63 protein-coding genes and 1 tRNA gene (2 of these 64 only partly in view) are annotated in these 54,344 nt (G+C 65.2%); 50 read left to right on the top strand and 14 right to left on the bottom strand.

The window, feature by feature from the left end:
• Positions 1-68: the final stretch of a hypothetical protein gene (locus AC4GYS_RS00895; RefSeq protein WP_491107238.1), read on the top strand. The gene continues 166 nt to the left of window position 1, outside the view; only the last 68 of its 234 coding nucleotides appear in the window; the start codon falls outside the window, past its left edge; the stop codon is at positions 66-68.
• 61 nt (positions 69-129) lie between these two features.
• Here AC4GYS_RS00895 and rplQ read toward each other — a convergent pair whose 3' ends face one another.
• Positions 130-549 (bottom strand): 50S ribosomal protein L17, encoded by a 420-nt coding sequence (gene rplQ, locus AC4GYS_RS00890; protein ID WP_491107237.1) that lies wholly within the window; start codon positions 547-549, stop codon positions 130-132.
• A 191-nt stretch (positions 550-740) separates the two neighbouring features.
• Here rplQ and AC4GYS_RS00885 point away from each other — a divergent pair, with 191 nt between their 5' ends.
• Both AC4GYS_RS00885 and AC4GYS_RS00880 read left to right on the top strand, forming a co-directional pair.
• Positions 741-2,177 (top strand): NAD-dependent succinate-semialdehyde dehydrogenase, encoded by a 1,437-nt coding sequence (locus AC4GYS_RS00885; RefSeq protein ID WP_491107236.1) that lies wholly within the window; start codon positions 741-743, stop codon positions 2,175-2,177.
• On the top strand, positions 2,174-2,536 hold the full coding sequence (locus AC4GYS_RS00880; protein WP_491107235.1) for a DUF423 domain-containing protein: 363 nt from the start codon (positions 2,174-2,176) through the stop codon (positions 2,534-2,536). Before AC4GYS_RS00885 ends, AC4GYS_RS00880 begins: the two co-directional genes overlap by 4 nt.
• Here the strand turns inward: AC4GYS_RS00880 and AC4GYS_RS00875 are convergent.
• Positions 2,533-3,090 carry a hypothetical protein gene (locus AC4GYS_RS00875; protein ID WP_491107234.1) on the bottom strand — a complete coding sequence of 186 codons (558 nt, stop codon included), beginning with the start codon at positions 3,088-3,090 and terminating at the stop codon, positions 2,533-2,535. The genes AC4GYS_RS00880 and AC4GYS_RS00875 overlap by 4 nt on opposite strands.
• A 103-nt stretch (positions 3,091-3,193) precedes the next feature.
• On the opposite strand from AC4GYS_RS00875, the gene AC4GYS_RS00870 reads away from it, so the two are divergent.
• From AC4GYS_RS00870 to nadA, 15 genes are all read left to right on the top strand, one after another.
• Entirely contained in the window at positions 3,194-3,490 is a 297-nt protein-coding gene (locus AC4GYS_RS00870) for an SCP2 sterol-binding domain-containing protein (RefSeq protein ID WP_491107233.1), read from the top strand.
• Positions 3,491-3,619: 129 nt separating this feature from the next.
• The gene (locus AC4GYS_RS00865) at positions 3,620-4,258 is read left to right on the top strand and encodes a glutathione S-transferase family protein (protein WP_491107232.1); all 639 of its coding nucleotides are present in this window, start codon (positions 3,620-3,622) and stop codon (positions 4,256-4,258) included.
• Positions 4,259-4,276: 18 nt separating this feature from the next.
• Positions 4,277-4,987, top strand: a complete 711-nt coding sequence (locus tag AC4GYS_RS00860) for a CoA transferase subunit A (protein WP_491107231.1) — start codon at positions 4,277-4,279, stop codon at positions 4,985-4,987.
• 586 nt (positions 4,988-5,573) lie between these two features.
• Complete coding sequence (locus AC4GYS_RS00855) at positions 5,574-6,209, top strand: 3-oxoacid CoA-transferase subunit B (RefSeq protein ID WP_491107230.1); 636 nt, start codon at positions 5,574-5,576, stop codon at positions 6,207-6,209.
• Between the two features lie 59 nt (positions 6,210-6,268).
• Positions 6,269-6,484 carry a hypothetical protein gene (locus AC4GYS_RS00850; protein WP_491107229.1) on the top strand — a complete coding sequence of 72 codons (216 nt, stop codon included), beginning with the start codon at positions 6,269-6,271 and terminating at the stop codon, positions 6,482-6,484.
• 40 nt (positions 6,485-6,524) lie between these two features.
• Complete coding sequence (locus tag AC4GYS_RS00845) at positions 6,525-7,523, top strand: NADPH:quinone oxidoreductase family protein (RefSeq protein ID WP_491107228.1); 999 nt, start codon at positions 6,525-6,527, stop codon at positions 7,521-7,523.
• Positions 7,524-7,706: 183 nt separating this feature from the next.
• The gene (locus AC4GYS_RS00840) at positions 7,707-8,255 is read left to right on the top strand and encodes a fasciclin domain-containing protein (protein WP_491107227.1); all 549 of its coding nucleotides are present in this window, start codon (positions 7,707-7,709) and stop codon (positions 8,253-8,255) included.
• A gap of 98 nt (positions 8,256-8,353) precedes the next feature.
• Positions 8,354-8,677, top strand: coding sequence for a DUF1476 domain-containing protein (locus AC4GYS_RS00835; protein ID WP_491107226.1), 324 nt, complete (start codon positions 8,354-8,356; stop codon positions 8,675-8,677).
• A 4-nt stretch (positions 8,678-8,681) separates the two neighbouring features.
• The gene (locus AC4GYS_RS00830) at positions 8,682-8,921 is read left to right on the top strand and encodes a BolA family protein (protein WP_491107225.1); all 240 of its coding nucleotides are present in this window, start codon (positions 8,682-8,684) and stop codon (positions 8,919-8,921) included.
• A 1-nt stretch (position 8,922) separates the two neighbouring features.
• Positions 8,923-9,237 carry a Grx4 family monothiol glutaredoxin gene (gene grxD / locus AC4GYS_RS00825; protein WP_491107224.1) on the top strand — a complete coding sequence of 105 codons (315 nt, stop codon included), beginning with the start codon at positions 8,923-8,925 and terminating at the stop codon, positions 9,235-9,237.
• 250 nt (positions 9,238-9,487) lie between these two features.
• Positions 9,488-10,693, top strand: a complete 1,206-nt coding sequence (locus tag AC4GYS_RS00820; RefSeq protein ID WP_491107223.1) for a glycosyltransferase — start codon at positions 9,488-9,490, stop codon at positions 10,691-10,693.
• A 68-nt stretch (positions 10,694-10,761) separates the two neighbouring features.
• On the top strand, positions 10,762-11,202 hold the full coding sequence (locus tag AC4GYS_RS00815; RefSeq protein WP_491107222.1) for a hypothetical protein: 441 nt from the start codon (positions 10,762-10,764) through the stop codon (positions 11,200-11,202).
• A gap of 38 nt (positions 11,203-11,240) precedes the next feature.
• Positions 11,241-12,107 carry an MBL fold metallo-hydrolase gene (locus tag AC4GYS_RS00810; protein ID WP_491107221.1) on the top strand — a complete coding sequence of 289 codons (867 nt, stop codon included), beginning with the start codon at positions 11,241-11,243 and terminating at the stop codon, positions 12,105-12,107.
• Positions 12,088-12,801: a DUF4230 domain-containing protein gene (locus AC4GYS_RS00805; protein ID WP_491107220.1), complete on the top strand. Its 714-nt coding sequence runs from the start codon at positions 12,088-12,090 to the stop codon at positions 12,799-12,801. Before AC4GYS_RS00810 ends, AC4GYS_RS00805 begins: the two co-directional genes overlap by 20 nt.
• Positions 12,802-12,834: 33 nt before the next feature.
• A complete protein-coding gene (nadA, locus tag AC4GYS_RS00800; RefSeq protein WP_491107219.1) occupies positions 12,835-13,860 on the top strand; it encodes a quinolinate synthase NadA in 1,026 nt (341 codons plus the stop codon).
• A 12-nt stretch (positions 13,861-13,872) separates the two neighbouring features.
• Here nadA and AC4GYS_RS00795 read toward each other — a convergent pair whose 3' ends face one another.
• Complete coding sequence (locus tag AC4GYS_RS00795) at positions 13,873-15,171, bottom strand: TonB family protein (protein ID WP_491107218.1); 1,299 nt, start codon at positions 15,169-15,171, stop codon at positions 13,873-13,875.
• 243 nt (positions 15,172-15,414) lie between these two features.
• On the opposite strand from AC4GYS_RS00795, the gene AC4GYS_RS00790 reads away from it, so the two are divergent.
• Positions 15,415-15,849: a YcxB family protein gene (locus tag AC4GYS_RS00790; RefSeq protein WP_491107217.1), complete on the top strand. Its 435-nt coding sequence runs from the start codon at positions 15,415-15,417 to the stop codon at positions 15,847-15,849.
• Here AC4GYS_RS00790 and AC4GYS_RS00785 read toward each other — a convergent pair.
• Positions 15,816-16,271, bottom strand: a complete 456-nt coding sequence (locus AC4GYS_RS00785; protein WP_491107216.1) for a DUF4112 domain-containing protein — start codon at positions 16,269-16,271, stop codon at positions 15,816-15,818. The two genes, AC4GYS_RS00790 and AC4GYS_RS00785, sit on opposite strands and share 34 nt — an antisense overlap.
• Before the next feature lie 4 nt (positions 16,272-16,275).
• Positions 16,276-17,754, bottom strand: coding sequence for an ABC transporter substrate-binding protein (locus tag AC4GYS_RS00780; RefSeq protein WP_491107215.1), 1,479 nt, complete (start codon positions 17,752-17,754; stop codon positions 16,276-16,278).
• Positions 17,755-17,860: 106 nt separating this feature from the next.
• On the opposite strand from AC4GYS_RS00780, the gene AC4GYS_RS00775 reads away from it, so the two are divergent.
• Positions 17,861-19,858 carry a transglycosylase domain-containing protein gene (locus tag AC4GYS_RS00775; protein WP_491107214.1) on the top strand — a complete coding sequence of 666 codons (1,998 nt, stop codon included), beginning with the start codon at positions 17,861-17,863 and terminating at the stop codon, positions 19,856-19,858.
• Between the two features lie 147 nt (positions 19,859-20,005).
• A complete protein-coding gene (locus AC4GYS_RS00770) occupies positions 20,006-20,176 on the top strand; it encodes a Flp family type IVb pilin (protein WP_491107213.1) in 171 nt (56 codons plus the stop codon).
• 144 nt (positions 20,177-20,320) lie between these two features.
• Here the strand turns inward: AC4GYS_RS00770 and AC4GYS_RS00765 are convergent.
• Both AC4GYS_RS00765 and AC4GYS_RS00760 read right to left on the bottom strand, forming a co-directional pair.
• Positions 20,321-20,396 (bottom strand) — tRNA-Ala (locus AC4GYS_RS00765).
• Between the two features lie 52 nt (positions 20,397-20,448).
• Positions 20,449-20,790, bottom strand: coding sequence for an FYDLN acid domain-containing protein (locus tag AC4GYS_RS00760; protein WP_491107212.1), 342 nt, complete (start codon positions 20,788-20,790; stop codon positions 20,449-20,451).
• Positions 20,791-20,893: 103 nt separating this feature from the next.
• Here AC4GYS_RS00760 and cmk point away from each other — a divergent pair, with 103 nt between their 5' ends.
• From cmk to AC4GYS_RS00735, 5 genes are all read left to right on the top strand, one after another.
• Positions 20,894-21,535 (top strand): (d)CMP kinase, encoded by a 642-nt coding sequence (cmk, locus tag AC4GYS_RS00755; protein WP_491107211.1) that lies wholly within the window; start codon positions 20,894-20,896, stop codon positions 21,533-21,535.
• Positions 21,536-21,544: 9 nt separating this feature from the next.
• Positions 21,545-23,218, top strand: coding sequence for a thiamine pyrophosphate-binding protein (locus AC4GYS_RS00750; protein ID WP_491107210.1), 1,674 nt, complete (start codon positions 21,545-21,547; stop codon positions 23,216-23,218).
• A gap of 42 nt (positions 23,219-23,260) precedes the next feature.
• Positions 23,261-23,851 (top strand): protein-methionine-sulfoxide reductase heme-binding subunit MsrQ, encoded by a 591-nt coding sequence (locus tag AC4GYS_RS00745; protein ID WP_491107209.1) that lies wholly within the window; start codon positions 23,261-23,263, stop codon positions 23,849-23,851.
• Complete coding sequence (locus AC4GYS_RS00740; RefSeq protein WP_491107208.1) at positions 23,848-24,153, top strand: PepSY domain-containing protein; 306 nt, start codon at positions 23,848-23,850, stop codon at positions 24,151-24,153. Before AC4GYS_RS00745 ends, AC4GYS_RS00740 begins: the two co-directional genes overlap by 4 nt.
• Before the next feature lie 89 nt (positions 24,154-24,242).
• Entirely contained in the window at positions 24,243-24,818 is a 576-nt protein-coding gene (locus tag AC4GYS_RS00735; protein ID WP_491107207.1) for a L,D-transpeptidase family protein, read from the top strand.
• Positions 24,819-24,834: 16 nt separating this feature from the next.
• Here AC4GYS_RS00735 and AC4GYS_RS00730 read toward each other — a convergent pair whose 3' ends face one another.
• On the bottom strand, positions 24,835-25,023 hold the full coding sequence (locus AC4GYS_RS00730) for a hypothetical protein (RefSeq protein WP_491107206.1): 189 nt from the start codon (positions 25,021-25,023) through the stop codon (positions 24,835-24,837).
• A 100-nt stretch (positions 25,024-25,123) separates the two neighbouring features.
• Positions 25,124-25,405 (bottom strand): usg protein, encoded by a 282-nt coding sequence (locus AC4GYS_RS00725; RefSeq protein WP_491107205.1) that lies wholly within the window; start codon positions 25,403-25,405, stop codon positions 25,124-25,126.
• Between the two features lie 111 nt (positions 25,406-25,516).
• Between AC4GYS_RS00725 and AC4GYS_RS00720 the strand changes: the two genes are divergently transcribed.
• The 6 genes from AC4GYS_RS00720 to AC4GYS_RS00695 all read left to right on the top strand — a co-directional run bounded on the left by AC4GYS_RS00720 (position 25,517) and on the right by AC4GYS_RS00695 (position 30,876).
• Positions 25,517-25,954, top strand: coding sequence for a hypothetical protein (locus AC4GYS_RS00720; RefSeq protein WP_491107204.1), 438 nt, complete (start codon positions 25,517-25,519; stop codon positions 25,952-25,954).
• On the top strand, positions 25,951-26,820 hold the full coding sequence (gene panB / locus AC4GYS_RS00715) for a 3-methyl-2-oxobutanoate hydroxymethyltransferase (protein ID WP_491107203.1): 870 nt from the start codon (positions 25,951-25,953) through the stop codon (positions 26,818-26,820). The genes AC4GYS_RS00720 and panB overlap by 4 nt, the downstream gene beginning before the upstream one ends.
• 120 nt (positions 26,821-26,940) lie before the next feature.
• The gene (locus AC4GYS_RS00710) at positions 26,941-27,633 is read left to right on the top strand and encodes a tetratricopeptide repeat protein (RefSeq protein WP_491107202.1); all 693 of its coding nucleotides are present in this window, start codon (positions 26,941-26,943) and stop codon (positions 27,631-27,633) included.
• 28 nt (positions 27,634-27,661) lie between these two features.
• The gene (locus AC4GYS_RS00705; protein WP_491107201.1) at positions 27,662-28,981 is read left to right on the top strand and encodes an outer membrane protein assembly factor BamB family protein; all 1,320 of its coding nucleotides are present in this window, start codon (positions 27,662-27,664) and stop codon (positions 28,979-28,981) included.
• A 39-nt stretch (positions 28,982-29,020) separates the two neighbouring features.
• The gene (gene der, locus AC4GYS_RS00700) at positions 29,021-30,388 is read left to right on the top strand and encodes a ribosome biogenesis GTPase Der (RefSeq protein WP_491107200.1); all 1,368 of its coding nucleotides are present in this window, start codon (positions 29,021-29,023) and stop codon (positions 30,386-30,388) included.
• 74 nt (positions 30,389-30,462) lie between these two features.
• The gene (locus tag AC4GYS_RS00695) at positions 30,463-30,876 is read left to right on the top strand and encodes an Hpt domain-containing protein (protein ID WP_491109331.1); all 414 of its coding nucleotides are present in this window, start codon (positions 30,463-30,465) and stop codon (positions 30,874-30,876) included.
• Here the strand turns inward: AC4GYS_RS00695 and AC4GYS_RS00690 are convergent.
• The 5 genes from AC4GYS_RS00690 to AC4GYS_RS00670 form a co-directional block, all read right to left on the bottom strand.
• Positions 30,873-32,117 (bottom strand): DUF418 domain-containing protein, encoded by a 1,245-nt coding sequence (locus tag AC4GYS_RS00690; RefSeq protein ID WP_491107199.1) that lies wholly within the window; start codon positions 32,115-32,117, stop codon positions 30,873-30,875. The two genes, AC4GYS_RS00695 and AC4GYS_RS00690, sit on opposite strands and share 4 nt — an antisense overlap.
• A 14-nt stretch (positions 32,118-32,131) precedes the next feature.
• Entirely contained in the window at positions 32,132-32,614 is a 483-nt protein-coding gene (bfr, locus tag AC4GYS_RS00685; RefSeq protein ID WP_491107198.1) for a bacterioferritin, read from the bottom strand.
• A gap of 68 nt (positions 32,615-32,682) precedes the next feature.
• Positions 32,683-32,880, bottom strand: a complete 198-nt coding sequence (locus tag AC4GYS_RS00680) for a (2Fe-2S)-binding protein (protein WP_491107197.1) — start codon at positions 32,878-32,880, stop codon at positions 32,683-32,685.
• A gap of 148 nt (positions 32,881-33,028) precedes the next feature.
• Positions 33,029-35,269 carry a phosphoribosylformylglycinamidine synthase subunit PurL gene (gene purL, locus AC4GYS_RS00675; RefSeq protein WP_491107196.1) on the bottom strand — a complete coding sequence of 747 codons (2,241 nt, stop codon included), beginning with the start codon at positions 35,267-35,269 and terminating at the stop codon, positions 33,029-33,031.
• Positions 35,270-35,356: 87 nt separating this feature from the next.
• Positions 35,357-35,749, bottom strand: coding sequence for a hypothetical protein (locus AC4GYS_RS00670; protein WP_491107195.1), 393 nt, complete (start codon positions 35,747-35,749; stop codon positions 35,357-35,359).
• A 123-nt stretch (positions 35,750-35,872) separates the two neighbouring features.
• Here AC4GYS_RS00670 and AC4GYS_RS00665 point away from each other — a divergent pair, with 123 nt between their 5' ends.
• The 18 genes from AC4GYS_RS00665 to ftsZ all read left to right on the top strand — a co-directional run.
• On the top strand, positions 35,873-36,091 hold the full coding sequence (locus AC4GYS_RS00665; RefSeq protein ID WP_491107194.1) for a hypothetical protein: 219 nt from the start codon (positions 35,873-35,875) through the stop codon (positions 36,089-36,091).
• Positions 36,092-36,210: 119 nt separating this feature from the next.
• On the top strand, positions 36,211-36,777 hold the full coding sequence (locus AC4GYS_RS00660) for a DUF4350 domain-containing protein (protein WP_491107193.1): 567 nt from the start codon (positions 36,211-36,213) through the stop codon (positions 36,775-36,777).
• 288 nt (positions 36,778-37,065) lie between these two features.
• Positions 37,066-37,557 carry a division/cell wall cluster transcriptional repressor MraZ gene (locus tag AC4GYS_RS00655; protein WP_491107192.1) on the top strand — a complete coding sequence of 164 codons (492 nt, stop codon included), beginning with the start codon at positions 37,066-37,068 and terminating at the stop codon, positions 37,555-37,557.
• Positions 37,554-38,513 (top strand): 16S rRNA (cytosine(1402)-N(4))-methyltransferase RsmH, encoded by a 960-nt coding sequence (gene rsmH, locus AC4GYS_RS00650; protein WP_491107191.1) that lies wholly within the window; start codon positions 37,554-37,556, stop codon positions 38,511-38,513. The genes AC4GYS_RS00655 and rsmH overlap by 4 nt, the downstream gene beginning before the upstream one ends.
• A gap of 65 nt (positions 38,514-38,578) precedes the next feature.
• Positions 38,579-39,196 carry a hypothetical protein gene (locus AC4GYS_RS00645; protein WP_491107190.1) on the top strand — a complete coding sequence of 206 codons (618 nt, stop codon included), beginning with the start codon at positions 38,579-38,581 and terminating at the stop codon, positions 39,194-39,196.
• A complete protein-coding gene (locus AC4GYS_RS00640) occupies positions 39,193-40,902 on the top strand; it encodes a peptidoglycan D,D-transpeptidase FtsI family protein (protein WP_491107189.1) in 1,710 nt (569 codons plus the stop codon). The genes AC4GYS_RS00645 and AC4GYS_RS00640 overlap by 4 nt, the downstream gene beginning before the upstream one ends.
• Before the next feature lie 5 nt (positions 40,903-40,907).
• The gene (locus tag AC4GYS_RS00635) at positions 40,908-42,323 is read left to right on the top strand and encodes a UDP-N-acetylmuramoyl-L-alanyl-D-glutamate--2,6-diaminopimelate ligase (RefSeq protein ID WP_491107188.1); all 1,416 of its coding nucleotides are present in this window, start codon (positions 40,908-40,910) and stop codon (positions 42,321-42,323) included.
• Positions 42,320-43,708 carry a UDP-N-acetylmuramoyl-tripeptide--D-alanyl-D-alanine ligase gene (locus tag AC4GYS_RS00630; RefSeq protein ID WP_491107187.1) on the top strand — a complete coding sequence of 463 codons (1,389 nt, stop codon included), beginning with the start codon at positions 42,320-42,322 and terminating at the stop codon, positions 43,706-43,708. Before AC4GYS_RS00635 ends, AC4GYS_RS00630 begins: the two co-directional genes overlap by 4 nt.
• Positions 43,696-44,766: a phospho-N-acetylmuramoyl-pentapeptide-transferase gene (mraY, locus tag AC4GYS_RS00625; protein WP_491107186.1), complete on the top strand. Its 1,071-nt coding sequence runs from the start codon at positions 43,696-43,698 to the stop codon at positions 44,764-44,766. Before AC4GYS_RS00630 ends, mraY begins: the two co-directional genes overlap by 13 nt.
• Positions 44,763-46,154, top strand: coding sequence for a Mur ligase family protein (locus tag AC4GYS_RS00620; RefSeq protein WP_491107185.1), 1,392 nt, complete (start codon positions 44,763-44,765; stop codon positions 46,152-46,154). The genes mraY and AC4GYS_RS00620 overlap by 4 nt, the downstream gene beginning before the upstream one ends.
• Before the next feature lie 2 nt (positions 46,155-46,156).
• A complete protein-coding gene (locus AC4GYS_RS00615) occupies positions 46,157-47,374 on the top strand; it encodes an FtsW/RodA/SpoVE family cell cycle protein (RefSeq protein ID WP_491107184.1) in 1,218 nt (405 codons plus the stop codon).
• Positions 47,371-48,522: an undecaprenyldiphospho-muramoylpentapeptide beta-N-acetylglucosaminyltransferase gene (gene murG / locus AC4GYS_RS00610; RefSeq protein ID WP_491107183.1), complete on the top strand. Its 1,152-nt coding sequence runs from the start codon at positions 47,371-47,373 to the stop codon at positions 48,520-48,522. The genes AC4GYS_RS00615 and murG overlap by 4 nt, the downstream gene beginning before the upstream one ends.
• Positions 48,519-49,934: a UDP-N-acetylmuramate--L-alanine ligase gene (gene murC, locus AC4GYS_RS00605; protein ID WP_491107182.1), complete on the top strand. Its 1,416-nt coding sequence runs from the start codon at positions 48,519-48,521 to the stop codon at positions 49,932-49,934. The genes murG and murC overlap by 4 nt, the downstream gene beginning before the upstream one ends.
• Positions 49,931-50,827: a UDP-N-acetylmuramate dehydrogenase gene (gene murB, locus AC4GYS_RS00600; RefSeq protein ID WP_491107181.1), complete on the top strand. Its 897-nt coding sequence runs from the start codon at positions 49,931-49,933 to the stop codon at positions 50,825-50,827. The genes murC and murB overlap by 4 nt, the downstream gene beginning before the upstream one ends.
• Positions 50,824-51,783 (top strand): D-alanine--D-alanine ligase, encoded by a 960-nt coding sequence (locus tag AC4GYS_RS00595; RefSeq protein WP_491107180.1) that lies wholly within the window; start codon positions 50,824-50,826, stop codon positions 51,781-51,783. Before murB ends, AC4GYS_RS00595 begins: the two co-directional genes overlap by 4 nt.
• Positions 51,780-52,673, top strand: coding sequence for a cell division protein FtsQ/DivIB (locus AC4GYS_RS00590; protein ID WP_491107179.1), 894 nt, complete (start codon positions 51,780-51,782; stop codon positions 52,671-52,673). Before AC4GYS_RS00595 ends, AC4GYS_RS00590 begins: the two co-directional genes overlap by 4 nt.
• The gene (gene ftsA, locus AC4GYS_RS00585) at positions 52,673-53,932 is read left to right on the top strand and encodes a cell division protein FtsA (protein WP_491107178.1); all 1,260 of its coding nucleotides are present in this window, start codon (positions 52,673-52,675) and stop codon (positions 53,930-53,932) included. Before AC4GYS_RS00590 ends, ftsA begins: the two co-directional genes overlap by 1 nt.
• Before the next feature lie 162 nt (positions 53,933-54,094).
• On the top strand, positions 54,095-54,344 hold the 5' portion of the coding sequence (gene ftsZ / locus AC4GYS_RS00580) for a cell division protein FtsZ (RefSeq protein WP_491107177.1). The gene runs 1,154 nt beyond the window's last position; 250 of the gene's 1,404 nt are visible here — the first part of the coding sequence; its start codon is at positions 54,095-54,097; its stop codon lies beyond the right edge, outside the window.

Below are 54,344 nucleotides of genomic sequence, written 5' to 3'. Positions count from 1 at the left end.
TCCCGTTCGCGCGAAGCGAAATCGGCAGCTATCCGGTGGTGTCCGGCGCCGAATCGGCGGCAGCCTGACGCAAAAAGGGCCGCCACGACGGACGGCCCTTTCGCATTTGCTGTCTAAGAACGCGAAGGCTCAGGCGGCCTCCAGCTCTTCCTCGTTCATGACCGGACCCGAGTCCTGTCCCTTGGCGGACACGTCGCGGTCGACGAACTCGATGATCGCCATCGGCGCTGCGTCCGACTGACGGATGCCGGCCTTGACGATGCGAATGTAACCGCCGCTGCGCGCTTCGTAGCGCGGCGCGATCACGTCGAACAGCTTGGCCAGCTGCGCATCGTCCAGCAGGCGGGCATGGGCCAGACGACGGTTCGACAGTCCGCCCTTCTTGGCCAGCGTCACCAGCTTTTCGGTGTAGGGGCGCAGTTCCTTCGCCTTGGCGAGGGTGGTGGTGATCTGCTCATGCTTGATAAGAGCGGCAGCCATGTTGCGAAACAGGGCCGCGCGGTGGCTGGATGTGCGCTGCAGCTTACGGCCGCCAACACGATGGCGCATGTGTCTTCCTTTCGTTCGTCAGGGCCCCGTGCAAGGTAAGCCCAGCCAGGCCGCGAAACGGGGAGCGGCCCAATCCCCAAAAGCAAAGGCGAGGCAGTAACGCCCCGCCGGATGTGCCGTGCCCCTCTACCCACGCCTGCCGGAGAGTCAAGGTTGTGGGCGATTTGCGCCAGGCCTAAGTAGTTTGGCCTATGACCCAGACCAGCTATGCCCCCGACCTTCAGCTTTTCATCAACGGTGCCTGGCGCTCCGGTGAGGATCGCGACGCCTTTCCCGTGGTGAATCCGGCGACTGGCGATACCATCGCCAAGGTACCGCTGGCGAGCACCGGCGACCTCGACGAGGCGCTGGACGCAGCGGAGAAGGCGTGGCCGGCCTGGCGCGCGCTGGACGTCGAGAAGCGCGGCGCGATTCTTCACCGGACCGCCGATCTGCTTCGGGAACGGGCGAACGACATCGGCGCCTTGCTGACGCAGGAGCAGGGCAAGCCGATCGCCGAGGCCATCGGCGAAGTGCATGGCTCCGCGCAGATGTTCGACTTCTTCGCGGAAGAGGCCAAGCGCGCCTATGGCCGGGTGCTGGTGCGCCCGGCAGGCCAACGGTCGATCGTCATTCCGCAGCCGGTTGGGCCGACGGCAACCTTCACGCCATGGAATTTTCCAATCTACCTGCTCGCCAAGAAGGTCGCTGCGGCATTGGCGGCAGGCTGCACGGTCATCAGCAAACCGCCGGAAGAAACCCCGGGCTGCACCGGCGCGATGGCGCGGGCGCTGGCTGACGCGGGCATTCCAGCCGGAGTGTTCCAACTGGTGCACGGCGTGCCGGACGCCGTCTCGCGCCACCTGATCGGCTCGCGGATCATCCGCAAGGTCAGCTTCACCGGGTCGATCCCGGTCGGCAAGCATCTGATGAAGCTGGCGGCGGACGGGATGAAGCGGATCACCATGGAACTGGGTGGCCACGCACCGGTGCTGGTGTTCGACGATTGCGACCTCGACAAGACGCTGGACGCGCTGGTCCCGCAGAAATTCAGGAATGCGGGCCAGGTGTGCGTGTCGCCCACCCGTTTCTACGTTCAGCAGGGCGTCTATGACCGCTTCACGGCGGGCTTCGCGGAGCGGACCAAGGCGCTGAAGGTCGGCAATGGGCTCGAGGCCGATACGAAGATGGGTCCCCTGGCCAATCAGCGCCGGGTTCCAGCCATTGCCGGGCTGGTCGAAGACGCAAGGGCCAAGGGGGCCAGGGTGCTGACCGGCGGCGAGGCGGGGGACGGCGGCTTCTTCTTCCAGCCGACGGTGCTGGCCGACGTGCCGCTGGAGGCCGACGTCATGAATAACGAACCGTTCGGGCCAGTGGCGTTGATCCGGCCGTTCGACAGCGACGATGAGGCAATCGAGCAGGCCAACCGACTGCCCTATGGACTTGCGGCCTTTGCCTTCACCGAGAATGGCCGCCGCGCGAACATCCTGGGGGATGCGATCGAAGCGGGCATGGTCGGAATCAACACATTCGCCATCTCGGTCGCCGACGCTCCATTCGGCGGAATCAAGGATTCGGGCTTCGGCTCCGAAGGCGGGGTCGAGGGGCTGCAGAGCTATCAGGTGGTGAAGGCGATCCACCAGGCTTGACCCCCGGCGCGCCCCTGACGGCCGCCGGTGCGCTGCTGGCTGGAATAGCGGTCGCGCTCGGCGCGTTTGGCAGCCATGCGCTACAGGGGCGGCTCGATGCGCAGGCGATTGGCTGGTGGCAGACAGCAGTGCAATATCTGCTCCCGCACGCGATCGCAGTGGTGGCGGTCGGCCTGGCTGGCCGGCCGGCGTTGTTCCTGCCCGGATGGGTGCTCGCTGCTGGGGCGGGGCTGTTCGCGGCGACGCTCTATGCAATGGCGCTCGGAGCGCCCCGCTGGTTCGGTGCAATCACGCCAATTGGCGGCGCGGCGATGATGGCGGGATGGGCGCTGCTCGCCTGGCGGGTGCGGCGAAGCTAGGGTGCGCCCTCGCGCTCGCAGTTGGCGACTTCCAGCAGCATGGTGCCGGTCGCGAGAAAGCTTAGAGCGAACACCCAGGCGAAGCTGGCAACGAGCGCTTCGGTCGGGCCGAAAAGGTTGTAAACCAGGCTGGCGATCGACACTCCCAAAACACCCAGCGCTCCCAAGACGAAATCCGTTGCAGCGGCGATGGCCGTCCATTTGCGCACGGACGATTTCTTCGCGGCGAAGGTGACGATCAACAGGATCAGGCTGCGGAGCAGGAGCCAGGCGGTGACGAGAGTTGCGGCCGCCAGCACCCCGCGTGATCCACCAGTAACGAAAAGCAGGCCCACGGCCGCCGTTGCGGCGCCGGCGCCGATCGCGGGTATCCTGGCCGCGCGCCGCTGCGTCCCGGCGATGACTTCCAGCGCGCCCGCCGCGATCAAAAGCGCGCCGATCAGCAGCGGGCCGCGCAGATGGTCGTCGATCGGAAACAGCGCGGCGGCCGCGGCAAGAGCAATGATCAGCCAGGCACAAACGGCGGTGACGCGCGCGCGGGACGTGTTCGTCATCCCCCGACACTAGCCGATCGCGCACCGCCGAACACCCCCTTGCCGCCCACTGCCACGCCAGCTAGGCGGCACGGGTATTGTCCGACCCATTTGGAGGCCTTTCATGACCAAGCAGGAACTGGTGCAGAAGATGCAGGACGCGGGCGCGGTGCTGCCTGGCAAGCGGGTCAAGCTGGACTTCGGCGACCAGGGCGCGGTGATGCTTGACGGTCAGGCCAACCAGGTCAGCGAAGACGACGGTGCGGCCGATACCACTATCAAGGTCAATTGGGACGATTGGCAGTCGATGGCCTCGGGCCAGCTGGACGGCATGACCGCCTTCATGACCGGCAAGCTGAAGGTCGAAGGCGACATGTCGAACGCCATGCAATTGCAGGGCGTGCTCGCAAAGCTGCGCTGATCGCGTCATCCCGGCAGGGCATCATCGAACCGACGCTTCGATGAGCCCTGGATGCCGGGATCTCGGGAGTCAGGCGAAAGGCGCGGACCACGGGCCGCGATTTTCGCCGGGACGAGGGAGTGATCGATCATGCTAACGTTGTATTACGCGCCTGGCGCCTGCTCGCTGGTCAGCCACATTGCGCTGGAAGAGGCGGGGGCGGAGTACCGGGGTGTCGCCTTGAACTTGGCCAACGGCGATCAGCACGCGCCAGAGTTTCTCAAGGTTAACCCGCACGCCCGTGTCCCGGCGCTGGCGACGGACGAAGGCACGATCACCGAGAATATCGCGATCCTGAATTACGTTGGCGAGCGGTTCGGCGCCGAAGGCTCTGTCCCGCGCGGTGATGCGTACCGGACGGCCAAGTGCAACGAATTGCTGTCGTGGCTTGGCGGCACGGTCCACGCCGGCGGTTTTGCGCAGTTGTTCCGTCCCGCCCGGTTCAGCCCGGACGAAAGGTTGCATGACGGCATCCGGGATGGTGGACGCGCGGCGCTTGCCAGTCACTTCGTCGAACTCGACGATCTTTGCGGCAATGGCTGGCTGACCGGCGGTCAGTTCACGGCAGCGGACAGCTATGCCGCGGTGTTCTTTCGCTGGGCGCGCCGGGCGGAATTCGACATGTCCGTCTATGACCGTTGGGCGGCACTGACCCGGCGGGTCGTCGAACGGCCCGGCGTAAGGCGCGCGATCGAGCAGGAAGGTTTGCAGGCGGACGAGTTCGCCTGAAGGGAGGGCTGAAGAAGAGTGGCCAACAAGATTTATCCCGATGCAACGGCGGCGCTGGACGGGCTGCTGCATGACGGCATGACGATCGCCGCGGGCGGGTTCGGCCTGTGCGGCATTCCGGAACGCCTGATCGACGCCATTCAGGCGAGCGGGGTCAAGGGGCTGACCATCGCGTCCAACAATGCCGGTATCGACAACGAGGGTCTCGGCAAGCTGTTGCGCACGCGGCAGGTGGCGAAGATGATCTCCTCCTACGTTGGCGAGAACAAGGAATTCGAACGCCAGTATCTGGCGGGCGAGCTGGAGGTCGAATTCTGCCCCCAGGGTACGCTGGCCGAGCGGATGCGGGCCGGCGGGGCGGGGATCCCCGGTTTCTACACCCGGACCGGCGTCGGCACCAAGGTTGCCGAGGGCAAGGAGGTCAAGGAGTTCGACGGCGAGGAATATATCCTCGAGCGCGGAATCCGCGCTGACCTCGCCATCATCAAGGGCTGGAAAGCGGACGAGGCCGGCAATCTTGTGTTCCGCAAGACGGCGCGCAACTTCAATCAGCCGGCCGCCACCTGCGGCAAGATCTGCGTTGCGGAGGTGGAGGAGATCGTGCCGGTCGGCAGCCTCGACCCCGACTGCATCCATCTGCCGAGCATCTATGTGAAGCGCCTGATCCTCGGCGCGCCCTACGACAAGAAGATCGAGTTCCGCACTGTGCGTGAAAGAGAGGCGGCGTGAAGCGTGGCAGAACAACAGGACCAGCAATCACGTTTGCTGCCTTCTTGTCACTGCCAAGCTGCGCCGACATGCCACCTGGCGGCCCCGCTACCCAAGATGCCATTGCGCGGATTGCTCGCCCGGAAGCCTACTTGAGTTCGTTCCTCTACAGAGATGCCTACGGCTCCACTGAGGCACTTTCGGCCATTCACAGGTTGGGGCGGGAGGACGGCTGTGATGCATTGAAACATGCAGTGGATGCTGCTGCGAGCAAGTATCTACCGTCTTGGCGGCAGCATATGATCGCAGCTTATCGCGAGGTGGTGCCAGAAGTTGAACTCGCCGCTGCCGCTCGGAAGAACGAAGAGAGCGCCAGGCGTACGCTCAAGTCACACGATCGCGAGATCTGGAATTCCATGGGGCGAAGGGATGGTGGCCTTTTAGGATCTGCTCACCAGGAGGTCATCGCGTCAATGACGGCTAGAGCGCGAGAGAATGGGCGTGTACCGCCTCCTGATGGGCGCCAGCTAGGTGAGCTCAAGCTTGAGACGGTGGACTTTGAGCTATGCCCGGACTTGCAGGCTACAATCCGACTGGAAGATCAATAATGGCTTGGACCCGAGACGACATGGCCGCGCGGGCGGCCAAGGAGCTGCGCGACGGCTTCTATGTGAACCTTGGCATCGGCATTCCGACGCTGGTCGCAAACCACATCCCGCAGGGGTTGGAGGTGACGCTTCAGTCGGAGAACGGGATGCTCGGCATCGGGCCGTTCCCCTATGACGACGAGGTCGATCCCGATCTTATCAACGCAGGCAAGCAAACCATCAGCCAGTTGCCCTCGTCGAGCTACTTCAGCTCGTCCGACAGCTTCGCCATGATCCGCGGCGGGCATATCGACCTGACCGTGCTTGGCGCGATGGAGGTCAGCGAAGGCGGCGACATCGCCAACTGGATGATCCCGGGCAAGATGATCAAGGGCATGGGCGGCGCCATGGACCTGGTCGCGGGCGTCAAAAAGATCATCGTCGTGATGGAGCACAACGCCAAAGACGGCAGCCCCAAATTCATTCCGGAATGCACCCTTCCGCTGACGGGCCGGAATGTGGTCGACATGATCATCACCGACCTGGCGGTGTTCCAGCGGTCCGATCACCAATCGCCCTTCCGGCTCGTCGAGCTGGCGCCCGGCGTGAGTGGGGACGAAGTGCGCGAAAAGACCACTGCCAAATACGAGGGGTGAAGGCGTTCGCGACAGCGGCGCTGCTTACGCTTAGCGCCTGCTCGTCCCCGAAGCCGACCGTGATCAACGGCTCGGATGCCGCCCGCTTTGCGGAGAGCACGGCACAGGCGCGAGGCGATCTGCCGGTGGCCGATCGGCTCGATTTCGATCGCGCCTTGGCCAGCGCCCCGACGCGCCGGTTCGGTGCCGAGGATCGCGAGGCGCTGAAGCGGTTGAGCTTCGATGGCATGACCGCAGAGCAGGTCGTCGCCGATTTCCGGGCCCGGCAGCGCTAGAGGGCTGGACCCCGCTGGCCCCCAGCGTACAAGCGGGCGCATGAAAGCGCTTCTTTCGACGGCTCCTGGTGGTCCCGGCACGCTGCAGCTGACCGATGTCCCTTCGCCCGTACCCGGTCCGGGCGATCTGCTGGTGCGGGTTCGGGCGGCGGCGATCAACTATCCCGATGTCCTGATCATCGAGGACAAGTATCAGCTGAAGCCGCCGCGCCCGTTTGCGCCGGGCGGCGAGATTGCCGGGGAAGTGATCGGCATTGGCGCGGGCGTCGAGGGCTGGACCGTTGGCGACCGGCTGATCGCCGTGCCGGGCTTTGGCGGACTGGTCGAGGAGATGGCGATCCCGGCCAAGTCCGCCTTCCGGTTGCCCGACAGCCGCAGCTTTGTCGATGGGGCCGCTTTGCTGCTCACCTATGCGACCTCGATCCACGCATTGTGGGACCGGGGGCGGCTGCAGGCGGGGCAGACCTTGCTGGTCCTGGGTGCGGCAGGAGGCGTGGGGCTTGCCGCGGTGGAACTCGGCAAAGCGCGTGGGGCGCGAGTGATCGCGGCCGTTTCAAGTGATGCGAAGGCTGACGCCGCGCGAAAAGCCGGCGCCGACGATGCGATCGTCTATCCGCGCGGGCCCTTTGATCGTGACGGGCAGAAAGCCCTCGCGGACCAGTTCAAACAGGCGGTCGGGCCGACCGGCGCGGACGTGATCTACGATCCTGTGGGCGGCGACTATGCCGAGCCGGCACTGCGGGCGATCGCATGGGAAGGGCGCTATCTGGTGGTCGGCTTCCCGGCGGGCATTCCCAAGCTGCCGCTCAACCTCACCCTGCTGAAGAGTTGCGACGTGTGCGGCGTCTTCTGGGGCGCCTTCGCCATGCGCGATCCCGAGGCCAACATCGCTCATGTACGCGAACTGTTCGAACTGTGGGACGCCGGCAAGATCAGGCCCAATGTCAGTGCAACCTATCCGTTGGCGCGCGCCGGCGAGGCAATTGCCGCGATGGCGGCCCGGGAGGTTATCGGGAAACTGGTGGTGGAGATCGGCTGATCGAACGGCTCCTTCGCCTTCAGCCCGGCGATCAGGCGCTCAGCAAGCGTAAGGTCGCTGCCATTCGACATTGGGCCACGGCCGACCGGCACGGGCTAAAGGCCAGCTTCAATCGAACGTTGAGGACCCGACTTGTTGCAGGCGACAGCGTGGGCTGCCGCTTGCACTAGCGAGGAGTTTCTCATGCGAACCATTCGACTCATGGCCGCGGCGGCGGGTCTGGCAGCCATCGGCATCGTGCCGGCAGCGGCTCATCAACATGGCATGCACAAAGCTCAGGCGGCATCGGGCCGGACGATCGTCGACGTCGCGGCCGGCAATGAAGATTTCTCGACCCTTGTCACGGCGGTAAAGGCGGCCGACCTCGCGACGACATTGAGCGGTCGCGGCCCCTTTACGGTCTTCGCGCCGACGAACGCGGCCTTTGCCAAGCTTCCGGCCGGCACGGTCGAAACGCTGACCCAGCCCGCCAACAAGGCGACCTTGTCCGGCATTTTGACTTATCACGTCGTGTCTGGTCGCTACCCCAGCACCCGGATCGCCGCGCTGATCCGGCAGGGTGGCGGAAGCGCAACGCTGACCACCGTCCAGGGCGGAACCCTGACCGCACGGCTCGACGGCAGCGCCGTTGTCCTGACGGATGCAAAGGGCGGAACTTCGCGGGTGACCACGACCGACCTCAATGCCTCAAACGGCGTTATTCACGTGATCGATACGGTGGTGATGCCGTAAGACGAAGCGGGCGGCGGGCTGGACGAGCCCGTCGCCCTCGCTGGACGCGCTGCCTCCTTGCGCCTATCTCCCGCCCGAGACGAGTAGCTGGAGCAGCCATGACCACTTTCGACGACCGCGAACGCGCCTTCGAGACCAAGTTCGCGCATGACGAGGAAATGAAGTTCCGCGTCCTCGCCCGCCGCAACAAGCTGCTGGGCCTGTGGGCGGCGGGCCTGATGGGCCTGACCGAGGTCGAGGCCGAAGCCTATGCCAAGGATGTCGTCCGCGCGGATTTCGAGGAAGCCGGCGACGAGGATGTGATCCGCAAGCTGCTGGGCGATCTGACGTCCGCTGGACGGGACACCGACGAAGCGGCGATCCGCGAGCAGCTGGACCTCAAGACGATCGAAGCCAAGCGCCAGTTGATGGAGGCACTTTAGACCCATGCCGATGGCAGCCGACGAGATCGAGGCGCTGATCCGCGCCGCCATCCCGGACGCGGAGGTCACTATCCGCGATCTGGCGGGCGATGGCGATCACTACGCCGCGCGGGTCGTGTCGAACAGCTTCGCCGGCCTGCCGCGCGTTCGCCAGCATCAGAAAGTTTATGCGGCGCTGGGCGGTCGAATGGGCGGCGAGCTTCACGCTTTGCAACTGGAAACCGCAGTCCCGACGGGAGAATGAAATGACTGACGCGAACGCCCGTATCGATGAGATTGTGAAGGGTAACGACGTGGTGCTGTTCATGAAGGGCACCCAGCTGTTTCCGCAGTGCGGGTTTTCCAGCCGGGCGGTGGCGATCCTGGATCACCTTGGCGCGCAATATGAAACGGTCGACGTTTTGCAGGATCAGGAGATCCGGCAGGGCATCAAGGCCTATTCCAAGTGGCCGACCATTCCGCAGCTCTATGTGAAGGGCGAGTTCGTCGGCGGATCGGACATCATGATGGAGATGTTCGAAAGCGGCGAGTTGAAGCAGTTGATCAAGACTGACGCCTGACTACGGCTGCTTCAGTGGTGCCGATGTGGAGAAGGGACGGTGCCGCGGGACCAGAGAACCGCAGTACCGTCCCTTCTGATTGGCGTGGAACCAATGTGGACGCCAAAGAAAAAGCAATTGCCGTGCCAACCTGCTTAAAATCGCCGATTTCTTTGTCTTTTCACTGCAAAGGCTGCTGATCGTGAACCGAGACTGTCAATTTCTCCGACAGGCTGGGGCGCGAGGTGGGGACACCCGTTTGTTCTGTGATTTGACGCAGAGTTGGTCGTCGGTCGGTGGCGGCGTCGGGACCTACCTGCGGGCCAAGCGGGCCCACATCCTGGCGAAAACCAACCACCGGCACCTGATGATCCTGCCCGGCACTCGCGACGAGATCGAGGAGGCGGACGGCGGCCGCGCGATCACGGCGTGGATCAAGTCCCCGAAAGTGCCGTTCAGCCCGCACTATCGCCTGCTGCTGCGGAATGGCGCCGTTCGTAGGGCGCTGGAGCGGTTCAGGCCCGACGTGATCGAGTGCCAGGATGCCTATAATCTGCCTTGGGCGGCCATCGCCCATCGGCGGCAGTATCCGGAAGCTGCCTTGATCGCCGGCTATATGACCGATTTTCCCACCGTCTATGCCCAGCGGCCGATCAGCAAGGCGCTCGGCTCGGCGATCGGCGGTTGGGCCGGCCGTACCTCATACCGCTATTGCGGCAAACTCTATCGCCAGTTCGATGCGGTTTATGCGCTGTCGGATCACGGTGGCGGCCACAAGCTGCGGTCGTTGGGGGTGGAACCGGTTCACATCCTGCCCCTGGGAGTCGAACTTGGCGCGTTCGGTCCGGAGCATCGCGACGAATCCTTGCGCGAGAAGCTTGGCGTCGGGCCCGAGCAGCCGCTTTTGATCTATGTCGGCCGGATGGATATCGAGAAGCGCCCCGATATTGTGGTCGACGCCGTCCGCCGCTTGCCGTCCGAACTTGGCGCCAGGCTTGTCCTGCTGGGGCAGGGGCCGTTCCGCGAACAGTTCGAGCAGGAGGGGGATCCGCGGATCATCACGGCCGGCTTCGTTTCCGACCGGGCCGAACTGGCGCGCTGGCTGGCAAGCAGCGACATCTACGTGTCGGCTATGCCCAATGAGACCTTCGGGGTGTCGGTGATCGAAGCGCAGGCATCGGGGTTGCCGGTGGTTGGCGTAAATGGTGGCGCCATGCTGGAACGGGTCAAGCCAGGGATCGGCCTGCTCGGACCCATCGCCGATGCAGAGGCGATGGCGGCAAATATTCTCGAAGTCTGGCGTGGAGACCACCGCGCGATGGGTGAGCGGGGCCGGGCCCATGTCGCTGGAGAGTTCAGCTGGGACCACAGCATGGACGTGTTGTTCAATACGGTCGTCCCCGCAGCCATTGCGCGCCGGACGGAATCCCTGCGACTGACGGCGCCGGAGGCGGCCGGCTTCGCCGCTGCAGAGTGAACAATCGTTCATCCGGCGTTTAGACGGGATCAGCAAGCGTCGGTTTACGCGAGCAGCAGGGAGGAATTATGATCAGTCTCTTGTTGGCCGCCGCCTTGGCGCAGCCGACGCCTCCGGCCCCGCCGACGGTCGATCAGCCCAAGAATACCACGGTGATCCGCGAGATCAGGATTGTTCGAGACAAGGACGGCATGAAGGCTCAGCACGCCGATGACGATCGCGATCGCCGGCTGGTGATGCGTGGTGTCGACGGCAAACTCACGCTTGACGATTGCGCTGAAGGCCGGAAATTCGAGACCAGCGCGGAGGGAGAAAAGGACGGCAAGAAGACGCAGACGAGGATCGTGCTGTGCGGCAAGAAGGACGGCACGGACGCGTCCTATGCCGAGATGCTTGATCGGGCGGCGAAGCGGGTGGCGTCGGACAAGGAATTACCCGTCGATGCGCGCGACCGCCTCGTAGCGTCGATCAACGCGGAGATCGCCCGTCTCAACCTAAGCCGCAACTGATCTTTCCTCACCGTCCGGTCCATGGCAGGGCCGGTGAGGTGGACGCACCCTACGGCAAGTTGATCGAGCAGGAAGCCGGCATCGCGCGGCTGCTCGCGCCTAATCCATCGCCCTACACGCAGACCGGCACGCAGGTTCACCTGTTCGGCGAGGACGAAGTCGCAGTGCTGGATCCTGGGCCGGACGATCCTGCGCACGTTGGCGCTCTGCTGACAGCCCTCGCTAAGCGGAAACTCGTCGCCGTCCTTGTCACCCACACGCACCGCGATCATTCGCCGGCGGCCAACTCCCTCCGCGATGCGACCGGTGCACCGGTGGTCGGTTGCGCTCCGCTCGCGCTCGACGGTCTGGGCGACGGCGCGGAGTCCGCGTTCGATCGCGACTATCGGCCGGACCGGGTATTGGCCGACGGTGATTGGGTTGAGGTCGACGGCCGGCGGCTGACCGCGCTGCACACGCCCGGCCACACTTCGAACCATCTGTGCTTCGCCGACGAGCGACACGGCGTGCTGTTCAGTGGCGATCATGTCATGGGGTGGTCCACTAGTGTGGTGATTCCGCCGGACGGAAAGATGGGCGATTATCTTCGCAGCCTCGACAAGCTGCGGAGGCGGTCGGACCGTATCTATTACCCGGCACACGGCGATCCGGTGACCGATCCGCAGCGGCTCGTTCGGGGCATGATCACGCACCGATTGCAGCGTGAGCGGCAGGTTCTGCGGCGGCTGGAAGAGGGTGATCGGACGGTCGCCCAGATCGTCGCCGCGGCCTATCCCAGCCTCGATCCGCGCCTTAGGCCGGCGGCGGGCGCGAGCGTTCTTGCGCATCTCGCGGACCTACAAGAGCGCGGCCTCGTTGAATGTGCAGACGAGCAATGGACGCTGCATGCAAACCGATCAACGTGAGATGAAAGGCCTGCCGGTCTGGCGCGTGCTGGGCGCGGTACTCTTAATCGTCCTGCTGGTGGGTGGGGGATATCTGTTGGCCCGCGCGGAGGATCGGCAGGAACGAGACGAGGTTGCCGCCACCGAACTCGACGAGATCGTCGTCGCCCTAAGGGAGAACCGCAACCGCCTGGAAGTCCGCCGCCTGTCCGGGACGGTGACGACCAATCGCGAAGTCACTGGCGGCCCGGCGGACCTGCTGACCGGCGAAATGACGGCGCGTCAGCCGTGGTCCGTTACCTATTTCGTCGACTTGGGATCGCTCGGGCTAGACGACTACATCTGGGATGCGCGCACTCGTACGCTCATCGTCCGCGCTCCGCCTGTGGTCGCCGACCCGCCGAACATCGACGAGAGTCGCCAGGTCGTTGCCTATCGCGGTCCGTTCATCACCCGCGACATGCAGACGAGCCTGCGCGCCGGCGTGGCAAACGGGGCGCGGCAGCAGGCCGCGGCGGAAGCGGCAAAACCGGAGAACATGCAGGCGGCGGAGGCGGCAGCGCGGGATGCCATCGCGCGGAACCTTCAGGCGCCGTTGCGCGCGGCCGGCGTTGGCGACGTTACGGTCGTGGTCCAACGGGCGGGAGGCGACGGCGAACAGTGGGACGTCAGCCGCTCCATAGCCGACGTGCTGGCCGAGCGTGCAGGCACCTAGCGCTCGGCCCCAAGCATGCGCATATAGCCTCGCATGAGCGCACCCGTCCAAACCCTGAAGGGCATCGACCTCCTGGCCGAAATCAATCGGCTGAAGAAGGAGCGCAATGCGGTGATCCTGGCGCATTACTACCAGAAGCCCGAGATCCAGGATCTGGCGGATTTCGTCGGTGACAGCCTGGACCTGTCGCGCAAGGCGGCGGCGACCGACGCCGACGTGATCGCATTCTGCGGCGTGAGGTTCATGGCGGAAACGGCCAAGATCCTCAGTCCTGACAAGACCGTGATCCTGCCCGACATGGACGCCGGCTGCAGCCTGGAGGACAGCTGCCCGCCCGACCAGTTCGCGGCCTTTCGGGCGGCGCACCCGGATCATATCGCGCTGACCTACATCAACTGCTCGGCGGCGGTGAAGGCGCTGTCGGATATCATCGTTACCAGCAGCAGCGCGGACATCATCCTGTCGCAGATCCCCAAGGACCAGAAGATCATCTTCGGCCCGGACCGGCACCTGGGTGGTTATCTGGCGCGCAAGACCGGGCGCGACATGCTGCTGTGGCCGGGAATCTGCATCGTCCATCAGGCCTTCAGCGAGACCGAGTTGCTGAAATTGAAGGCCCAGCATCCCGGGGCGCCGGTGGCCGCGCATCCCGAATGTCCGCCGCATATCATCGACCATGCCGATCATGTCGGAAGCACGCGGTCGATTCTCGACTTCGCGACTCACTCGCCGAGCAAGACCATCCTGGTGGCGACAGAGCCGCACATCATCCATCAGATGGAAAAGGCAGCTCCCGACAAGACCTTCATCGGCGTGCCCGGCGGAGACGGGAACTGCAATTGCAACATGTGCCCCTACATGGCGCTGAACACGCTGGAGAAGCTGTACGTCGCCCTGCGCGACCTCCAACCGCGGATCGAGCTTTCGGCCGAGATCATGGACAAGGCGCGTGTGCCACTGGAGCGCATGCTGGAGATGGCGGGCCGTACGGTTGGACAGGGCGACGTGGGCAGGCCGATCATCGGCGGCGGTGCAAGCGCACTACCCAGCGGCGACTGACGGCTTGCTTGATCAGCGGCGGCGGCGCTTGCCCCAGCCGTAGCTAGACCGAACTTCCGATGCGATCGGCTGGCCGTCGGCATCACGCGCCGGAGTGAAGCGCAGCCGCTGTTCCACCAGTCGACAGGTCGTGGAATCCAGTGCCGGGTTGCCGCTGCTGACGATGGCTCGGCAGCCGCTGACATTGCCGTCCGTGCCAACGGTAAAGCTGACGCTCACGGTGCCTTCGAAGCGGCCGCCGGGATTGTCGCCGTCCACCAGCCCGCCGCCAAGCCAACGCGCCGGCGCGGTGATGCGCCTGACGGCCGGTCGCGCGGGCTGCGGCGTGGCCGGGGGTTCGGCAGCCGCGCTGAGAGGAGCCGGTGCTTGCGGTTCCGCGGCAGCCGGGCGGGCAGGCTGGGTACGTTGAGCGTCTGCAGCCACCCTCGGTTCTGACGCACGGGCTGATTGCCGGGGATTCGAAGAGGTTGCGGGCTCGGCGGTGCGTGGCGACGGGTTGCGTGTTTGGCTCGGAGCCTGGGGCGCGGGCTCCGTCGACTCGGTAATGGCGATGTCTGCGCCAGCCGCAGTCTCGGCAGGCTCGCGGGTGAGAGGCGGAGCGACGATCGGCGGATTGGTTTGCGAAGGCGCTGTCTGCGCGTCCGCCGTCCGGGTTGAAGATGGCGCGGTTGTGCCGGACCGATCGCCGCCCGTGCTGAGGAGCAGCGCAGCCGCCCCTAGACCGATCGCAAGCGCCGTGCCCGCAAGCACCGCACGTCGCGGAATGCGGCTTCGGGTTTCATCAACCAATTTCTCGGCGTTATCGTCCCCGGGGGCCGGCCAAGGAGCAGCGACTGTCTCGTTCTCCAGGCGAAGATGGCGCGCTGGTGACCCTGCGGCCATCGCCGGCGCGAACGGCGTTGCGGCAACGAAGGGCGTGCCCGACCGGAACGACTCGGCCGGGATCTCCTCGCCGTGCTCCTCCGGAGCGTCCGATCCATCGGGCAGGTCATCGGCAGTCGAAATCGGCGCTACGGGTGGCACGAACAGAAAGGGCCGCTTGAGTGCCGACGCTTGCCGTTCGGTGCCAGCGGGATCGCGAAGGCCCAGCGAAGCATCATAATCCCGCCTGCGGTCAGGATCGCGGAGCGTTTCATAGGCAAGATTGACCTGACGCGCCCGCAGCCTTTGGGCAGGCTCTGCAAGATCGGGATGCTGCATGTGTTCGCGCACAAGGGCGTGAAATGCCTCGTCGATCTCCGACGCGCTGGCGCTCGGATCGAGACCAAGAGTGCGATAATGGTCGGGCGGCGACTTTGCCAAGGCTGTCATGCAGCCTCCTCGCGTTAAAGCATTGGATAGCTAAGCCCCGGATAATAAGTCGCTTTCCCGCTTAAGTCGAATCTGTTGGGCAGCGGTGACGGACCCAAGCCGGAAAGCCGGCAGTTGAAGCGTGGTATGCCATCGGTATGTTTCACGCCCGACGAAGCCGACTTCATTGAAGCTGCGCGACTGTCGTTCCGTACCAATTTGCGGCGACCCGCAAATGTTTTGCTGCTGGTGATTGGCGCCGTCTTGAGCGCGATTGTGGCCCGGCACATTGCGCTCGATCATGCGCTCGGTGCGGCTGGCGGCGCGGCGCTCGTTGGTGTTCTGCTTTGGCTCGTTGGTGCAGCGCTTGGCGTGCTGCTGATTCAGGCGCTGTTGCCGGCCCGCGCCCGGGCAAGGCTCGGCATGCAACCGTCGCTGCAGGATGAAGTCCGGTTGAGTTGGTCCGACGACGAGATCATGTTTGAAACGTCGAACGGATACGCCAGTCATCGCTGGGATGAATATGAACGATGGTCGGAAAGCGACGCGCTGTTCGTCCTGTTCTACACCGACCGGCTGATGAATTTCATTCCCAAGCGAGCGCTTGGAGCCGTGGAGATTGAGAGGCTTAGATCCCTGCTGGCACGTAAGCTGCCGGGCCGAAATCAGCGCCGCACGCTGGGACCCGAGGCCGGCTGATCCGGCCGCACGTCGACCAAGCCGGTGCCTGGGTGATGCTTGTCGAGATAGCGCTTGATGATTCGCACATTGCGGGTGTTGGAGCGGAAGAAATAGTCGGGAACGGCGCCGATGAACGGGATCATGCCCAGCATCCAGTCCACGCCGATGTTCGCCCCCATCCGGGTGATGCTCCAGCGGCTCATGCCCAGGTTGCGCGCTTCCCACGCCAGATAGGCGCCAAGCCCGGCCGCGACGGTTGGTCCGATCCCGGGAACGAAATCGAGGATCACGTCCAGTCCGACCTTGCGGTTCAGGCCAGGGACGGTGAACAGCCCTTCAAGCACCTGTTCCAGCGCAACGATGCGCTGCCGCACCGCCTCCGGATCTCGGCCGGCGGGCAGACGAAGTTTGGATTTCATGGGTGTGGGACGGACGGCCATGGCGCTAGCTTCCACCTGCGGGCGGCTCACGCAAGCTCCAAAGCGGATGGCGCGCAAAGCGGTTTTCGACGAAGCCGGGCAAGCCGTTGGCCACCAGTGACCAGCGCACGGGGGCGGCGAGCGGGATGAACAGGACCTGCTCGCGCATTAGTCGCTCGGCCTCGGCAAACAGGGCCGCTCGTTGCCGAGCGTCGCGGGCGAGGCGCGCGGCGTCCAGCAAGGTGTCGGCTTCCTCGGCGCAGATGGGAACTACGCCGCAGCGGAACGAGCGGAGAAACCAGGCCGGCGCGACCGACGGCGCAACCGCATCCACGACCCGCAGATCGGCCGGCTGTCCAGGCTCCGCGGCCTCGACCGCAAGACCAAGCGGGCCCCAGTCGGCACGCAGCCTTGCCAACAGGATGGTGGCTCCGGGCCCTTCCGGCACCGCCACCCTGATAACCGGCGCTGGCTCGCCTTGCGCGCGAGGCAGGAGCCGCTGCGCTTCGGTTGCCAGCGACTGTCGGCGCTCGGCCAACGGTACGGCGGCCCAGGCCGGAAGGGCAGGAGCTATGCCGCCATCCAGGCCCGGTTGAAGGATCGATGCGCGGGCATCGAGGTCGGGGACGCCCAATGCGCCGACAAGCGCGTCACGATCGATCGCCCGATCGAGCAGGTCGCGCAGTTTACGGTCTGCCAAAAGCCCGCCCGATCGTGCCGGAACCAGCCCAAACAGGCCGGCGACCGGATCGAACCGCAGCGTTCCCCGCGGCAACCGGGCACCAATCGCGATCCCGAGATCGGCAAAGCTTCCGCCGAGAACCAGGTCGCTTCTTCCAGCCTTGAATGCCCGCACGGCCGTTTCCGTCGACCCGGCCTCCAGGACGACGCGCTCTTCGCCCCCATCCTCGCCGTCGGCGGCCGGCAGCGGGCGGACGAGCATCATCGCGCCGCCGTCGGCTGGACGAGTCACCGTGAAAGGGCCGGTTCCTTCCTGGTTGCGGACCAGCGAAAACTCTGGCTGCGCGAGCAGTTGAAGCAGGTGGGGTCGCGGCCCTTCGAGCTCGATTGCCAGGACCCGGTCGGTCATCGCGACGACCTGGGATACCGCGCCGACCGTATCCTTGAGCGCATTCCGGCTGGCAGGGGCGACCTGCCGCCGGATCAGCCGGGCGATATCCTGCGCCCGGATCTTCCGGCCTGACGGCCATTCGCCGGTTTGCAGGCGAAAGATGTAGCTGAGCCCGTCGTCCGACACGTTCCACCGCTCGGCGAGTCCGGCCTCGATATTGCCCTGCGCGTCGAACCGTACCAGCCCCTGGGCCGTGTTGGTCAACAGCACCTTTTCGGCGCTGTCGAGGTCACCCTCCGCCGGGTCGACGAGGCGCGGTTCCTCACCGATCACCATGACCCGGACGGCGCCGGTCTGTGGCCGTTCACACCCCAGCAAGGCGCCCAGCATCAGGCCGGCCAGCAGCATTTTCATCGAGGCGAAGCGCTTCATCCCGCTTGCTCTAGCCGTGACGGGCCCTAGACCCAAGCGACTAGCCAGCCGCACGGAACTGTATTAGTGAAGCAAGTCAGTAAAACGAGGGTCCTTCCGTTTCATCATGGCTGACCGCGACTCACCCTGGCAGCGCGCCGACGGGGCATACATCGAGGAACTGCCCGACCCGTTCGCGCCAGTACCTCCTTATGAAGATGAGGCGCCGGAAGGGCCGGCCAAGCCACGGCGGCGCTGGTGGCGGATGGGCTTCACCATCTTCTTCGCCTTGCTGCTCATCATCGTCGGTTGGCTGATCATTACCGCACCTCTCGGCCGAGCGCTCGAACCGCTGCGGGACCCGGCCATGCTTCTGGTATCGACGGAGGGCCAGCCGATCGCCCGGCGGGGTGCGATCAAGGAGGCGCCGGTGGAGATCGCCCGGCTGGGTCCTCTTACCCCGCAGGCCTTCGTCGCTATCGAGGACCGGCGTTTCTATAAGCACTGGGGCATCGATCCCCGCGCGATCGGGCGGGCCATGGTCGCCAACATGCAGGCCGGGGGCGTCCGGCAGGGCGGCTCGACCATCACCCAGCAGCTCGCCAAGACCAGCTTCCTGTCGTCGGACCGCAGCCTGAAGCGGAAGGCCCAGGAGGTGATCATCGCCTTCTGGCTGGAAGGTTGGTTGACCAAGGACGAGATCCTGTCGCGCTATCTTTCGTCCGTTTACTTCGGCGACGGTGTCTACGGGTTGCGCGCGGCGGCCAAGCACTACTTCGGACGAACGCCGGAGAATCTGAGCCTGGCGCAGTCCGCGATGCTTGCGGGCATGGTGCAGGCGCCGTCGCGGCTGGCGCCCACCCGCAACCTCGCCGGCGCGCAGAAGCGGTCGAAGCTGGTACTCGCCGCCATGGCGGACACCGGCGTGATCACGGCGACGCGCGCGCGTTCGACCCGTCTTGCCCGACCGATCCGCAACGGCAGCAAGGTGCCCACCGGCACCTATTTCGCCGACTGGGTGGCGCCGCAGGCCTCCGACGCGTTCGAGAGCGATTTCGGCGAGGTGAAGGTGCGCACCACCCTCGACGCGGATCTTCAGCGGCTGGCAGTCCGGGCGATCAGCAACGCCGCCATCGGCGACGCGCAGGCGGCGTTGGTGGCCATGCGACCGGACGGACGGGTGGTCGCCATGGTCGGTGGCCGCAGTTACAAGAATTCGCCCTTCAATCGAGCCACTCAGGCGCGGCGGCAGCCTGGCAGTGCGTTCAAGCTGTTCGTCTACCTCGCCGCACTGCGGGCCGGATGGACTCCGGACAGCCGGATATCCGACTCCCCGATTACCCTCGATGGCTGGACTCCGGCGAACAACGACGGCGTTTACCGCAGCGACATCACGCTTAAGGAAGCGTTTCGCCGGTCGAGCAATGCGGCAACGGTTCGCCTGTCCGAAGCGGTCGGGCGCGGTAACGTCCTGCGTGCGGCCCGCGACTTGGGAATTACGACCCCGCTGCCCAATAGCCCGAGTGTCGCGTTGGGAACGGCCGGTGTCAGCCTGCTCGAACTGACCGGGGCCTACGCGGCGGTGGCGAGCGGACGTTACCCGGTCGCAGCCAGGGGCCTGCCGTTGCTTGAAGAGCGCGACGGAGATCTGGCCGCTGCATTCTTCATGCGCGGAGGGCAGCTGGACCGCCGTCGCGACTGGCGGCCAATGCTGGATCTGCTGTGGGCTGCGGCCAACGAGGGTACCGGGCGCCGGGCGGCGCTCGCCACCCCCACATTCGGAAAAACCGGCACCAGCCAGGATAACCGCGACGCGCTATTCATCGGCTTCGCCGGCGACCTTGTGGTCGGCGTGTGGGTCGGCCGCGACGACAACAAGAGCCTTGGCAAGTCGATCAGCGGCGGCACGGTCCCGGCTCAAATCTGGCGCGCGTTCATGGCGCCCGCGCTTAGCGTGGACGGGCGAGCGGCGAGCAGTCTTCCAAGCGACTATCGCCCACCCCGCCGGGAACCCGTGCCGGCCGAGCGTCGCTCCCCGCTCCCCGCAGACTGGAACTCACAACCGCCGCCAGAATGGATCGGCGACGTGATGCGAGAAGTGGAGCGGGTGTTCGACGGTCTTTGATCCGTCGTGAAGGTATGAAGATCCATTAAGGATGGGCTTTAAGAACTCTTCAACCCGCGACTCGTAGGACTGCATTCGACCGACGGGCTTTGGTGAGCCGCCGGTGCGGGGCGACAAGCCCTCAAGTGTGGAACTAGGAGACCGGACATGTCGAAGTTTTTCAAAAAGCTGATCAAGAACGAGCAGGGTGCGACTGCGATCGAATACGGCCTGATTGCGGCCCTGATCGCCGTTGCCGCCATCGGTGCCCTGGGCGCCGTCGGTAACGAGCTGAGCGGCACCTTCCAGGGTGTGTCGGACGAGCTGTCGAACGCCTAAGGCGTCGCTCTCGACGACAGATGGACGGCGGCGTCGAAAGACGCCGCCGTTTCCATTTGTGCTTGATGATAGCGCCGGACCAGTCGTGCGACGACCGGGACTGGACACGAAAAAGCCCGCCGATCAGGCGGGCTTTTTGCGTAATGGTGGAGCCGAGGGGGATCGAACCCCTGACCTTCGCAATGCCATTGCGACGCTCTCCCAGCTGAGCTACGGCCCCGTGTGCAGCGCGCCTTTAACTGGCTTTTGGCGCGCGTCAAACCCCAATCGTGTCAGATATTCTCTTCGTCGTCGGTACCCGCCTCGACGCCGAGGTCGTCGTCGCCCGTGGACAGATCGACTTCGTCATCCGCACTGGGCTCCTCGTCCTCGTCCGGCACCAGGTCTTCAGCACCAAGATCCTGGTCCGCCGCCGGCTCCACGGCCGTCGCGGCGACGCCGCCCGCAGCCGCGGCGGTGTCGAACGGAAGGGGCTGCTTGGACTTCAGCACAGGCTCCGGCACCCAGGCGTTGCCGCACTCGATGCAGGTCACCGGATGTTCGTTGCCGAGGTCGTAGAAACGGGTCGAGCACTTGGGGCAAGTGCGCTTGGTGCCCCATTCAGGCTTCACCATGAGGAAACTCCGAGTAAGTAAAATGGGCCGCTGAAGCTGACGCTCCCGGCCGGGTCGGCGGGCGCCTTGCCATAGGCACCGGTGGCTGTCAAAGCCGCGCGCCATGTCCGGACCTTCCAATCGCGTGATCGCCGTCGACGGGCCTGCCGCTAGCGGAAAAGGTACGGTGGCGCGGGCGCTGGCCAACCATTTCGGCTTGCCCCACATGGACACCGGCATGCTCTACCGCGCGGTAGCGCTCAGCCTGCTGCGTTGGGGCGGCGATCCCGAAAGCGAATTTGCCGCGCTGCGAGCGTGTGACGGTGTGGCCGCGCTGCTCGATGATGAGGAGCTGCGTTCCGAAGCGGTCGGTGGTGTGGCGAGCCGTATCTCGGTGTACCCGGCCGTGCGCGATGCCTTGCTCCAGCGCCAGCGCGACTTTGCCGGCCAGGCGGGCGGGGCGGTGCTGGACGGGCGGGACATCGGAACGGTGATCGCGCCGGGGGCGAGCGCCAAGCTGTTCGTGACCGCCTCGCCCGAGGTTCGCGCCCAGCGCCGGGTGCTTGAACTGCAGGCGAGGGGACTGCCGGGCCACTTCGATGATGTGCTGATCGACATCCGCGCCCGGGACGAGCGCGACAGCCATCGCGCCGCCGCGCCGCTGCTGCAAGCCGCGGACGCGCTGCTGCTGGATACGTCCGCGCTCGACCGCGAAGCAGCGATCGCCGAGGCGATCCGGCTGGTGGAGGAGCAGTTGGCGCGATAGAGCGCTGCCATGACCCAAACCCCCGCACTTCGTACCGGTGGCCGAATCCTGGTCGATCAGCTTCGCATCCAGGGCTGCGACCGCATCTTCACGGTTCCCGGCGAGAGCTTCCTCGCCGTGCTGGACGCGCTGCATGATACGCCGGAAATCGACGTTGTCGTGTGCCGTCAGGAAGGCGGCGTTGGCTACATGGCGGACGCGGATGGCAAGCTGACAGGCCGTCCGGGCGTCGCGTTCGTCACCCGCGGGCCGGGCGCGACCAACGCATCCGCAGGCGTGCACGTCGCGTTCCAAGATTCAACGCCGATGATCCTGTTCGTCGGCGATCTCGATCGCGGCGACCGCGACCGTGAAGGCTTTCAGGAAATCGATCTGGCGGCCTTCTTCGCGCCGGTCGCAAAGTGGGCCGCGCGGATCGACGATGCCCGCCGCATCCCCGAATATGTCGCGCGCGCCTACCGTGTGGCCACCGCCGGGCGACCCGGGCCGGTCGTGCTGGCAATACCCGAAGACATGCTTCGCGACGAGGTCGAGACGCTGGACCGGCCAGCCCTGCCACAGGTCTGTGAGGGCCCGGATCCTGGCGCGGTCGCTGCGCTGTTCGAACTGCTGAAGGAAGCCGTCGCTCCCGTTGCAATCGTCGGCGGCGCGGACTGGAGCCCGTGCGCGGCGCATCACTTTGCCAGTTTCGCCACGCGCATCGGCCTGCCGGTCGCGGCAGCCTTTCGGCGGCAGGATGCAATTGCCAACGATTGCCCGGTCTACGCCGGCAACACTGGCTATGGACCGAATCCCAAGCTGACCGAGCGGATCCGGCAGGCCGATTTGCTGCTCGTCGTCGGTGCCCGGCTCGGCGAGTCGACCACGGACGGGTACACGCTCGTCACGCCCGATCATCCTGGACAGACGCTGGTCCATGTCCATCCCGATCCCAACGAACTCGGGCGGGTTTATCACGCCGACCTGCCGATCTGTTCGGACATGGGGGAGTTCGCGCAGATGGTCGACTTGTGGGACGAACCGGACCTGGCCTCGTTCGGTGCCGGCGCGGAGGCGCACAAGGAATGGCTCGAATGGAGCGAGCCGCACCCGCGTGACGGGGTCGCGATGGACCTTGGCATTGCCGTGAGACAACTGCGCGAAAAGCTGCCGCCAGACTCGATCGTCTGCAACGGGGCGGGTAATTTCTCGGGTTGGGTGCATCGTTACTGGCGCTATGCGGCAATCCCGTCGCAGCTTGCTCCCACCAGCGGCAGCATGGGTTATGGCCTGCCGGCGGCCGTCGCTGCCGCAATCCGGTACCGCGACCGACAGATACTGTGCGTTGCGGGCGATGGCGATTTCCTGATGAACGGGCAGGAACTGGCCACGGCCGTTCAATATGACGCGAACCTGCTCGTGCTGGTGGTCGACAACGGCAGCTACGGCACGATCCGGATGCACCAGGAACGGGACTACCCAACCCGCCTTTCGGCAACCGATCTCAGAAGCCCGGACTTCGCCGCACTTGCGCGCGCATTCGGGGGTTGGGCCACGACAGTGGAGCGAACCGAGGAATTCGGCCCCGCGCTCGACCAGGCACTTGCTCAGACGGGCGTGCGGCTCCTCCACCTCAAGACGGACGTCGAGGTGATCAGCAACCAGACGACGATCTCCGCGCTGCGGGAGCGAACCAAAACCTAGCACCCCTATTGCGAATGTCTCGCAACAAGCTATTGCGAGCCCATGAGGAGCGCTGGCTTCAAATATCTCGTCTGGGCAATTCTCGCCTTACCCGGACTTGTCGCGCTTGGACGATACGCGATCGACCCGGCGGCATGGCCGGGCGACATGCTGCACCCCACCGGCGAGTGGTCGGCGCGCCTCATCATTCTGGCTCTCTGCGTTACGCCGCTGACGCAGCTGTTTCCCAGCAACCGGATTGTCCGCTTCCTGCGGATTCATCGTCGTGCAATGGGGGTCGCGGCGTTCGCCTACGGTCTACTGCACCTGCTGTTCTACGTTCTCGACATGGAAACGGTCGAAGCGATGTTGGCGGAAATTGGCGCGCCCGCGATCTGGACCGGATGGCTCGCTTTCGCGCTCATCTTGCCCCTGGGGCTGACCAGCAACGATGCCTCGATGCGCCGCCTGAGGGCCGGATGGAAAAGATTGCAGCGGCTTGCCTATCCGGCGGCGCTGCTGACGCTCGCCCATTGGGTTCTCGTTCATGACGGCCTTGGTACTGCCTTGACTCACTTTGCGCCGCTCGCCCTGCTTCAGGGCTGGCGCGTGTCGAGGCTCGTCTCCCATTCATCCCGAAGGAGTATTGCATGATCGTTCGTTTCCTGGCCGCCGGTGTCACGGCACTTACCCTGGCCGTCGCCGCAGCCCCTGCATTGGCAACCGGCAAGATGACCTGCAACGCGCCGCAGGCCAGCTGGAAGAGCATGGACTCGCTGCAAGCGCAGCTGGTCAAGCAGGGTTGGCAGGTGCGCAAGGCCAAGGTCGATGGCGGGTGCTACGAAGTCTATGGGACCGATCCGCAGGGTCGCCGGGTCGAGGCGTATTTCCATCCGGTCAGCTTCAAGCTGTTGCTGAGTTCGCGCCGCGGGGAGGTCCTCTATAGGGCCAAGTAGGCGGTTAACGTCAAATCGCCATTTACCAATGAGTTGACGAGGCTTCGCGTCTGCGCTGTTCGATGGTGATCGAAAAAGGGAGCGCAGGCGTGAAGCGATTCGGCAGGTGGATAGTGGCTGGCAGTGTCGCGGCGGCGCTTGCCGGCTGCGCGACGGCACCGCAACGGGTCGCGGCGCCGGTCGCGCCCAAGCCCGTCGCGCAGGATTTGCCGTACAAGTGGACGCATGGTCACGCGCCCCAGGCCCATAAGGACGCTGCGGCGCTGTTCGGACCGGTTGCGCTGCGGCCCGGCGATTTTCGCTGGGCGCCGACCATTCCCGACGGTGAGGCCAAGGTCGTCATCGATCTCCTGACCCAGACCTTCTACGTCTATCGCGGCGAAAAGCTGGTTGGCATCTCGACGATCTCAAGCGGGAAGAAGGGTCGTGAAACACCGCTCGGCTACTGGTCCGTCTTCCGCAAGCAGGTGAAGGGGTTCAGCCGCAAGTACGACAACGCCCCGATGCCCTACATGCAGATGTATGACGAAAAGGGCATCGCCTTTCACGGCGGAAAACTGCCGGGCTATCCCGCCAGTCACGGCTGCGTGCGCCTTCCCGTCAAGTTCGCCGAAAAGCTCTACGGCCTGACCAGGGTCGGAACGAAGGTCATCATCGAAGGCTGACCCTGACCGGGCGCACCTACGCCAACAGGAAGGGCGGCCGTTCCGAGGTCATGGGGTCGTTGCTCAGCAGTCGCGCCCGCTCGAAATGCAGCGATGACAACCGCAGGTGCGCGCGCGCGACCCGGATGCAGCTGGACGCCAGCCCGCGATTGAGCTCCTCCGTGGCGCGCTGGCGGTGATAGAAGAGGTCATCCTGATGGGTCATGAGCCGCTTGTGCACCGCTACCTTTGCGTGGTTTAGACATGCGCATGACAGTGATGTGAGTCAGGTTCACCGGAATTAACTACCGGGAATGTATCGTCTTTTAATTTATCACCCACTCGCTGGAGATGTTGCGCCACTCACCCGGCCCGATCAATTGTTGGTGGGCGACCCGGATCGAGTGCAGCGTCGCTTCGATCTCGCGCCGCCAGTGGTCGAGGAAGTGGTGGAGCGCCGGATAGCGTGGAGCAACATCATAATGCTGGAAGGCGAATTGCTGCAGCAGGCTTGGATGATCGGGAAGATAATAGCGAACCTCGACCAGCGACAGCCCGTAGCCTTCCAGCTGCCGTTGGAAATCGGGGGTGACCACTCCCTTGGCCATTCCGTTCTCTCCTTTGTCGGACCTTTACGGCGCCATTGATTGCCAAACCGTTCCCACCGTCAAGCGGGGGCGCTATGAGGTTTCCAGTTAGTCTCTAGGGGGAGCGGGCTCATGGACGGTGACAACCGTGAAACTGCGCGGCCGATCGCGCAATGGTTCATGCCGGCGGCAATCGCATCGCTGCTGTGGTATCTGCTCGGATGCGCCAATTATCTGTATCAGGTGACGCTTGATCCAGCGTCGCTCCCGGTGGAGCAGCGCGCAATGATCGAAGCCGCGCCCCAATGGATGTACGCGGCCTTCGCGATTGCCGTTTGGGTCGGCCTGGTCGGGGCCATCCTGCTGGTCTTGCGTCGCGCCAGCGCCGTGCCGCTGCTGGCCGTCTCGCTGATCGCGGTTTTGGTTCAATTCTCCGCCTATTTCCTGCATCGTCCACTGGCGGAATCAATGGGATCGGACATGCTGCTGGTGCCGATCATCATCGTTGCCGTCACCTGGACTGTTTTCTGGTTCGGCTATCACAGCAAAAAGCGGGGCTGGCTGCGTTGAGCACCTTTACACTCGACACGGCGACCAGCCGGGCCACTCCGACGCCGGTGCCGGGCAAGCGAATGACGGTTCCGGCGTTGAAGGGGCGAAAGTCGGACGGCCGGACCGAGCAGCCGATCGTGATGCTGACAGCCTACACCATGCGCATGGCGCAGCTTCTCGATCCGCACTGCGACCTGCTGCTGGTCGGTGATAGCCTGGGCCAGGTGATCTATGGCTTGCCGTCGACAGTGCCCGTCACGCTGGAGATGATGTGCAATCACGGGGCGGCTGTGGTTCGGGGAAGCTGGCACGCGCTGGTTGCCGTGGACCTGCCGTTCGGCTCGTACGAGGCGTCACCGGAGCAGGCATTCGCAAGCGCGTCGCTCGTGATGAAGGAAACCGGCTGTGCGGCTGTGAAACTCGAGGGCGGAGCGGCGATGGCGCCGACCATAAAATTCCTGTCGGAACGCGGTATCCCGGTGATCGGTCATGTCGGGCTGACGCCCCAGGCGGTCAATATGCTCGGCGGCTACGGAGCGCGGGGCCGAAGCGAGGCGGAGGCCGCCAAGATCTTGGACGACACGCGGGCGGTGGCCGAAGCCGGGGCCTTCGTTATCGTGGCCGAAGGGGTCATGGAGGGTTTGGCCGATCAACTCACGGAAGCGGTTGACGCGCCGATCATCGGCATCGGCGCGTCGGCCAATTGCGATGGCCAGGTCCTTGTCACCGAGGACATGCTGGGCCTGTTCGAGCGCACGCCCCGGTTCGTCAAACGCTATGACGACCTTGCTGCCCGCATCGGCTCAGCGGTGGAAAGCTATGCCGCGGAAGTCCGCGCGCGAAGCTTCCCGACGTCCGAGCAGACCTACCGTCCGAAGTCGTGACTCTTTGCGTCGGGCGCAAAAGGCTCTAGACGCTCGCTCCGCCAAGCTTCTGTTCATCGCCGGGCGGCGAAAGAGCGGCGCGGCTGAACACCGTTCAATGTCACTATAAGGTTGCAACTCTTGGCCCTTGCCCCCGGCGAAACCAACGAAACCTTCATTCGCGAAGTCGACGAGAACCTGCGCCGGGACCAGGCGGAGAACTTCTTCCGTCGCTATGGCGTCGTGCTGATTGCAGCGGTGGTACTGCTGCTTGCGGCGGTGGGGGGCTATCTTTGGTGGAATTCGCGCCAGCAGGCGGAAACCGCGGCGCAGAGCGAACAATTGGCGGCCGTCATTCAGGACGTGACCTCCGGCAATACACGCAATGCCGATCAGCGGCTGGCCGCGATTGCGGCCGGCGGCGGCGATTATGGTGCGCTGGCGCAGATGACGGCGGGTGCGCTCGCGCTGCAGAATGGTGACCGGGGCAAGGCTCTTGCGGCTTACAAGTCCGTCGCCGAGAACAAGGATCAGCCGGACGCAGTGCGCGCCGCGGCCCTTCTCCGGCAGACCGCGCTGGAGTTCGACTCCATGCAACCTGACGCCGTCGTCGCGCGGCTGCAGCCCTATGCGCAGCCGGGCAATCCGTGGTTCGGGAGTGCAGCGGAAATGACGGCCATGGCCATGCTCAAGCAGAACAGGCGGACGGAGGCCGGGCGCTTGTTCGGGCAGATTGCGGCGGACAAGAGCCTTCCCGGCTCGCTCCGCTCCCGCGCGGTGCAGATCGCCGGAACCTTGGGAGTGGACGCGACGGCGCAGATGCCGGGCGCGTAGGGATTTTGGAACAGAAAGCCTTTTGCTGATGAACAAGAGTATCCCGCTTGTGCTGATTGCCGCCGCGCTGGTGGCAGGGTGCAATCCATTCAAACGCGATCGTCCGAAGACTCCGGTGGTCGGCGACCGCGTGTCCGTGTTGACCCGCGATGTCGATGTGGAGGTCGACCCCGCCACCGCGTCCCAGCCGTTCTCGCTTCCCGCCGCGGTCGCGAATACCGAATGGGGACAACCGGGCGGAAATCCCGCCAAGTCGCTGGGTCATGTCGCGCTCGGTTCTGCCCTCGGCAATGCGTTCACCGTCAGCATCGGGCAGGGGACGTCGCTCGACTCCCGCCTCGCCTCGGCGCCGGTCGTTGCCGACAACAAGGTCTTCACGATCGACACCACCGCGACGGTCCGCGCTTTCGACGCGGCAAGCGGGCGGCAGCTGTGGGCCACCCAGTTCGGAACCGAGAGGGGCAACAGCGCCTCGCTGTTCGGCGGCGGCGTGGCCGTATCGGGCGGCCGGGTCTATGCCACCAACGGCATCGGCTATGCGGCTGCGCTGGATGCCGGCAATGGCGGAATAGTCTGGCAGAAGAAGATCGGCGGTCCCCTTCGCGGCGCGCCGAGCGTCGACGGCGACACGCTCTATGCGATGAGCCAGGACAATCAAATCTACTCGCTGAATGTCGCCAACGGTGAGCAGCGCTGGTCGAGCCCGGCCGCACTGGAGATCGCGGGCGTGTTCGGCACGGGCGCTCCGGCCATCGCCCAGTCCACGGTCGTCGCCGGCTTCTCTTCGGGTGAGCTTAACGCCTACCGCGCCGAAAACGGTCGCCTCGTCTGGCAGGACGCCCTGTCACGCACCTCGATCTCGACCTCGGTCGCTACGCTGTCGGACATCGACGCAAGTCCGGTCATCGACAATGGCCAGGTGTTCGCGGTCGGACAGGGCGGGCGCATGGTCGCGATCGACTTGCTGAGCGGCCAGCGGATCTGGGAACTCAACATCGCCGGCATCTCGACCCCATGGGTCGCGGGTGACTGGGTATTCGTCGTGACGGACGATGCGAAGCTGGTCGCCATCGCGCGCAACACGGGCAAGATCCGCTGGATCAACCAGTTGCCCGCCTTCCTCAATCAAAAGGCGAAGCGCGGACCGATCAGCTATGTTGGCCCGGTGCTAGCCGGGAACCGGCTCATCGTCGCCGGTTCGAACGGCGTGCTGGTCAACATCGATCCATCGAACGGCAGCTTCCAAAGTCAGACCAATGTCGGCGCGGGCATCAATGTGTCGCCGGTCGTCGCGAACTCGACCTTGTATCTGCTGGACGACCGGGGACGGCTGCACGCCTTTCGCTAGTCTCGCTTTGCCGAAGCGCTTGGGGTAGGGGCGCAGGCCATGCCCCTTCCCACCGTTGCCATCGTCGGCCGACCGAACGTCGGTAAATCGACCCTGTTCAATCGCCTGGTCGGCAAGCGCGTGGCGCTGGTCGACGATCGTCCAGGCGTGACCCGGGATCGGCGCGAGGGCGAGGGCAGGCTGCTCGGGCTCGAATTCCGCGTGATGGACACGGCCGGTTTCGAGGACGAGGATCCGCAAAGTCTGCCTGGGCGGATGCGTCGGCAAACGGAAGCGGCCGTGCGCGAGGCCGACGTCGCCCTGTTCCTGATCGACGCGCGCCAGGGGGTGACGCCGCTAGACGAGGAGATCGCCCGCTGGCTTCGCAGCGAAGACACGCCAATCATCGTCGCCGCCAATAAGGCGGAAGGCCGCACCGGCGAGCAGGGAAGGCTGGAGGCGTTCGCCTTCGGCTTTGGAGAGCCGCTCGCCATCTCCGCGGAGCATGGCGAGGGCGTAGTCGACCTGTTCGAGGCGCTGCGGCCCTTCGTCGAGCGTGACGAGGAAGAGGTCGAAGGCGAGGAAGACGCCGAAGGCGGACCGTTGAAGCTGGCGATCGTCGGACGTCCGAACGCGGGCAAGTCGACGCTGGTGAACAAGATGCTGGGCGAGGACCGGATGATCACCGGTCCGGAGGCGGGGATCACTCGCGACAGCATCAGCATGGATTGGGAATGGCAAGGCCGGGCAGTCCGGCTGGTCGACACGGCGGGGTTGCGCAAGCGGGCCAAGGTCGAGGACAAGCTTGAACGTCTGTCGGCGATGGACACGCGCCGCGCCATCGACATGGCCGAGGTCGTCGTTCTTCTGCTCGATGCGACGCGCGGTTTGGAGGCGCAGGATCTCAGGATCGCGGACCAGGTGCTCGAAGAGGGTCGGGCGCTTGTGATCGCGCTCAACAAATGGGACGTGGCCGAAGACGCGTCATCGCTGTTCAACGGCGTCAAGGCAGCGCTCGAGGAAGGACTTTCCCAGCTGAAGGGGGTGGTGGTCGTCACGGTCTCGGCAGTGACGGGCAAGGGCATCGACCAGCTGCTTGGCGCCGCTTTCGAGTTGCGCGACGCCTGGTCACACCGCGTAACCACTGGCGAACTGAACCGCTGGTTCGAGCGTGCGGTGGAACAGAACCCGCCGCCCGCGCCCGGCGGAAAGCGGATCAAGCTGCGCTACATCACTCAGGTCAAAAGCCGGCCGCCAAGTTTCGTGGTGTTCGGCACCCGTGTCGATCAGCTCCCCGAAAGCTATCGGCGATATCTGTTGAATTCCATGCGGCGCGACTTGAAACTCGGCGCGGTGCCACTGCGGATGACGATGCGTGCGCCGAAGAACCCGTTCGATCGCGACCGCGCCCTGGATCGCGACCGCTAACGCCTCCTTTACCGTTGCGCGCGTAGCAACGGGGGGTGGAGCACGGGACAGGACAAGTGCGCGAAGGCGCCGACATCGTGGATTGGGCGCACTTCGAGCGCTCTCGGGGGGAGCTGGGCCCGGGATTCATCCGGATCCTCGGCTATTTCCGTGAAGACGGGGCCAAGTCGGTTCATGCGATCGAGCAGGCCATGCACGGGCAGGACGCGACGGCGCTGGTGATCCCCGCGCACACCATCAAGGGCGAGGCGCGGCAGTTCGGGGCGGAGCCGCTCGCCGAACTTGCCGAGTTGATCGAAAGCACGGCGCGACTGTGCATTGAGACGCGGCGCTTCCCTGACGAACTGGTGCCGCAGGTGGTCGAACTTCGTCGCCTGTTCGCGCGAACGATCGACTTGTTCGACAAGGCCACCAATCCGCTTTTGAGCCGCCGGGCGACGTCAGGCTTCGGCCGCAAGGCCTCTAACCAGGATTTCGGCCGCATCTAGGTCGTCAGCGTAGGCCGCCGCATCGGCTCCAGCCGCCAGCGCGACAGGCTTCGCCACAACCATTCCATCGGACCATAACGGAATCGCTTCAGCCAGGGCTTGGACCAGGCGAGCATGACCGCCCACATGGCGATAACCACCAGCCACAGGTCAGCGCGGCTCCATGAGCCGAACTGGCCAAGGCCCCAGCCATAGAAGAACGCCGTCATCAGGATGGACGTGCCAAGATAATTCGAAAACGCGGCCCGACCCGCGGCGGCAAGCCGATCGGTCAGCCAGCCGCCGCGGCGCGTGGCAAGAATGATTAGCGCCGCATAGGCCACGACCATCAGCGGCCGGAAAGGAACGGTGCCGGTGAAGCTCCAGGCGAATAGGGAGGGGACCGAGAAGCCATCGCGGAACAGCAGCCACAACAGCGCAGCCATCGCCGGCACGGCCATCCCAAGGCAGATCAGCGCGGCTCGGCGATAGGCGCGATCGTCCCACGCCCCGGTCAGGAACCCGCTTTTGAGCCCGGCCATCCCGAGCAACATGTAGGCCAGCGTCTCGGGGCCGAACAGGACCGTCATCACCAGGGGATAGACGGTTTTCTCGGTCAGTTGATGGTGAAGCAGTTCGCTGTACGGCCCGAGATACAATGACATGGTTTCCGACAGCCGCGCTGGGGTGGGGACGCCCATGTCACGCGCAAAATTGTCCCACGCCGCGATCGCCTGTGGCGACGGGTTGGGGACGCTGGCCGCCGCGTACGCCGCATAAGCGCCAGCGGTGCTCGCGACGAACATCAGCATTTGCACGAAGATGAGGACGGCCGCCCAGATGGCCAACGACTTTACGGAGAGATGGCGGAAGAGGAGGGCCAGAAAGCCGATCAAGGCGTAACCGACCAAAATGTCGCCGAACCAGATGAAGTAAAAATGCGCCAGTCCGAACAACAGCAACCAGAACAATCGCGTTCTGGCGAGCCCGGGCTCATCATCGCCTCCGCTGCGCTGGGTTACCAGCAGCAGCGATGCCCCGAACAGAAATGAGAACAGCCCGCGCATCTTCCCGTCGATGAACAGGAAAGACAGTGCATAGGACCACAGGTCGGCAACACTTTCGGTCCCAAAGGCCTGGGGGTTGATATAAGCGGCCGGCGGCATGGCGAAGGCGACGATGTTCATCGCCAGAATGCCGAGCACCGCCACTCCGCGTACGATGTCGAGAGTGGCAATGCGCGGCGCGCGGGCCTCGTTCATCAGCCGTTTCCGGCCTAGTGCTCGCCGGCCGGTTCGCTGTGAAGCTGGACGTAGTTGGGCAGGCCCATCTGCTTGATCATGTCGAACTGGGTTTCGAGGAAGTCGACGTGACCCTCCTCGTCGCGCAGCACCTCGGCAAACAGGTCGCGGGTAGCGAAGTCGCGGACAGCTTCGCAGTGCACGATCGCCTCGCGGTACATGTTCACCGCTTCATATTCTGCTTCCAGGTCGGCGCGCAGGACTTCCTCCACATTCTCACCGATGCGCAGGCGTCCAAGGGCCTGGAAATTGGGTAGCCCATCGAGGAACAGGATGCGCTCGGCGAAACGGTCGGCATGCTTCATTTCGTCGATGGATTCGTGCCGCTCATATTCGGCGAGTTTCTTCACGCCCCAATTTTCGAGCATGCGATAATGCAGCCAATATTGATTGATTGCGGTCAACTCGGCCTTGAGCGCTTCGTTGAGCAGCTCGATGACCTTGGGATCGCCCTTCATGCTTGTGTTCCTTTCGCCGCGCCTTCTACGTCAGCCCGGCGGCAGAACGAAGCGCTAACAACTCGCAATTAGGCGGCGGCGGGGGTGGGAAGGGCGGCCTGCAGTAAACGCTCTTCCGCGATGATCTCACGCGCGAAAGGAAGGCAGGACCCGCACTTCACCTTGCAGCCGTGACGTGCATAGGCGCTGCCGACGCTGCACGCCCCTTGGCGGGCGTGGGTGCGGAGGTCGTTCTCGCGAATCGCGTTGCAGACACAAACGATCATCGAGGCGCTTGTAAGCGATAATGCGAGGCGTTCGCAAGTAGGGGTGCGTAGCTTTTCGTCTTTGCGAGCGCACCGAGGCAATCCAGCGGCCTGCACTCGCGGTGAGAACTGGATTGCCGCGTCGCTATGCTCCTCGCAACGACGAAGGTCAGGCGACCGGATGCTCTCCGCCCATCAACCTCGGGAAGAAACCCTCGTGCGCGGCGCGGAGCTGATCGAGTGCAATCGTGGCTACAACTCCGGTGTCGGCGATGCTGAAGGTCAACGACCGGCCGCCAGTTTCACCGATGACGAATGCGAGAAGGCCGTTCTCCTCTGCCTGCCTTACGATTGCCGCGCCATCGCGCGCAGTCATCAGATAGCGCCCCTGATCCTCGCCAAACATCAGTCCGGCAGTCCCGCAACCGCCGGCGTTTCCGGTCGCCGTGGCGCCGAGATTGCCAGCCAGCGCCATTTCCGCGAGGGCAACAGCCAGGCCGCCGTCGGAGACATCGTGGACTGCGGTTACCGCGCCATCGTCGATCAGCTTTCGTACGAATGCGCCGGAACGTCTCTCGACGTCGAGTTCCACGCCAGGCGGCATTCCCTCGTTTCGGCCGTGGCAGACCTTGAGCCAAAGTGACTGACCAAGCTGTCCGACCGAGCCGCCAATCACCACAATCTGCTCACCTTCTGCCTTGAACCCGATCGTTGCGCTTTTCCGCCAATCCTTCAGCAACCCCACGCCGCCGATCGCCGGCGTCGGCAGGATCGCGCTGCCCCCGCCGGTCGCCTTGCTCTCATTGTACAGTGACACGTTTCCGCTCACGATCGGGAAGTCGAGGGCGCGGCAGGCGTCGGCCATGCCTCCGAGGCAGCCGGTGATCTGGGCCATGATCTCGGGCCGCTGCGGGTTGCCGAAGTTGAGGCAGTTGGTGATGGCGAGCGGCGTCGCGCCGACCGCGCAGAGGTTGCGGTAGGCTTCGGCGACCGCCTGCTTTCCGCCCTCATAGGGGTCGGCATAGCAATAGCGCGGGGTGCAGTCGGTGGTGATCGCCAGCGCCTTGTCGGTGCCGTGCACCCGCACCACCGCCGCGTCGCCGCCGGCTCGCTGGACGGTGTCGCCGCCGACCTGCTGATCGTACTGCTCGAAAATCCAGCGCCGGCTGGCGAGGTGAGGTGAGGCCATGAGCTTGAGAAGGTCCGCGGCGATGTCGGTGCTCTCCGGCACCTGGTCGAGCGGCTTGACTTGCGCCCACGTCTTGTATTCCTCGCGGCTGAGGTGCGGGCGGTCGTAGAGCGGCGCCTCGTCGGCGAGGGGCCCAAGCGGAATGTCGGCGACCTTCTCGCCCTGCCATATCAGCTCCATGCGGCCGGTGTCGGTGACCTCGCCGATCACCGCGAAGTCGAGCTCCCACTTTTTGAAGATCGCCTCCGCCTCGGCCTCGCGGCCGGGCTTCAGGACCATCAGCATGCGCTCCTGGCTTTCGGAGAGCATCATCTCGTAAGGCGTCATGCCCTCTTCGCGCTGAGGGACATTGTCCATCACCAGCTTGATGCCCACGCCGCCCTTGCTCGCCATCTCGACCGAGGAGGAGGTGAGGCCGGCCGCGCCCATGTCCTGGATGGCGACGATCGCGTCGGAGGCCATCAGTTCGAGGCAGGCCTCGATCAGTAGCTTTTCGGTAAAGGGATCGCCGACCTGGACGGTGGGGCGCTTCTCCTCGCTGTCCTCCCCGAAGTCGGCGCTGGCCATGGTCGCCCCATGAATGCCGTCGCGACCGGTCTTGGAACCGACGTAGACGACCGGGTTCCCGATGCCGGCCGCGGCCGAGTAGAATATTTTGTCTTGGCGCGCGACACCGACCGTCATTGCATTGACGAGAATGTTGCCGTTGTAGGCGGGATCGAAGTTGGTTTCGCCGCCCACGGTCGGCACGCCGACGCAGTTGCCGTAGCCGCCAATGCCGGACACCACGCCGCTGATGAGGTGGCGCATCTTGGGGTGTTCGGGATCGCCGAAGCGCAGCGCGTTCATGTTGGCGACCGGCCGCGCGCCCATGGTGAAGACGTCACGCAGGATGCCACCGACGCCCGTCGCCGCGCCCTGATAGGGCTCGATATACGAGGGGTGGTTGTGGCTCTCCATCTTGAAGATCGCGGCGTCCCCGTCGCCGATGTCGATCACACCCGCATTCTCGCCCGGCCCGCAGATCACCCACGGCGCCTGCGTCGGTAGCTTCTTCAAGTGAATGCGCGAGGATTTGTAGGAGCAATGCTCCGACCACATCACCGAAAAAATGCCGAGTTCGATCAGGTTCGGCTCGCGCCCGAGGGCATGGAACAGTCGCTGATACTCGTCTTCGGACAGGCCGTGTTCGGCAACGACTTGGGGCGTGATGTCGGACATGGGCCGCGCCTTAGCCGGAGCGGCACACAAAGAAAAACCCCCGGTCGCGCGGACCGGGGGTGAAGAAATCCGATTGTTCCTTGACTGCTAGCCGCGGCGGCAGCTTTGGCTCGACTTGCCGGGAAGCGCGATGGTGACGCTGCTGTCGGTAGCAAGACCGCTGACGCTGTATCCGCCCTCGGCAGTGAATGGCGGCTTGCCATCGGCGCCCGGCTTCAGCGGGGTCGAAGCGGCATTCTTCTCGGTCCGGACATTGGCGCCCGAATCCTCGGCCAGCCAATCGATATAGACCAGGCTGTTGTCCTTGCAGCGATAGGAATGGGAAGCGGCGATCGGCTTGGGCAACTCCACGGGCGCGGCGTTGGCAAGCTCGTTCGCCATGGGATCAGGGGCATTGAACTCCAGCGTTTCGGGTTGGCTGTCGCAGCCGGCTAGCGCGGCGGCGGCGAACAGTGCGATCGCAAGGGGGGTGCGGTTCATGGGCGCGCCTTTTGCGGTTGACGGGCGCGCCGTCAACGCCTGATCGGCAAACGGACTTGCATCGAGCGGCAAGGGGTATAGGCTGGCTCCTTTCCGGGGGGTGGGAAGAAACGTTTGAATTCCATGCAGCGCATCCGGATCGGCTTGACCGGCCTGGCCTTTGTATTCCTGCTGGTATTGCTAGGCACCGCAATCAGCCGCAGCAGCGACGATCCTGCAACCAACCAGCCGGGCAGCGGCGTGAACGCGGCCGAGCCAAACGAGCCGCTTGCCGAACTGGGCGTGGCTCCGGGCCAGGATGCGCAGAACGACGGCAACGCCCAAGGCAACATGGCCCAGTGAGAAGCGTGTTGGCAGGGGCGCTGGCACTGTCCCTGCTCGGCTGCGAAGCGGCCGGTGAGGGCAACAGGGCAGGGCCGTCGGCTGCCCCAATGACGCTCCATGTCATCACCGGGCTTCCGTTGTTCTTCGCGGAAGGGTTCACCCTGAACGCGGACAAGAACCCGGTCATCGCGCGGCTCGAACAAGATTTCAGGGTGGTTGCTGTGGATGGCCCCGAGCAACTGCCGGCAGGCGGTTTGCTGCTGGCGGCCCAACCGCGCGCCATGACCGCCAGCCGCCTGGTCGCGCTTGATCGCTGGGTGCGGGAAGGAGGTCGGTTGCTGCTGTTGGCCGACCCCTGGCTGACCTGGCCCAGTGAACTGCCGCTCGGCACGCCCGGACGCCCGCCAGTGGAGTTCGCCGATACGGGATTGCTCACCCGCTGGGGACTGTCGCTGGAACGCGACGACACGCCTGAAATGGAGGCCATCGACATGCAACTCGGCGGCAGACTTATCGACGTGTATCAAGGCGGACGCCTCGAAAGCAACGGCTCGTGCAGCGTACAGGCGGACCAAGCCGTCGCGCGATGCCGCATCGGAAAAGGAAGCGCGGTGGTGGTCGCCGATGCCGATTTCCTCCGTTCGCCGGATGGGGCCGGCGCCGACGCGCTGGTGCAAGAACTCCACGCTCTTTCCCCGCGCTGATACAGGCGCAGCGAGTCGGCTGCACACAGGGTTATCCACAGGTTACGAAATGCTTCACGCGGCAGGCGGGGGAGCACTGCTGTGCTCGAAAGTCCGCACTATTCCGCCATTTTCCATGTTTGACCACGAAATCCCATGAAATCCCATTGTGTCCCATCTCGACCCGCGTTACACACATGCTTAGCGCGGGGCTGACCCATCAATGGGAAAAGCAAGCGTCGGGCACGGTGACCCCGTGCATCCGGCGAACAGGGGTGTCTGGCCTCGCGCGGCGGGAGTGTGTGCGCGGTGGCATTGGAGCATCTGTTTCAGGGCAGTGCGCTTAACGCGGTAGATGCGAAGGGTCGCGTCTCCGTTCCCGCGTTCCTGCGCTCGGTGATCGAGCGCCGCGGCGATGCCCGCACCATCGTTCTTGCAAAGCACAGTCAGTTCGCCTGCCTCGACGCTTATGATCCCGCCTACGCGGCGTTGAAGCATGCCAAGCTGGAACGCCTGCTCGAAAAGCAGGAAGCGGATGACGCCGCGCAGCTGGTCTATCAGCAGCGCAATCTGATGGCCTTCGCCGCCACGGAGGAAGTGCCGTACGACAGCTCCGGGCGCGTGCTGTTGCCGCCGATGATGCGGCGGAAGGGCGGCATCGGGGAGCTGGCGCTGTTTCTCGGAACCGGCGAGACGTTCCAGATCTGGAACCCGCAGACGCTGCTTAGTGACAAGAACATCCCGGAGGATCTCAAGGACATCTGCCGTTACCGGCTCGAAGAGCGGGGGATCAGCGCATGACGGCTGTCCCCACCCCCGTTCAGGCCCACCTGCCGGTATTGGTCGATGAAGTCGTCGCGGCGCTCGCCATTGTTCCGGGCGAAACGCATGTGGACGGCACGTTCGGAGCAGGCGGCTACACGCGCGCCATGCTCGGGGCGGGGGCGGGACGAGTGATCGGTTTCGATCGCGATCCGGATGCGATCGCGAACGGACCGGCGCTCGTCCCGGACGCCCGACTGACCCTGATTCAGGAACGCTTCTCCCAGATGGACCGGGTGCTGGCCGAGCGGGGCCTGGCGCCGGTCGACGGCATCACGCTCGACATCGGCGTGTCCTCGATGCAGCTCGACCAGCCGGCGCGTGGCTTTTCCTTTCGAGAGGACGGGCCGTTGGACATGCGGATGAGCCAAGCGGGCGAAAGTGCCGCCGACTTTCTGAACAATACTGAAGAATCCGAGATCGCGCGCGTAATCCGCGACTATGGCGAAGAGCCACGCGCGCGAACAATTGCCCGGGCCATTGTCGCTGCGCGGCCGCTGACCCGTACTTCCGAGCTGGCGGCGCTGGTCCGCAAGACCCTTGGGCACCACCCGGGCATGAAGACCGATCCGGCCACCCGGACTTTTCAGGCGATCCGGATCCACCTCAATGCCGAACTGGAAGAGTTGGAGCAGGGACTGCGTGCGGCAGAGCGGGCGCTTCGGCCCGGCGGACGACTGGCCGTGGTGACCTTTCACAGCCTGGAAGACCGAATCGTGAAGCGCTTCCTGAAGGACCGCAGCGGCGCCACACCCGGCGGTTCGCGGCACCGCCCGGTCGCGGCGCCGGGTCCAAGCCCCAGTTTCACCCAAGTTGCCAAGCCGGTCGGTGCTTCCGAAGACGAGCTGGCCCGTAACCCGCGGGCGCGTTCTGCCCGCTTGCGCAGCGCCGTCCGTACCGACGCGCCTGCGTGGAACCAGGAGAAGGCGGCATGATCGCGCGTGGTTTTCGCTCGGTCGGTTGGGTCGCGGGCATCGCTGCGACCGCACTCGGTTGCTACATGGTCAACCTGAAGGTCGCCTCCGAGCGCGCCGCCTTGGAGGATGTGGAAACCCGCATCGTACTCGCCCAGCGCGACATCCGGCTGCTGCAGACTGAAATCGGGACGCGCGGCCGGCTCGAGCAGCTGGAAAAGTGGAACGTGAAGGTTCTCGCCCTGTCGGCGCCCCAGGCCAATCAGTTCCTGGAGGGCAGCTTCCAACTCGCCACGCTAATGCGGCCCGACAAAAAGGTGGATCCGGAAGCGCCGATCGTGCTCGCCGCCGCTCCTGCGGCCGAGCCTAAGGGACCGGTGATCGACAGTGACGGCCAATCGCCGCAGCCGATCGCAGCTCGGCCGGCCGACCTGATGCACGTGGCCAGCCTGAAAGTTCGTGAGCCGACCGCAATAGTGACCGCCAAACCGGTGCCCAAGTCGAGCAAGCCCGAGGCGGCACCGGTCGAAGCCAAGAAAAAAGCTGTGGAAAAACCCGCCAAGGCACCCGCGCCGAGTGCTGCCAGCGCTGGTAAGCCTGCTAAGCAAAAGACAGAATCGGTGGAAGTTGCGGAGGCCAAGCCGAAGCCGAAGCCCGCAACCGCCGCCAAGACGAAAGCCAGGGAAGCCCAAACCAAACAATGAACGCGCCGACGCCCGCTCTCGTCGCCCGGCCCGAGCGGCTCCGCTTGATGGGACAGCGGCGGCAGATTTTGGCCGTCATGCACCAGCGGCTGATGTTTGGCATGCTGCTTTACGCCGGCGTCGTCGCGGTGATCGTCCTTCGCCTGATGTATCTGGCGGCGTTCGGCGACCACGCGGGCCGCAAGACGACGGTGACGGCGCTGGTTCCGGAGCGGGGGGATATCGTCGATCGCGATGGCAAGCCGCTGGCTCGGACCATCGACGCGTGGACCATCGCGCTGCACCCGGCCAAGATCATCGGCAACAAGCTCGACCTGTCGCGTAAGCTGGCAAGCCTGATGCCGGAACGGGACGAGGCAGCCTGGATGGAGCTGCTCCGTTCCGACAAGACCTTCATCTATCTTCGCCGCCGGGCCTCACCGCGGCTGGTTGAGGCGGTGAACGCCCTCGGAGAGCCCGGCCTGGCATTGAGCCGTGAACCCGATCGCCTTTATCCGCAGACCGACCTCGCCGCCCATGTGCTCGGCTTCACCGACATCGACGGTCATGGTGCCGCGGGAATGGAGCGGGCTTTCGACGAACAGCTGTCGGGGGCTGAGACCCGGAACGAGCCGCTCGTGCTGTCGATCTCCAGCGGGGTGCAGCAGGCGCTGGAGCACGAACTCCTGTCGGCCAAGACGACCTTCTCCGCGATTGGCGCGGCCGGGATCATCATGGACATCCACACCGGCGAGATCCTGGCCATGACCTCGCTGCCGCAGCTCAACCCCAACATCGCCGGCAACATGGATCCGGAAGCCCGGTTCAACCGCGCGACCCTGGGCGTGTGGGAGCTGGGGTCGACCTTCAAGCCGTTCACCGTGGCGATGGCGCTGGACACTGGCGATGTGAAGTCGATGGGGCAAATGTATCCCTGCCCGGGTTCGCTGAACGTCTACAAGCGCAGCATTTCGGATACCCACCCGTTCAACCGGGCCTGTTCGGTGGCGGAGATCATGCAGGAAAGCTCCAACGTCGGAACGGCCCAGATCGCAGCTCAGGTCGGGCCGACCCGGCAGAAGCAGTTCCTCGAGAAAATGGGTTTCCTGGAGTCCGTGCCGGTGGAACTCCGGGAAAAAGGCCGGCCGCTCAGCCCGCGCGGCGCATGGACACCGCTCGATACGATGGTGATCGGCTTCGGCCACAGCCTGGCGGTCAGCCCGCTCCATTTGGCGAGCGGCTATGCGACCCTGTACAACGGCGGATTGTATCGCCCGCCCACCCTGCTCAAGGTCGGTCCGAAGCATCCCGTCGGCAAGGCGCGCCGGGTGTTCAGCGAGGACACCAGTTACAAGATGCGCTCGCTGTTGCGCGTGGTGGTGACCAACGGCACGGGTCGCAAGGCTGACGCGCCCGGCTATCGCATTGGTGGCAAGACGGGAACGGCAGAGAAGATTGTCGGCGGACGCTATTCCAAATCCGGCGTGGTGGTGACCAGCTTCGCCGGCGTTTTCCCAATGGACGAGCCGCGCTATGCGATGGTGGTGATGCTCGACGAACCCAAGGCGACTGCGGAAACGTTCGGCTTTCGTACGGCCGGTTGGAACGCGGCTCCCATGTTTGGTAAGATCGTCAGCCGCATTGCCCCCATGTTGGGCGTTCGGCCCGACCTCAAGCGTGAACCCAATATGCAGGAAGTCCTGCCCTACATTCGCGAGAAGAAGTAATTACCGTGCGCCTGGGCGAACTCGCAGGAGTCAGCAGCGATTCCGAGGTGACCGGCTTTGCCATCGATCACCGCAAGGTCGAACGCGGAAGCATCTTCGGCGCTTTCCCCGGCTCGCGCTTCAACGGTGAGGATTTTATTGCCGAAGCGGTGAACCGCGGTGCGGTTGCAGTCGTGGCCCGTCCCGAGGCCTCGGTCGCAGGGGCGGTCCACTTGACCGATCCCCAGCCGCGCCGCCGTTTCGCCGAGCTCGCCGCGCGCTTCTTCGCGCCATATCCGGAAACCGTGGTCGCCGTGACGGGCACCAACGGAAAAACCTCCACGGTCGAAATGACCCGGCAGCTATGGCGCATGGCTGGGCACCGCTCGGCCAGCGTCGGGACGCTGGGGGTGACCACGGCGGACGACCAGGTGAAGACCGGCCTCACCACCCCCGACATCGTCACCTTCTTGCACAACATGGCCGGCATGGAACGGATGGGCATCAGCCATGTCGCCTACGAGGCGTCCAGCCATGGTCTCCACCAGTATCGGTCCGAAGGGCTGCCGGTTAGGGCGGTAGCCTTCACGAATTTCTCGCGCGACCATCTCGATTACCACTCCAGCATGGAGGCCTATTTCGAGGCCAAGATGGCGCTGTTCGAGCGGGTCGTGGCTCCAGATGGCACGGCAGTGGTCTGGACCGGCGATCCCAAAAGCGCCGAGGTCGCCGCGCGGGCGAAGCGGCGCGGCCTGCGGGTGCTGACGGTCGGGCCTGGTGGACACCTCATCGATCTCAAGGGCCAACAGCCGAGCGCGCTTGGCCAGACGCTCCAGCTGGTCCATGCTGGTCGGGAACAGTTGCTCGGGCTGCCGCTCATCGGCGCCTATCAGGCCGCCAACGTCCTGGTCGCGGCTGGCCTTGTGCTGGCGACAGGCGCGGAATGGGACGAGACTTTTGCCGGGATGGGAAGGCTAAGCCCGGTCCGCGGCCGGCTGGAGCGGGCGGTGATTACGTCTGCTGGTGTTCCCGTCTATGTCGATTATGCCCATACGCCCGACGCGCTGGAGGCAGCGATCGCCGCGCTTCGGCCGCATGTGGAGGGACGCTTGATCACCGTATTCGGCGCAGGCGGGGACCGCGACGAGGGCAAGCGGCCGGAGATGGGGCGAGTGGCCGCGCTTGCGTCGGACCTCGTGTTCGTCACCGACGACAACCCGCGCAGCGAGGACCCGGCAAAAATCCGTCGCGAGATCCTGGCCGGAGCGCCCGAGGCCCGCGAAGTCGGTGGTCGCCGCGAAGCCATCGCCGCTGCGGTGGCGGAGGCACGCCGGGGCGATATCGTCCTCCTGGCGGGCAAGGGCCATGAGACGGTGCAGATCATCGGTGAGCGCACCTTGCCGTTCGACGATGCGCAGGTCGCCAGGGAATGTGCCGCGTGACCATCTTGTGGACCTCCGCAGAGATCGTGGCTGCCACGGGCGGCCAGGTGTCGGAACCGTTCGAAGTCACCGGCGTCACGTTCGACAGCCGCGAAGTCGAACCCGGCTGGCTGTTCGTCGCCATGCCCGGAACGGTCGCTGACGGGCACCAGTTCGTGGCCAAAGCGCTTGCAGGCGGCGCTTCGGCGGCGATGGTCAGTAAGCCGATCGACGGACCCCACGTCCTCGTGCCGGATGTTGCAAAGGCGCTTACCGACCTGGCTGTTGCCGCCCGGGCACGGATGACCGGCAAGGTGCTGGGAGTCACCGGCTCGGTCGGCAAGACCGGAACCAAGGAAGCGCTGGCCGCCGCGCTGGAGCGCCGGTGCCGGGGCAGGGTCCACCGTTCGGTCAAAAGCTACAACAATCACACCGGGGTCCCGCTCAGCCTTGCCCGGATGCCGCGCGACAGCACTTACGCGGTGCTCGAAATGGGCATGAATCACGCGGGCGAGATCCGGGGCCTGACCGCGCTCGTCCGACCGCACGTCGCGCTGATCACCGCCATCGCGCCTTCGCATATCGAACATCTTGGTTCGATGGAGGCGATCGCCGATGCCAAGGCAGAGATCTTTGAGGGTCTGGAGCCCGAGGGAACGGCGATCATCCCCAACGACACGCCCTATCGCGACCGTATCCTGCGCGCGGCGCGGCGCCATGCCGAGCACATTACGACGTTCGGTGGCGGCGACGCCGACGTCACCGCCACCCATGCGGTCCGTTCGGCCAACGGCGGCAGCCTGGTCACCGCGCGCCTGCTCGGAAGCGAGCTGACCTACACCATCGCGCAACCCGGTGAGCATTGGGTTTCCAACTCGCTGGCGGTGCTGGCGGCGGTGGAGGCGGTCGGCGCCGATCTGGCCGCGGCGGGGCTGGCGCTGGGCGATCTTGGCGGGCTGAAGGGGCGCGGCGAACGTCATCGAATCGCGGTCGCGGGCGGCCACGCCTTGCTGATCGACGAAAGCTACAACGCCAATCCGGCCAGCATGGCGGCGACGCTCAAGAGCCTGTCCGAAGAACAGGTGCAGGGGCGGCGGATCGCGGTGCTGGGGACCATGCGCGAACTTGGCGAATTCAGTGACGAAGCCCATGCCGGGCTGGCGGATCCGCTGCTGGCTGCCGGCGTGACATCGCTGATCCTGGTAGGCGAGGAAACCCGGCCGCTGGAAGAACGGGTCGGAGGGCGGATCGAGGTCACTCGCACCGAGGCGCCGGAAGAAGCCGCGGATGCGCTGCTTCGGATAGTCCGTGCCGGCGACGCGGTGCTGGTCAAGGCCTCCAACGGAGTCGGGCTTGCAAGGCTGGTGGAGCGAGTGGCAGGGGGCATGGCGCCATGCTCTACATAGTCGCCGAATATCTTGGATTTCCCGGGATCCTGAATCTTATCCGCTACATCAGCTTCCGGGCCGGTGCCGCGACGGCGACGGCGCTGCTGATCGGGCTGCTGCTCGGCCCCTGGTTCATCAATTATCTTCGCGTCAAGCAGGGCAAGGGCCAGCCGATCCGCGCCGACGGGCCGCAAACCCACCTCGCCAAGCGCGGTACGCCGACCATGGGTGGACTGCTGATCCTAGTCAGCGTGACCATTTCGGTCCTGCTGTGGATGGACCTTACCAACACCTATGTCTGGGCCTGCCTGATGGTGACGATCGGCTTCGGCGCGATCGGGTTCCTCGACGACTATGACAAGGTGAAGAAGGCGCACCACGCCGGAATTCCCGGCAAGCTGCGGCTGTTGCTGGAGTTCATGATTGCGGGCGGCGCGACCTACATGATGGTCAGCGTTTCGGGCACGCAGTTCTACCTGCCGTTCGTGCAAGGGTCCGTGCTCGATATCGGCTGGTTTTACGTGGCTTTCGGGGCGTTCGTCATTGTCGCGTTCGGCAATGCTGTGAACCTGACGGATGGACTGGACGGGCTGGCGGCCATGCCCGTGGTCATCGCGGCGCTCGCTTTCGTCCTTATCACCTATCTCGTCGGCGATGCCCGCTTTGCCCCATATCTCGGCATTCCGCACGTCCCGGGCGTCGGCGACCTGACGGTGCTGCTGCTTGGGATCGTCGGCGCTTGCCTTGCCTTTCTGTGGTTCAATGCGCCGCCCGCCGCCGTTTTCATGGGCGACACCGGTAGCCTCGCGCTCGGCGGAGCGCTCGGCGCGGTGGCGGTCGCCTCGCACCACGAGTTCGTGCTCGCGGTGATCGGCGGCCTGTTCGTGGTCGAGGCGCTGAGCGTCATCGTCCAGGTCGCGGTGTTCAAGCGCACCGGAAAGCGCGTCTTCCTGATGGCCCCGATCCACCATCATTTCGAACACAAGGGCTGGAGCGAGCCGACCGTGGTCATCCGCTTCTGGATCATCGCCTTCGTGCTGGCGCTCGCCGGCCTCAGCACCCTGAAGCTCAGGTGATCACGGCACGGGCCTGGGCGGGAAAGCATTACGCGGTTTACGGGTTGGCGCGATCCGGGCTGGCGACGGTTCGTGCGCTGCTGGCGAGTGGGGCGCGGGTCACGGCGTGGGATGAGCGGGAAGAGGCGCGTAGCCAGTTACTCCCCGAAACGGGGAGGGGGACCGCTGCCGAAGGCAGTGGTGGAGGGGTCTCTCTCCACACGGATGAATCTAGCGTGGAGGGCCCCCTCCACCATGCTGCGCATGGTCCCCCTCCCCGTGCCGGGGAGGATTTGCTGACGATCGCCCCTCTCGACGACCTCACCCAATTCGACTCCCTAGTCCTCTCCCCGGGCGTACCGCTGAACACACATCCACTCGCTGCCCGCGCCCGCAAGGCGGGTGTGGAGATCATTGGCGACATCGAACTCTTCGCCCGCGCCCGGGCGGAGCTTCCCCCGCACAAGGTGGTCGGGATCACCGGCACCAACGGCAAGAGCACCACCACCGCGCTGGTCCACCACATCCTCAGAGAAGCGGGCGTGCCGACGACCATGGGGGGCAACATCGGCCTGCCGATCCTGGCGCAGGACCCGCTACCGGAGGGCGGCGTATATGTGCTGGAGCTGTCGAGCTTTCAGATCGACCTGACCCAGAGCCTCGACTGCGACGTTGCGGTGCTGCTCAATATCACGCCGGATCATCTCGATCGGTATGAAAGCTTTGAGGCCTATGCCGCATCCAAGGCCCGACTCTTCGAAATGCAGTCCCCGGAACAGACGGCACTGGTGAATTGGCATGCGTTCGAGATGGGGTGGGTGGACCCGGTCTGCGGCTTCAATGGCCTGGTTCTGCCGGAGTGGGTCGAAGAGGCCGATTGGCCGACCTTGCGCGGACCACACAACATCGAGAACACAGCCGCGGCGGTTGAGGCCACCGCCTGGTTGGGCGTCGATGAGGACCTGATCGTTCGAACCCTCGACACTTATCCGGGCCTGCCCCACCGCATGGAGCGCGTCCGCGAGCATGACGGCGTGCTGTTCGTCAACGACAGCAAGGCAACCAACCCCGAGGCTGCCGCGCCGGCGCTGGCCGCTTACCCGCGCGTCCGCTGGATCGTCGGCGGGCAGGCCAAGACCAAAGACCTCGGCGACACGGCCCAGCACCTCGACCACGTCGTCCACGCCTACACCATCGGCGAGGCCGGGCCGATGTTCGCCCGCCTCCTCCGCGAGCGCGGCGTCCAGGTCACCGAAGCAGAAACGCTTGAAAATGCGGTGAATCGCGCCGCGGCGGATTCACAGCCCGGCGAGACTGTTCTACTCTCCCCGGCCTGCGCTTCGTTCGACCAGTTCCGGGACTTCGAAGCGCGCGGGGACGCGTTCAAGCGGTTGGTGGGGGAGCTTTAGAGATGGTGACACTCGCGGGTGCGCTGAAACCCAAGCAATTGATCGACCCCAACCGCTACGGCCGCTCCGACCGCTCGGCGCTGGGCCGCTGGTTCTGGGAGATCGACCGGGTCCTCCTGCTGCTGGTCACGGTGCTGATCGGCATCGGCCTGATCGCCGTCGCGGCCGCTTCGCCGGCCGCCGCCGAGCGCTATTCTGGCGGCAGCGTCACCTTTCCGCCGCTCTATTATTTCTACCGCCAGATCTTCTGGATCGCCCTGTCCGTACCGGTCATGATCCTCATATCGATGATGCCGCGAGAGCGCGCCAAGCGCTTCAGCATCATCGGCGCGGTGATCTTCCTCACTTGCCTGATGCTGGTGCCGGTGATCGGCGCGGAGGTGAACGGGGCCAAACGCTGGATCGGCGTCGGCTTCACCCAGTTCCAGCCGTCCGAATTCCTGAAACCCTTCTTCGTCGTCGCCTTGGCGTGGCTCCTGTCCTTGCAGGAAAAGGACAAGAGTTTGCCGGTGTTCTGGTTTTCGGGCGGGCTGATCGGACTGGTGGCCGTGCTGCTGATGCTGCAGCCCGACTTCGGCTCGACGATCATCTTCGGCGCCGTGTGGATCGCGATGCTGGCGCTGGCCGGCCTGAACCTTCGCATCCTCGGCGTGCTCGGCGTGGTGGCGCTGGTCGGCATCGTGCTGGCCTATTTCTTCTACCCCGTCGCGACCGTCCGGATCGACGGCTTCCTGTTCGGCGAGGGCGATAATTTCCAGGTCGAGAACGCCATGCGGACGCTGACTGCGGGCGGTTTGTTCGGAATGGGTCCGGGCGGTGGCACCAGGAAGTTCGGCCTGCCGGAGCCGCATACCGACTATATCTTCTCGGTGATCGGCGAGGAATTCGGCCTGATCGCATGCATCGCCATCGCCGCGATCTACCTGGCGATCATTGCCCGGGTGCTGGTCAAACTGCTCGACGAGGAATCGAGCTTCGCCATTCTTGCTGCCGCCGGCCTCGCCATCCAGTTCGGGTTGCAGGCGCTGATCAATATGGCGGTCAACGTGCAGATCGCGCCTTCCAAGGGCATGACGCTGCCCTTCATCTCCTATGGGGGAAGCTCGATGCTGGCCCTGTCCGTTTCAATGGGACTGCTGCTCGCCTTTACCCGGCGGAACCCGTATCTGAAGCGCTCGCCCTATGTCGTGAAATGGAGCGGGGAGAGCTCGCCAGCATGAACTTTGTACTCGCTGCCGGTGGTACCGGCGGCCATATGATCCCGGCCCACGCGCTTGCCGCCGAGCTGAAGCGGCGGGGACACGGCGTCATGCTGATCACCGATGAGCGGGGCAAGCGGATCCCCGGCTTGTTCGAGAACGTGCCGGTGGAGGTGCTTCCCGCCGGGCGGCTGAGCAAGAACCCGCTTGGCTTGCTGAAGGGCGTCCGCGCGGTGCTTGCGGGGCGGTCCCTCGCCAAGTCCCTCTACAGGGCCGGCCGGCCGGATGCGGTGATCGGCTTTGGCGGCTATCCGGCGTTCCCGGCGTTGCTCGCCGCCAGTTCCATGAACATTCCCACCGTGCTCCACGAGCAGAACGCGGTGCTGGGACGGGTCAACCGCCTGTTGGCCGGCGACGCTGCGGCCATTGCCACCGCCTATGAGCGGATCGACCGGTTGAAGCCGCGCCACAAGGGCAAGGTGGTGCTGGTCGGCAACCCGGTGCGGGAGTCGGTGGTCCGATTGGGGCAGCAGCCCTTTCCGACCTTCGACGAATTCTCGCCGCTCAAGATCCTGATCACCGGCGGCAGCCAGGGCGCGACCATCCTGGGCCAGGTGGTCCCGGCCGGCTTTGCAGCGCTGGAGCAGTCGCTGCGCCATCGCCTGCAGATCGTGCAGCAGTGCCGCGCCGACGATATCGAACTGGTGCGGGAGGCGTACCGCAAGCTGGAAATCCCGGCCGAGCTGATGACCTATATCGAGGACATGCCGGCCAAGCTTGGCGACGCGCACCTGGTGATTGCGCGCGCGGGCGCCTCCACGATTGCCGAACTGACCACTGCCGGGCGGCCCGCAATCCTCATTCCACTGCCGATCGCAACCGACGATCACCAGACCGCCAATGCGCGGGAAATGGCGCGTGCCGGCGGGGCCCGGATGATCCCGCAGCCGCAGTTCACGCCGCACACGCTCGCCCGCCAGATCGAGGCGCTCGCGGCCGATCCGGAGGCTTTGGCCAACGCCGCTGCCCGGGCCCTGTCCGTCGGTCGCCCGCGTGCCGCGCAGGATCTTGCCGACCTGGTCGAGCGGATCGGCAACAAGGCGGTTCCGCTGGCTGTCGGCCCCGCGCGCGTCGAGCCGCGCTTTGTCCCGGCGGGAGCTGCGGCATGAAGGCGTTCGGGACCGACATCGGCACCATCCACTTCATCGGCATCGGCGGCATCGGCATGTCGGGCATTGCCGAGGTGATGCACCAGCTGGGCTACAAGGTGCAGGGCTCGGACATCGCCGACAGTTATGTCACCGAGGGCCTGCGCAAGGCCGGAATTCCCGTGATGATCGGGCAGTCGGCCGAGAACCTCGACGACGCGGCGGTGGTGGTCTGCTCGACCGCGATCAAGCCCGACAATCCCGAATATCTCGCCGCGGCCGAGCGCCGCCTGCCGCGCGTCAAACGAGCCGAAATGCTGGCCGAGCTGATGCGCATGCAGTCGACCATCGCGGTGGCGGGTACGCATGGGAAGACCACGACCACTTCCATGATCGCCGCCATGCTGGATTCGGGCGGCATGGATCCGACCGTGATCAATGGGGGCATCATCAACAGCTATGGTTCCAACGCCAGGCTGGGAAAGTCCGACTGGATGGTGGTGGAGGCCGACGAGAGCGACGGCAGCTTCCTTCGCCTCGACGGCACCATCGCGGTGGTGACCAACATCGATCCCGAGCATCTTGAGCACTACGGCCGCTTCGACGCGGTCAAGGATGCCTTCGTCGAGTTCATCGAGAACGTCCCCTTCTACGGGCTGGCGATCATGTGCATCGATCATCCCGAAGTGCAGAACATCCTGTCGCGCATCCGGGATCGCCGGGTGGTGACCTATGGCTTTTCCGCCGCTGCCGATCTGCGCGCCGAGAACGTCGTCGCGGCCGACGGCGGATCGCGATTCGATGCGCATGTGCTGCAACGGTCGGGCGAGCGGCGGGTGGTTCCGGGCATTCGCCTGCCCATGCCGGGACGCCACAACGTCCAGAACGCGCTGGCGGCGATTGCCGTCGGAATCGAACTCGGCATGGACGACGCGGCGATCACCCGCGGGTTCGAGAAGTTCGGGGGGGTCAAGCGGCGCTTCACCCGGGTCGGGGAGGTCGACGGCGCGATCATTATCGACGATTATGCCCATCACCCGGTCGAAATCCGCGCCGTCCTGTCGGCAGCGCGCGAAAGCGCCGCTGGGCGCGTCATCGCAGTCGTGCAGCCGCACCGTTATACCCGCTTAGCTGACCTGATGGATGAGTTCGCGGGCGCTTTCAACGAGGCCGACGTGGTACTCGTCGCGCCGGTTTATGCCGCCGGAGAGCAGCCGATCGAAGGGGTCGATGCCGCTGCCCTGGCCGAGGGCATCCGCTCTCGCGGACACCGCTTGGTCCGCACCGTCAGTGATGTGGATGACCTGTGCCTGGCGTTGCGGGACCTTGCGGCGGAAGGCGACATGGTGATCTGCATGGGCGCCGGCGACATCACCAAATGGGCGGCGAAGCTCGGCGACGGCCTGTGCGCGGTTCGGGCCGCGAAGGGATGAGCGTCATCACCGTTCCCCATGTGCGCGGCAAGCTGAAGCCGCAGGCTCCACTGGCGCCGCTCGTCTGGTTCAAGTCCGGCGGCGCGGCCGAGCATCTCTTCGAACCTGCCGATCGCGACGATCTGGTTGAGTTCCTGCGTGACCTTCCCCCTGAAGTGCCGGTGTTGGCCCTTGGCCTCGGGTCCAACCTGATCGTTCGCGACGGCGGGGTGCCGGGCGTCGTCATCCGGCTCGGCAAGCCTTTCGCCACCGTCGAGCGCCTCGACACCACCACGCTGCGCTGCGGCGGCGGAGCAAGCGGCATCCTGGTGTCCTCCGCCGCGCGTGACGCGGGCATCTCGGGAATCGAGTTCCTGCGCTCAATCCCGGGCACGGTCGGCGGCTTCGTCCGCATGAACGGTGGCGCTTATGGTCGCGAAGTGAAGGACGTGCTGGTCGAGGCGGAGGTCGTGCTCCGCTCGGGCGAGGTCCGGACTTTCGTCAACGAAGAGCTCGGCTACACCTATCGCCACTCCGAATTGCCCGACCAGGCCGTGGTCGTCTCCGCCACCTTTCGCGGCGAAGCCGGCGAACCCGCCGCGATCCAGGCGGAGATGGACCGGATCGCTGCCAGCCGCGAAGCTTCACAGCCTCTACGCTCAAGGACCGGCGGTTCGACCTTCAAGAACCCGCTTCCGCACAAGGCGTGGGAGGTGATCGATGCTGCCGGCTGCCGTGGCTTGCGGATCGGCGACGCGCAGGTCTCGGAAAAGCATTGCAACTTCCTCCTCAATCTCGGTAGCGCCACCAGCGCCGACATAGAAAATCTGGGCGAGGAAGTGCGCCGTCGGGTGCGTGAGCACGGCGGTGTCGAGCTTGAGTGGGAAATCCAGCGCGTGGGAACAGTGAAGTGAACCGGGACCTGCACATCGTGGTGCTGATGGGCGGCTGGTCGTCCGAGCGGCCGGTATCGCTGATGAGCGGCAAGGGCGTGGCGGAGGCATTGCGCGATCGCGGCTGGACCCGCGTGACCGAACTCGACATGGGCCGCGACATCGCTCACCGGCTCGATGAGTTGCGGCCTGACGTCGTCTTCAACGCGCTCCACGGGACCCCGGGCGAGGACGGCACTGTGCAGGGCATGCTCGAGCTGATGGGAATTCCCTATACGCACAGCGGCCTCACCACGTCCGCGATCGCAATCGACAAGGAATTGACCAAGCTGCTGCTGGTCCCTGCGGGCGTCCGGATGCCGCAAGGGACGGTGGTCGAAAGCGCAACCCTTCAGGAACGCGACCCCATCCCGCGTCCTTACGTGCTGAAGCCGGTCAACGAAGGATCGTCCGTCGGCGTCGCCATCGTCACGGACGAAAGCAATTACGGATCACCGATCGGCCGCGAGGTGGACGGCCCCTGGCAGAAGTTCGACCACCTGCTCGCGGAACCTTTCATCAGAGGACATGAGCTGACGGTTGCGGTTCTTGGCGACGAGGCGCTGTGCGTCACCGAGCTGAAACCCAAGGTCGGCTTCTACGATTTCGACAGCAAGTACACCGACGGACTGACCGAGCACGTGTGCCCGGCCGAGATTCCCGACGATATCGCTGCGGCCATGCTCAAGATGGCGCTGACCGCCCACCAGACGCTCGGGTGCAAGGGTGCTTCGCGTTCGGACTTTCGCTGGGACGACACGCAAGGACCGGACGGCATCTACCTGCTGGAGGTCAATACCCAGCCGGGCATGACGCCGCTCAGCCTCGTCCCCGAGCAGGCCCGTCAGCGCGGCATCGGCTATGGCGAACTGGTCGAACGCATCATCGCCGAGGCGTTGAACGACGCTGCAGGCCGCGGGGAGGCGCTTTCCCGGTGAATGCACAGTCGGTCCGGCGAAAGGGTTCGGCAAGCGGGGCGAGGCAGCCGCGCAAGGCCGCTCCGCGCGCCCGGGCCACGTCCGTCGGCACCGGGACGGGCAAGCTCGCAGGATGGGCTTTCGGCCTGTTCGTGCTCGCCATGGCAGTCGTCGCGATCATCGCGCTCGAACTGCCGGCGAAGGCGGGTCGGGCGATCGGCAGCGCGTCTGGGGAAGCGGGCTTTGCGGTCGACGGCTACCAGATCGTCGGGCTGAAGCGCATGGACCGCCGTATCGTCGACGAGATTGTCACGGAAGAATTGCACAAGGCGGAGCAGATCTCCGGAGGGTCCGGCAAACCCGCCCAGGCGCTGGTCAGCGCCAGCGGGATCCGCGACCGGCTGATGCAATATGGCTGGGTCGAGGACGCCCGCGTCTCGCGGCGGTTGCCCGACCAGCTGGTGATCGACATCGTGGAGCGACGACCCGCTGCCGTCTGGCAAAGCAAGGGCCAGCTCAGCCTGGTCGACGCGGATGGGGTGGTGCTTGCCCCCGTGCCGCTCGACCGGATGCCCGACCTGCCGCTCTTGATCGGCCCCGGGGCCAATGGCGAGGCGACGCATCTGGGGCGGATGCTGGCGACTGTGCCGACCCTTCGACCGCAGCTCGCGTCCGCCACATGGATCGGGCGTCGTCGGTGGGACCTGTCCTTCACCTCTGGCGAGACCATTGCTCTTCCCGAAGGGGAACGGGCGGCGACCCAGGCGCTGCAGCGATTCGCCAAGCTCGATCGGCAGACCGGGTTGCTGGGCCGTGGCATGAAACGCTTCGACTTGCGTGTTCCCGACAAGATGATCGTCCGCCTGCCCGCGCCGCCACCGCCCGCCGAAGCGCCCGAGGTGGCAAGCTGATGGTGGCAGCACCCGACCAGCCTTTGATCGGCGCGCTGGACATCGGCTCTTCCAAGGTTTCCGCCCTGATCTGCACGACGGATCCGGACGGTCGCCTGCGCGTGCTCGGTACCGGGCAACGGGAAGGCAGGGGCGTGAAGCGCGGCTTCATCACCGACATGGATGCGGCCGAAGTCGCCGTCCGGGAGGCGGTCGAGCAGGCCGAGCGGATGAGCGGCGTCACCATCGACGACGTTTGGGCAAGCTTCGGTGCCGGCGCCCTGTCGAGCGAGATCGCCAATGTCGAGGTTGAGCTTGGCGGCCACCAGATCGAACGGTCGGACGTTGACCAGCTGCTGTCGACCGGCCGGCAAGCGATCGATCGGCCGGGCCATGTGGTGCTTCACGCCAATCCGGCCCTTTATACGCTGGACGGTGTGGAAGGGGTCGTGCAGCCCGTCGGGCTTCATGCCGAGCGCTTGGGCGTCGACATCCATGTCGTGGCAGCGGACAGTGGGCCGCTGCGCAATATCGACCTGACCATCCGTCAGGCGCATCTGGGCGTGAAGGCGATCGTCGCATCGCCGATTTCCTCGGCGCTCGCCTGCCTCAGCCAGGAAGAGCGCGATCTTGGCGTCGCGCTGGTCGAGCTGGGCGCGGAAGTGACCAATGTCTCCCTCCATGCCGGCGGCATGCTCGTGGGCCTGCGCTCGATCCCGCTCGGCGCGCGGGACATCACCGATGATATCGCCTGCGCCTTCGGGGTCAGGCGGCGCGATGCCGAGCGGATGAAATGCTTCCACGGCTCGGCGATGACGTCCCCACGCGATAATCACGAGATGATCGAGGCGCAGGCGCTGGGGGTCGAGGACGGAGCCGAGCCGATGCGGGTCAGCCGGGCGCAGCTGATGACCGTGATCCGACAGCGGATCGAGCAGATCACCGGCGAAGTGGAAACGTCCTTGAAGGCGCTCGGCTTCACCGGACCGGTCGGGCGCCAGGTCGTGCTGACCGGGGGCGGTGCCGAATTGAAGAATATCGCCGACTATATGCAGGGCGTTCTCGGCCGCGCCGTCAGGGTCGGGCGACCCAAACAGTTGACCGGCCTTCCCGACGCGCACTCCGGGCCCGGCTTCACCACGCTGATCGGCCTTGCCCTGCTGGCGGGCGGGGGCACCGGCGACATCCGCGATATCGCGATGACCGACGTGACCCAGCGGCGGAAGCCTTCGCAGGGAATGTTCGGCCGGCTGCTCGCCGCGATGAAGGGCGGTTACTGACGGCTGGGTGTCCCGTTCTGAATCATCTGAGTCCGCCAGGCCACGCTTCGCCGTCTTTTTGCCTCCAATCTTAACTTTTCCGCTTGTGCCGGACTCGCGGGCGATTCATAGATTCGTCCCGAGGGTTCAACGCGCTAGGTAGCGCCACTGGGGGAAGTCCGCATGAGCATCGATTTCATCCGTCCGGCTGTGGACGAGCTTCGCCCCCGCATCACCGTAATCGGTGTCGGCGGCGCCGGCGGCAACGCCATCGCCAACATGATCCGCCGCGATGTCCAGGGGGTCGACTTCCTGGTCGCGAACACGGACGCCCAGGCGCTCAACCACAGCCTGGCCGATCGCCGGGTGCAGCTGGGGCCGAAGATCACGCAGGGCCTGGGCGCAGGCTCGCGTCCCGAGATCGGCCGCGCCG

The organism is Sphingomonas sp. SP1 (assembly GCF_058313395.1).
Note: the sequence above shows the minus strand (reverse complement) of the source record. Positions and strands in the feature narration are given on the sequence as shown.

Bases quoted from the DNA above. Each gene is read 5' to 3' on its own strand.
- AC4GYS_RS00770 (WP_491107213.1), top strand. From the start codon at position 20,006: ATGTCGAAGTTTTTCAAAAAGCTGATCAAGAACGAGCAGGGTGCGACT.
- AC4GYS_RS00690 (WP_491107199.1), bottom strand. From the start codon at position 32,117: ATGAACGAGGCCCGCGCGCCGCGCATTGCCACTCTCGACATCGTACGC.
- bfr (WP_491107198.1), bottom strand. From the start codon at position 32,614: ATGAAGGGCGATCCCAAGGTCATCGAGCTGCTCAACGAAGCGCTCAAG.
- AC4GYS_RS00720 (WP_491107204.1), top strand. From the start codon at position 25,517: ATGGACGGTGACAACCGTGAAACTGCGCGGCCGATCGCGCAATGGTTC.
- AC4GYS_RS00645 (WP_491107190.1), top strand. From the start codon at position 38,579: ATGGTCAACCTGAAGGTCGCCTCCGAGCGCGCCGCCTTGGAGGATGTG.
- AC4GYS_RS00865 (WP_491107232.1), top strand. From the start codon at position 3,620: ATGCTAACGTTGTATTACGCGCCTGGCGCCTGCTCGCTGGTCAGCCAC.
- murC (WP_491107182.1), top strand. From the start codon at position 48,519: ATGAAGGCGTTCGGGACCGACATCGGCACCATCCACTTCATCGGCATC.
- AC4GYS_RS00780 (WP_491107215.1), bottom strand. From the start codon at position 17,754: ATGAAGCGCTTCGCCTCGATGAAAATGCTGCTGGCCGGCCTGATGCTG.
- AC4GYS_RS00870 (WP_491107233.1), top strand. From the start codon at position 3,194: ATGACCAAGCAGGAACTGGTGCAGAAGATGCAGGACGCGGGCGCGGTG.
- AC4GYS_RS00835 (WP_491107226.1), top strand. From the start codon at position 8,354: ATGACCACTTTCGACGACCGCGAACGCGCCTTCGAGACCAAGTTCGCG.
- murB (WP_491107181.1), top strand. From the start codon at position 49,931: ATGAGCGTCATCACCGTTCCCCATGTGCGCGGCAAGCTGAAGCCGCAG.
- AC4GYS_RS00680 (WP_491107197.1), bottom strand. From the start codon at position 32,880: ATGATCGTTTGTGTCTGCAACGCGATTCGCGAGAACGACCTCCGCACC.
- AC4GYS_RS00785 (WP_491107216.1), bottom strand. From the start codon at position 16,271: ATGGCCGTCCGTCCCACACCCATGAAATCCAAACTTCGTCTGCCCGCC.
- AC4GYS_RS00875 (WP_491107234.1), bottom strand. From the start codon at position 3,090: ATGACGAACACGTCCCGCGCGCGCGTCACCGCCGTTTGTGCCTGGCTG.
- AC4GYS_RS00670 (WP_491107195.1), bottom strand. From the start codon at position 35,749: ATGAACCGCACCCCCCTTGCGATCGCACTGTTCGCCGCCGCCGCGCTA.
- ftsA (WP_491107178.1), top strand. From the start codon at position 52,673: ATGGTGGCAGCACCCGACCAGCCTTTGATCGGCGCGCTGGACATCGGC.
- AC4GYS_RS00795 (WP_491107218.1), bottom strand. From the start codon at position 15,171: ATGACAGCCTTGGCAAAGTCGCCGCCCGACCATTATCGCACTCTTGGT.
- AC4GYS_RS00775 (WP_491107214.1), top strand. From the start codon at position 17,861: ATGGCTGACCGCGACTCACCCTGGCAGCGCGCCGACGGGGCATACATC.
- rplQ (WP_491107237.1), bottom strand. From the start codon at position 549: ATGCGCCATCGTGTTGGCGGCCGTAAGCTGCAGCGCACATCCAGCCAC.
- AC4GYS_RS00750 (WP_491107210.1), top strand. From the start codon at position 21,545: ATGACCCAAACCCCCGCACTTCGTACCGGTGGCCGAATCCTGGTCGAT.
- AC4GYS_RS00805 (WP_491107220.1), top strand. From the start codon at position 12,088: ATGCAAACCGATCAACGTGAGATGAAAGGCCTGCCGGTCTGGCGCGTG.
- AC4GYS_RS00840 (WP_491107227.1), top strand. From the start codon at position 7,707: ATGCGAACCATTCGACTCATGGCCGCGGCGGCGGGTCTGGCAGCCATC.
- AC4GYS_RS00830 (WP_491107225.1), top strand. From the start codon at position 8,682: ATGCCGATGGCAGCCGACGAGATCGAGGCGCTGATCCGCGCCGCCATC.
- AC4GYS_RS00855 (WP_491107230.1), top strand. From the start codon at position 5,574: ATGGCTTGGACCCGAGACGACATGGCCGCGCGGGCGGCCAAGGAGCTG.
- AC4GYS_RS00815 (WP_491107222.1), top strand. From the start codon at position 10,762: ATGATCAGTCTCTTGTTGGCCGCCGCCTTGGCGCAGCCGACGCCTCCG.
- AC4GYS_RS00615 (WP_491107184.1), top strand. From the start codon at position 46,157: ATGGTGACACTCGCGGGTGCGCTGAAACCCAAGCAATTGATCGACCCC.
- AC4GYS_RS00705 (WP_491107201.1), top strand. From the start codon at position 27,662: ATGAACAAGAGTATCCCGCTTGTGCTGATTGCCGCCGCGCTGGTGGCA.
- AC4GYS_RS00725 (WP_491107205.1), bottom strand. From the start codon at position 25,405: ATGGCCAAGGGAGTGGTCACCCCCGATTTCCAACGGCAGCTGGAAGGC.
- AC4GYS_RS00740 (WP_491107208.1), top strand. From the start codon at position 23,848: ATGATCGTTCGTTTCCTGGCCGCCGGTGTCACGGCACTTACCCTGGCC.
- AC4GYS_RS00885 (WP_491107236.1), top strand. From the start codon at position 741: ATGACCCAGACCAGCTATGCCCCCGACCTTCAGCTTTTCATCAACGGT.
- purL (WP_491107196.1), bottom strand. From the start codon at position 35,269: ATGTCCGACATCACGCCCCAAGTCGTTGCCGAACACGGCCTGTCCGAA.
- grxD (WP_491107224.1), top strand. From the start codon at position 8,923: ATGACTGACGCGAACGCCCGTATCGATGAGATTGTGAAGGGTAACGAC.
- rsmH (WP_491107191.1), top strand. From the start codon at position 37,554: ATGACGGCTGTCCCCACCCCCGTTCAGGCCCACCTGCCGGTATTGGTC.
- AC4GYS_RS00745 (WP_491107209.1), top strand. From the start codon at position 23,261: ATGAGGAGCGCTGGCTTCAAATATCTCGTCTGGGCAATTCTCGCCTTA.
- AC4GYS_RS00845 (WP_491107228.1), top strand. From the start codon at position 6,525: ATGAAAGCGCTTCTTTCGACGGCTCCTGGTGGTCCCGGCACGCTGCAG.
- murG (WP_491107183.1), top strand. From the start codon at position 47,371: ATGAACTTTGTACTCGCTGCCGGTGGTACCGGCGGCCATATGATCCCG.
- AC4GYS_RS00760 (WP_491107212.1), bottom strand. From the start codon at position 20,790: ATGGTGAAGCCTGAATGGGGCACCAAGCGCACTTGCCCCAAGTGCTCG.
- nadA (WP_491107219.1), top strand. From the start codon at position 12,835: ATGAGCGCACCCGTCCAAACCCTGAAGGGCATCGACCTCCTGGCCGAA.
- AC4GYS_RS00640 (WP_491107189.1), top strand. From the start codon at position 39,193: ATGAACGCGCCGACGCCCGCTCTCGTCGCCCGGCCCGAGCGGCTCCGC.
- AC4GYS_RS00730 (WP_491107206.1), bottom strand. From the start codon at position 25,023: ATGACCCATCAGGATGACCTCTTCTATCACCGCCAGCGCGCCACGGAG.
- der (WP_491107200.1), top strand. From the start codon at position 29,021: ATGCCCCTTCCCACCGTTGCCATCGTCGGCCGACCGAACGTCGGTAAA.
- mraY (WP_491107186.1), top strand. From the start codon at position 43,696: ATGCTCTACATAGTCGCCGAATATCTTGGATTTCCCGGGATCCTGAAT.
- AC4GYS_RS00665 (WP_491107194.1), top strand. From the start codon at position 35,873: ATGCAGCGCATCCGGATCGGCTTGACCGGCCTGGCCTTTGTATTCCTG.
- cmk (WP_491107211.1), top strand. From the start codon at position 20,894: ATGTCCGGACCTTCCAATCGCGTGATCGCCGTCGACGGGCCTGCCGCT.